Genomic DNA, 49,020 nt, shown 5'->3' on the forward strand with positions numbered 1-49,020 from the left:
ACCCATGTAGCTGCCGGTGATGTATCAGTACATTCAACCGATGCAATTAACGGAGGTCAGTTCTTTGCTCTGTCCAGCTCAGCATCAACCGGTCTGAACAGTTTATCAACCAGCATGAGCAACATGGCAGACATTCAGCAGGGTAGCATATCCACAATCATTGCTGATAACCTGAAAGATGTAAATCAAAACGTATCCAGCCTATCAACTGGTCTGAACACAGCTAATAGCGATATAACCAGCCTGTCAAGCGGATATGTTAATATCAATAAACAGGTATCTTCATTAAATCAGGATGCCCTGCAATGGAATGGCGGTATTAGTGCATATGATGCCAGCCATGGAAGCGGAAGTGCACAAAGAATTACCCATGTAGCTGCCGGTGATGTATCAGCACATTCAACTGATGCAATTAACGGAGATCAGTTCTTTAGTCTCTCCAGTTACATCTCTGTTTCAACCAGTCTGAGCAGTCTGTCAACAACTATTTCATCGGCTGTTACTAGTCAAATCAATTCTATAGGCAGTTCTCTGTTCAGTAATTATGAAAGTCTGTCAAGCACAGTAAGCAGTGTGTCAACTGCTTCCGAAAGTATGAAGACAGTTATGTCTTATCTCGAAAAGCATGCGATCCAATGGAATGAGGAACAAGGCGGATTTGATGCAGGCCAAATCAACGGTATGACTCGTGATGCTACTCCTGTTTATCGCAAAATTGTGAATCTGGCAGATGGTGATGTAAGTGAAAATTCGCATGATGCGGTAAATGGCAGCCAGTTATACAGAGTAAACTCTGAGCTGACTGCCGGTCTGAATTCTTTGTCAACATCCACTTCAACAGCGATATCAGATTTATTGATTGGCACAGCCCCAGGTAGTATGAGCACCAGTATCGCTAATCTGAATGCGAATGCGTTACAGTGGAATGGTACGGTTTATGATGCTGCCCGCGGAGGTATTGCACAGACAATTACCGGTGTTAAAGGCGGTAATATAGTAGCCGGCTCTCTTGATGCAGTGAATGCTGGTCAGTTGTGGGATGTAAAACAAAGTATCAGTGCCCTGTCATCAAGCGTGTCAACTGGTTTGTCAAGCGTGTCAACAGTAGTAAGTGGTCTGCCTGCAGGCGCTATTTCTGATGATGCACTGTCGAGTCTGTCAACTGCAATCAGTAAAAACATAGACAGTCAGATTTCCTCTGTAGCATCTTATCTAGGTACTGCCTCCCAACCGGACACAAACAGTATTAAGCCGCCTAAATATGATATTACTACGCCGTCGGGCAGTGTGGTGTCAGCTAATAATGTAAAAGATGCACTGGAAAATCTGGAAAATTACGGTACAAAATATGCAAAGAGTAACTCAGCAAAAGCAGCCTCAGTTGCACAGGGAATTGATTCAGTTGCAATAGGCGGTGCATCAATGGCCAGCGGCACCTCAGCAGTTGCCATAGGTGATTCTGCCAGCGCATCGTCAGCCAATGGTGTTGCTCTGGGCAGTCAGGCGAAAGTAACTCAGAGCGGAGGCGTAGCACTTGGATCCGGATCGGTGGCAAATACAGCAGCCGGTAAAGAGGGCTATATACCGGTAACGGCAACACAGCAGCAGGCAGAAGCAATCCGGGCAACGAAGAGTACAGAAGGAGCGGTATCTGTAGGAGATGCATCGAACGGTGTATACCGTCAGATAACCGGAGTTGCCGCGGGTACGGCTGATACTGATGCAGTCAATGTGGCTCAGCTTAAGGGTGTGAATAATCAGGTTAGCATGATAAATGAATATGTTAACCAGCTGAATGACAATATTCATCATGTTGAGCGTCGTGCCTATTCCGGTACGGCACTGGCCATGGCTCTGTCCGGTGCTTATCTGCCCTCCCTGAATGGTGGTGAACAGACCGTTGGTGTTGGTGTCGGTGCATATCGTGGCTATGGTGCTGTCGGCCTTAACTATAAGGCAGCAAGTAAAAACGGCAAAGTGACATGGGGTGCAGGTGTTTCTACTACGGGCAAAGAGACAGCTGTTAATTCAGTACTTGGCTTTAAATGGTAAGAAAACCTGATTAAAAACAGACTTCCGGGTTTTTCCTGTGAAGTCTGTAAATCTTATTTATTGATCACTAATTGTATTTTTACTAAGAATACGGATTAACATGCGTATCGGTATTTCTGTTATTACTCATGCCAATCAGAATATCTGGGAAAATGGCATGAGTCAGAATATTATATTTTTGGTTCAGAGCCTGAAGGCTATTCCGTTTGTTAAAGCAGTTGATCTGATTAATGTGGGCGGGCAGCCGGGAATGGCAGAGCAAATTGATTTAAGTCTGTTTGATTTGCATCTGATGTCGGAACAGGAAGCCACAGATGCTTTTGATGTCATTATTGAACTGGCCGGCGCATTAAGTCCGCACTGGCTGGCATTGCAGCGGGCCCGCGGAAAAAAAGTGGTATTTTATTGTGTTGGTCAGCCTTATGTCGGTCTGGCAGAATACAATGTCTTTGAAAAACCGACCAGTTTTCCGCCGGTAGACCGTTCTGATGAAGTATGGGTTTTGCCTAAAGATAAGGGCTATATTCCGATGCTGCGGACAATGTACCGTTGTCCGGTACATGTTACGCCCTATTTGTGGGATCCGTTGTTTGTATCCAGACGTAAGCAGGAAATTGCTGAGCATGGTTTCTATTTTGGCTGGCGCGATAATCTGCAGGATGATGTTAAAACACCGTTGAATGTGGCTATTTTCGAGCCCAATATTTCAGTGGTGAAGACTTCATCCATTCCGATGCTGGCCTGTGATGAAGCCTATCGGGCAGAGCCGCAGTCAATAGGTATGATGCATGTGCTCAATACGCTGCATATGAAAGATCATCTGACAATGCTGTATCTGGCCAATTCACTGAATCTGGTAAAAGATCATAAAGCTTGTTTTTACGGCCGCCATGATATTGCCGGTTTTATGGCACAGCATGCCAATGCGGTGGTTTCGCATCAATGGTGCAATGACCAGAATTATTTGTATCTGGATGCACTGTATGGTGATTATCCACTGATTCATAATTCACCTTGGTTAAAAGAGTTTGGTGCCGGCTATTATTATCCGGATTTTAATGCTGCAGAGGCAGGCAGACTGCTTATTCATGCCTGGCAGCATCATGAGGAAAATCTGGGCAGTCAGCGGCAGGCTTCTCAGGCTTTGTTTAAGGCTACTTCACCTCTGACAGAAGCTAATATCGCTGCTCATGCACAATTATTAACTAATCTGTGTGCTGATCGTCCGGAATTATTAAGGAATTAACTCATGTCGTCGGTGTCTTCACTTCGTATCGGTGTTTCAATTTATGTGCGTAAAGGAGCACAGTCGCTGTGGGAAAATGGTATTTTTCAGAATTGTCTGTTTCTGGCGATGCTGTTACAAAAATCACCGGTTGTCAGTAATACTGTGTTGGTTGCCGGTTCCGGTGACGGTGACATGCAGGACGCAATGAATTTTCTGAAGGATTCACCAGTACCAGTAATTGACATGGCCAGTGCTATGGATCAACTGGATGTCATGATTGAAATGAGTGCTCAGCTGTCCAAAGAGTGGATGATAAGTTTCAAGGCCCAGGGTGGTAAAGTAGTCAGTATGCGGGTAGGTAATGATTATGTGATTGATATTGAACGCATGCTGTTCAATAAACCTTCTGCATTACTGATTACAGGTGCACCATATGATGAGGTATGGACATTACCTGAGTACGAGAAAAGCTGTATGCCCTATTTTGCCAGTACTTTTCGTACTCCGGTCAGAATTATGCCGCATTTGTGGAGTCCGGTTATTCTGAATAAGGCTTGTGAAAGACTGCCGGAAAATGAGAAGTTCGGATATCAGCCTGGCCGCAGACGCTGGCGTATTGGTATGTTTGAGCCGAATATGTGTATGGTAAAAACCAGTTATATACCTATGCTGGTCTGTGAAAATGCGCATCGTCTGAATCCGGATTTTATTGAACATATCTATGTTTGTAATACTCTGAATCTGAAAGAGCAGAATGCTTTTAATCTATTTGCCCAGAGTCTAAATATTATTCGTCATGGTCTGGCATCGTTTGAAGGCCGTTATCCGATCTGGCAGGTTGTATCACGCTACTGTGAAGCTATTGTTTGTCATCAGTGGGAAAATGCGCAGAATTATCTTTATTATGAAGCTTTATATGGCGGTTATCCGCTGATTCATAATTCGCATCTGATTGGTGATTGCGGGTATCGCTACCATGATTTTGATTGCGAAGAAGGCGGGCAGGAACTGGCAGATGCGTATAAGATGCACGATGAAAATCTTGCCGGTTATCGCGAAAAAGCAGCAGCTTTTCTGGCAACTCTGGATCCGGAGGCAGAAAGTAATGTGCGCTGTTATACTGAAGCACTGAAATCTCTGTTTAAAGTATAGATTATTTTAAATTGATCGATATTTTAGTCTAATGTGTCCCTACATAAAAGCTGCTGCTGATAAAACACATAAAACCGGTTGGTAGTGAAATATTTCCATAAAAAAAAATATGAATTTATCTAATACATCAAATTTGAGTTCCGGCCATGTTCAGGATACCGGAGCCGCGCGCCTGCGTATAGGAATTACTATTGGTCTGAGTCACCCTGAAGAAACGCTGTGGAATAATGGTATTAAACAGAATGCTGTTTTTCTTGCTGAAGCATTAAAAAACTGTCCTAATGTAGATTCTGTGGTTCTGGCTAATACAACAGATGTGCCGGTTACTTCACGCTTACCATGGGATTTGGAGAGATGGCCGACCAAAAGTTTTATCGAAGTCAAGGATCAGATAGATGTATTGATTGAACTGGGCGGGCAGATTAGTGCTGAGCAAACAGCTTATATTAAAGACCGGGGTGTACACCTGATTTCTTACTGCTGCGGTTTTGAATATATCCATATGATGGAGTCGGTTTTGTTTGCCCGCAATATGGGCGGGGCCAACCTGTTTATTAATCAGCGTTATGATGATATCTGGATGATTCCGCAGGTAGCCAATTGCAGTCGGGCTTATTTTGAAATATTCCGCCGCCACGAAGCACGCGTCGTACCATTTGTGTGGAGTCCGGTCTTCCTGAATCAGAAAACCGCAGCTATGCCTTTTCAGGGTTTATGGCAGGTTCCGGTATCCAGTAAAGGCTGGCGTTTGTCGGTTATGGAACCGAATATCGATGTAGTTAAATTCTGTCTGTATCCGATTCTGATTGCTGAAATAGTCTATCGTGACAAACCGGAATCTATTGATATTCTGCAGGTTTGTAATGCTTTGCCGATGGCGCAGAAATCCATGGAATTCATTGCGCTGATGAATCAGTTGGATATTGTGAAAAAGCACAAATCAGTATTCCTGGGGCGTTATGATACACCGACATTTCTGGCAACCAATACAGATGCGGTAATATCGCATCAATGGGAAAATCCGCTAAATTATTTCTATCTGGAAGTGTGCTGGCAAGGATACCCTTTGATTCATAATGCTGAGCTGATTTCTGATCTTGGCTATTATTATCAGGGTAATGATGTGCAAGCGGGTGCTAAACAGTTGCTATCCGCGATGAATGAACATGCCGATAACTCAGCTCATTATATAGATGAGCAGCGGCGGCAGATTGCCCGCTTTCTGCCGGATAATACTGATTTAGTGGCCAGCTATTCTGCCTTGCTGACAGAACTGAAAGCCAGACCACTACGCTAATTGCTATTTATTTTCCTGCATAAAGGTATTGATATTATCCTCCAGCATGGTGCAGATACGCTGTATGGCTTCTTCGCTGCCCCATGCTATATGCGGGGTAATAATTAGGTTAGGCAGGTGAGCACGCAGTAACGGATTGCCATGTACCGGTGGTTCCTCGCTAAGTACATCTACGCCTGCTCCGCCTAACTGACCATATTTCAAAGCCGCAACCAGTGGCTGTTCTGCAACCAGACCGCCTCGTCCGACATTAATCAGTACGGCTTGTGGCTTCATCATTTTTAATTCCGCTTCATCAATCATATTGCGGGTTTGTTCATTCAGCGGGCAATGCAGGGAAACCACATCAGCTTGTTGTAATAGCTGGGTAAATGGGGTATAGCCATCCCGGCAACTGCTGGCGTTTTTGTGTTCTCCCCAGAGAACATGCATTCCGAATGCCTGCGCCCGTGCAGCTAAAGCCTGTCCGATACCACCTTTCCCGAAAATTCCCAGTGTTTTGCCGTTCAAATCATGTATAGGTGCACCGAAATGGCAGAAAAAAGGGCTGTTTTCCCATAAGCCGGCAGCGACATCGCGCTGATAAGCTGGTAACTGGCGCATCAGTGCCAGAATCAGCATCATGGCATGTTCAGCAACCGTATCGTTTCCATAACCGCGAACATTACGAATACCGACATTGTGTTGTTGTGCTGTCTGCCGGTCAATGTGATCCAGACCGGTAGCCGGAACCGCAATTAATTGTAATTGTGGACTATTGCGAATAGCTTCAGCATTAATTCGCACTTTATTGGATATAACAATATTTGCCTGAGCAATCCGGCCGGCTACTTCATCCGGGTTGGTATGGCTATAGCTGGTAATGTGATGAGGAAATTTGAAGTTAAACGGATATTCGGGCAGGGTTGCACGGTCCAGAAAAACGATTTCGCTGGTAGTCATATTATCTCCTGTTAATTGAAAAGCCTGCTATGGACAATAACATGCATGGGTTGAATGTCTGTGTTACAGTGTACGCTAATTTATTAATCAAGGATGAATGAATATGGATCTGGTGATTGAAGATTTGCAGCAGGGTACGGGTACGGAAGCTCAAAAGGGTAAGGAAATTACGGTACATTATACTGGTATGCTGGAAGACGGTACGGTGTTTGATTCCAGTGTTACCCGTCAGCAGCCGTTAACATTTACTCTGGGTGCGGGTATGGTTATTGCCGGCTGGGATGAAGGATTTAATGGTATGAAAGTAGGCGGTAAACGCAAGCTGACTATTCCGCCGCATATGGCTTATGGTAGCCGGGGTGCGGGTGGTGTGATTCCGCCTAATGCCACACTGATTTTTGATGTGGAATTGTTGCAGGTTGATGATTAAGCTGTTGCACGCTGATTTTGCTCAGGCAGCTGTTTCAGGCTGCCTGAACTGTTTTAATAAGCAGGGATTCTGATGATGGAAACTAATCCGACTATTGCTGCCATTGCGACTGCTCCGGGACGTGGTGGCGTAGGCGTAGTACGTTTATCCGGTAAAAATCTGTTGTCTCTGGCACAAAAATTAAGTGGTGGAAAAACACCGGTGCCGCGCAAAGTGATGTATACCGATTTTGTTGATGAGCAGGATGCGGTTATTGATAATGGTCTGTTGTTGTATTTTTCAGAGCCGGCCAGCTTTACTGGTGAAGATGTAATTGAGTTGCAGGGGCATGGCGGACCAGTGGTGTTGCAGATGCTATTGCAGCGCTGTTTGCAACTGGGTGCGCGGCTGGCAGAGCCGGGTGAATTTACTAAACGTGCCTTTTTAAATAATAAGCTAGATCTGGCACAGGCTGAAAGTGTGGCTGATCTGATTGATGCTTCCAGTCAGTCGGCCGCACGGATGGCGGTACGCAGTTTAAAGGGTGCTTTTTCTGAAGAAATTCACCGGCTGGTTGATGATCTGATTACTTTGCGTATGCTGGTGGAGGCAACTCTGGATTTTCCGGAGGAGGACATCGATTTTCTTCAGGCCGCAGATGCAAGTGGCAAGCTTAAGCAGTTACGTGACTGTCTGGACAAGGTATTACAGCATGCACAGCAAGGCGCACTACTGCGTGAAGGAATGAATGTGGTGCTGGTAGGCGCACCTAATGTGGGTAAATCAAGCCTGCTTAATGCACTGGCTGGCGACGATATAGCCATTGTTACTGATATCGCCGGTACAACCAGGGATACAGTAAGGGAACAGATTACTCTGGACGGGGTACCTGTCCATATTATTGATACAGCAGGTCTGCGTGAAACAGAAGATGTGGTTGAACGTATTGGTATTGAGCGCAGTCAGCAGGCTGTACAGCAGGCAGATGTAGCGTTGATATTGATTGACCAGCGTGAAGGACTCAATGCCACTACTGCGGCAATTCTGGCTCAGTTACCGGCCAGTTTGCACAAAATCGAAGTACACAACAAGATTGATTTAACAGGAGAAGCAGCCAGCTGTGTTTCACGTGAAACGGGAAAATTGCGGGCATTCACGGATGCCGGTCAGGTCATTGCTTTGTCGGCCAGAACAGGTGAAGGGCTGGACTTATTGCGTCAGGCTTTATTACAGCAGGTAGGCTGGCAGGGTGAAAGTGAAGGGCTTTTTCTGGCACGAACACGCCATATTCAGGCGCTTGAACAGGCCAAAGAGGAGCTGTTAAATGCCAGTATGTGTCAGGAAAATCAGATTGAATTGTTTGCAGAGCATTTGCGTCTGGCGCAGAATGCATTGAATGAGATTACTGGTGAATTCAGTGCCGATGATTTGCTGGGCGTTATATTCAGCCGTTTTTGTATCGGTAAATAAATTTTACACAGTTATTACTACTAAATGAAAGCACTAACTATCACTTTTAACGGATAGTTAGTGCTTTTTTGTTTTAGTGGTTAAAGAGGCTGTATTAAAGCAAATCTTGGCACTGGTTGTCCGTCAACGCTTATGGTTTCATTAAACATGCTTTTGGGACGCACCCAGGTTGAATAATCACCGTACAGGCACTGATAAATAACTAGTTCTTCTTCGGTTTCACTGTGGCGTGCTGTACCAGTAACCTGATAAAGCCTGCCTTTATAGTGCTGATAAATGCCTCGTTGCATAGATATTTCCTGCATAGTCAGATACAGCCGGAGGGCGTCGGCTGTCAGAGGTGTTATAACTAAAATCTCTTTAATTACAACTCGGTATTCTTTGGCTGAAAGCCGATTAATTATACAATGGTTTGAATGAATTATAACAAGATGCCATATTAAGGAATACTGTAAATGAATAATGACCCGCGAGCCAGAATGCCAGATGCACCATTGGCCGATAATGAACGGCTGAAAGGTGAAAGTAATTATTTATACGGGCAGATTGCTGCCGATTTACATGACGGGATTACCGGCGGGTTTAATGGTGATGATTTTCAGCTGATTCGTTTTCATGGTATGTATGAGCAGGATGACCGCGATGTCCGTGCCCAGCGACAGGCAGCCAGACTGGAACCGCTGAAAAATGTAATGATGCGCTGCCGTCTGCCCGGCGGAATTATTACCCCGAAACAATGGCTGGGAATCGATGAATTTGCTACTGCACATACACTTTATGGCAGTATTCGTCTGACTACACGCCAGACATTTCAGTTTCATGGCGTGCTGAAACCTGATATTAAACCGATGCATCAGTGGCTGCATCAGCTCGGTCTGGATTCAATCGCTACCGCCGGTGATATTAACCGTAATGTGCTGTGCACCAGTAACCCGATTGAAAGCAGTTTGCATCGTGAAGCCTATGAGTGGGCGTGTAAGATTTCTGAGCATTTATTGCCGCGAACACATGCTTATGCTGATATCTGGCTGGATGGTGAAAAGGTGCTTAGTTCAGAACCGGCTGCACCATTGTCAGATGGTGTGAGTAATGATGCGGTCGAACCGATCAATGGTAAGACTTATTTGCCACGTAAATTTAAAACTGCTCTGGTTATTCCCCCACTGAATGATGTGGATTTACATGCCAATGATTTGAATTTTGTCGCTATTGGTGAGGGCGGTCATCTTGTTGGTTTTAATGTACTGGTAGGCGGCGGGCTGTCTATTGATCATGGTAATCAGCGTACGTTCCCGAATACTGCTAAGGATTTTGGTTTTATTCCGGTGGAACAGGCAGTGCGGTGTGCTGAGGCTGTGGTTACTACCCAGCGCGACTGGGGTAATCGCAGTGATCGTAAAAATGCACGTACACGTTACACTTTGCAGCGTGTAGGCGCAGAAGTATTTAAAGAGGAGGTTGAGCGCCGGCAGGGTTTTAAATTTGCTGCCAGTCGCCCTTATGAACTCACTGAACGCGGTGATCGCATTGGTTGGGTACAAGGGGAAGACGAACGCTGGCATCTGACCTTATTTATTGAAAACGGCCGTTTACTTGACTATCCTGACCGGCCGCTGAAAACCGGTATGCGTGAATTAGCCAGAATTCATAAAGGTGATTTCCGCCTGACAGCCAATCAGAATGTGATTATTGCCGGTGTGCATGCTGAAGATAAGGATGAAATTGAACGGATTGCCCGTAAATATAAACTCATTGACGATGAAATCACGGAACAGCGTAAAAACAGTATGGCCTGTGTGGCTTTTCCAACCTGTCCGCTGGCGATGGCTGAATCTGAACGGTTTTTATCCGGTTTCATTGATCAGGTCGATGCGCTTATGGCGCAATATGGTTTGTCTAAGGAGCATATTATTCTGCGGGTAACCGGTTGTCCGAATAACTGCGGTCGTGCGTTACTGGCTGAAATCGGGCTGATAGGCAAAGCAGTCGGCCGTTATAATCTGTACGTTGGCGGTAACCGGGCTGGCACGCGTATTCCGCGTTTGTTCAGCGAGAATATTACAGTTGATGAAGTGCTGGCTATCTTGCAGGATTGGATTGCGCGCTGGGCACAGGAGCGTAATAATGCTGAGGATTTTGGTGATTTTGCTATTCGTACCGGTATTGTTAAACCGGTAGTAGATGCCGCAGTAGATTTCTGGGATGCAGATAAAGTTTCAGTGTAAATGATTAATTAGAAAAGAGAAATTTCTGTGATTTAATTAAATAGTCCGGATACCTGATAACAGGTTCGGACTATTTTGTATCTATGGTGTCAGATTACGGCTGCTGATTGGCATAAATCTGATCAAATATACCGCCATCGCTGAAAAAGCGTTGTTGAGCTTCTTTCCAGCCACCAAATTCTTTATCAATGGTCACCAGTTGCAGGCTGGGAAACTGGTGCCGGTATTCTGCCATGATTTTTGGATTCACCGGTCTGAAATAACTTTGTGCTATCAGACGCTGGGCACTGTCGCTATACAAATATTGCAGATAGGCAGTGGCCAGCCGGCGTTTATCCGGGGTAAGAACATTACTGTCAACAACGGCTACCGGCGGTTCACATAAAATTGAAAGTGACGGTGTGACGATTTCGAATTCGTCAGGAGACTGTTTAAGTGCCAATCTGGCCTCATTTTCCCATGCCAGTAATACATCGCCGAGCTGGCGGTGGGTAAAGGTGATGGTAGCGGCACGTGCTCCGGTATCCATCATGGGTACATGCCGGAGTAAAGCTTGCAGATATGCTTGAGCACTGGCATCACTACCGTTTGGCTGATGCTTCGCCCAAGCCCATGCAGCGAGAAAATTCCAGCGTGCACCACCGGATGTTTTAGGATTAGGTGTGATAATCTGAACATTGTTATGAATCAGATCTCCCCAGTCACGGATATGTTTGGGATTGCCCTTACGCACCAGAAAAACAATGGTAGAGGTATAAGGGGTGCTGTTATGGGGTAAACGCTGCTGCCAGTCCGGTTGCAGTAATGTTTTTTTGCCACGGTTCAGAGCATTGATGTCTCCGGCCAGTGCCAGTGTCACCACATCGGCTTTAAGACCATTCTGTACAGCAATAGCCTGTTTACCGGAACCTCCGTTGGACTGGCGGATATGCACTTTCTGACCGGTTTGCTGATACCAGTAGTTTTCAAAATCAGTATTGTAGTGCTGATACAATTCACGTGTAGCATCGTAGGAAGCATTCAGCAGAGTTGCTCTGCTGCCGGAGTTGTTATCGCAGGATGTCAGACCTGCAATTATTGCTGCCAGCAGACCGTAGCGCCAGAATATATTCATGCCGGAAAATAGGTTTTAGACGATGTTTTAATGTAGCAATGCTGGTGCGGGTACGGAAATACTGTTTTTTTGTTTCTTTATAACCAAAAGCAAGATAGCAGTCTGATAATCAGATGGAATGTAAGTAGTGAGAACTGTGAATTTGAAAAAGTTGGCTTAGGCTGTTATAAACCGCTTTTAATTTTTTATCTGTTTAATTGAGAAAGTTACATGAAGAGCCGGAATGCAGATGTTGCAGCTGAAAAAAAACTGTTAACACGGGAAGATGTGCGTACGCTGATGCTGTCATCCTTTGGCGGGGCACTGGAATTTTATGATTTTGTTATCTATGTTTTTTATGCCAAAGTGTTGTCTGAACTGTTTTTTCCGGCAGGTTTAAATCCATTCTGGGCGCTGCTGAATACTTACGGAATTTTTGCTGCCGGTTATCTGTTTCGTCCTCTGGGCGGTATTGTGATGGCGCATTTTGGTGATTTATTCGGGCGCAAACGTTTGTTTGCGTTGTCTATTATGATGATGGCTTTACCTACGTTGTGTCTGGGGCTTATGCCTACTTTTGCTAATATCGGCTATGCAGCCCCTATACTGCTATTAGTATTACGCATGATACAGGGTGTGGCTATTGGCGGAGAAATTCCGGCAGCCTGGACTTTTGTGTCTGAACATGTACCTGAAAAACGTATTGGTATGGCAAATGGTTTTCTCACAGGCGGGTTGTCGCTGGGAATATTACTGGGCTCTCTGATTGCGCTGGGTATGGCAAAACTTTTCAGTAGTGAAGCTATTCTGAACGGAGCATGGCGCATACCTTTTATTATTGGCGGGCTGTTTGGGCTGCTGACTCTGTATTTACGCAGCTATTTGCATGAAACGCCGGTTTTCAAAGCAATGCAGCAACGCAAGGAGCTGGCAACGGAAATGCCGGTTAAAGTTCTGGTTTCTAAACATAAAACTGCTGTATCTGTCGGCATGCTGCTTACCTGGTTTCTGACTGGCTGTATTGTGGTGATTTTGCTGGCTATGCCGCAGTTATTAACCGGCAGTTTCGGATTTTCCAGTACGCAGGCATTTGAAATGCAGAGTATGGCTATTGTGATGCAAATGCTTGGCTGTGTGATTTATGGTTTGCTGGCTGATCGGCTGGGTACCGGACGGGTACTAATAGGCGGAATTGTGTTTACAGGTGTAATGACAGCGTTATTTTATCCGGCATTGGGCAAATACAGTGATAGCCTGATTTTTGTTCTGTATTTATTGCTGGGGCTGGCGGCTGGTGTGGCCGGTATTGTTTCAGCAGCCATGATACGAATGTTTCCGCCGGCTATACGGTTTACAGGGATTTCTTTTTCCTACAATGTGGCTTACGCTATTGTCGGCGGTTTAACCTTACCTCTGGTGCAGTGGTTAAGTCGTTTTAGTCCGATTGGTGCAATGTATTATATTCTGCCTTTATGTGTAGTAGGTATACTGGCTGCCGGAGTATTTCAACACCGTTACCGGTAATGCTGTAGCTGCATAGTAACAGATATAAAAAAGCTGCTTTATCCGCAAGTATATATTGCATCCGGATAAAGCAGCTTTTTATCTATGATTCTATATCAGGCGTTGCCGGCGTTAGCCTGTTCAGCCTGATACATGGCTTCGAAATTGATCGGAGCCAGCATTACCGGCGGGAAGCCGGAACGTGTAATGGTATTAGATACTGTTTCGCGTGCATAAGGAAACAGAATATTCGGAGCAGCTACAGCCAGCAACAGTTCTACATCTTTTTCTGGAATGTTGGCAATGCGGAAGATACCGCTTTGTGCTACTTCATTCAGGAACAGTACACGTTCTTCAGTCATTTTTGCAGTAACGGTAACGGTTACTGTCACATTATAAAATTCATCTTCCAGTTTTTCAGAATTAGAAGTAACACGCAATTCAATTTGTGGCTCTCCGCTTTCCAGAAATATCTGTGGTGCATGCGGTACTTCCAGTGACAAATCTTTCAGATAAATTTTTTCAATGCTGAATACCGGTTCTTGCGAAGTTTGTTCTGATGCTTTTTCATTTTTGTTCATGTTGTTCTTTCAACGAAGGAATATAATTAATATTGCAGATTTCATCTGGTTGTACCGGATGAAAAGTGAAAAAAGATAGTACGTGCTTAACCTGCGAGCAGAGCGTCTAGTTTACCTGCTTGATTCAAAGCATTCAAATCATCAAAGCCGCCGACATGTACCTCTCCGATATAAATCTGCGGAACAGTCCTGCGACCGGTACGCTGCATCATCTGCTCTCGGATTTGCGCATCGGTATCAACGCGGATTTCATTGATATCGGTTACACCTTTTTGTTTGAGTAATGCTTTGGCCATCTGGCAATAAGGGCATACCCCAGTGGTATACATGGTAATCGGTTGCATTGCAGTTTCCTTATTTACGGACAGGTATAAGCATACCGCGAACTTGCGATACTGGATAGGTGCAGGCTTTCTTTGAGCGTATGCTGCGGTATAATCGAACAATACTTATATAACAAACGGACATATAAAGATGATTCGTTTTGAACAGGTTTCGAAAACGTATCCGGGTGGTTTTACTGCGCTGAAAAACTTAAGTTTTTCTATCAACAAAGGTGAAATGATTTTTATTGCAGGCCATTCCGGTGCAGGTAAGTCAACAATTCTTAAACTGATAAGCGGTATTGTTAAACCTACTAAGGGCAAGGTCTGGCTGAATAATCAGGATTTGGGGCGGCTAAATGATAACCAGCTCGGTTATTTGCGTCAGCATATCGGTATCGTTTTTCAGGATCATAAATTATTATTTGACCGCAATGTGTTGCAAAATGTGATGTTACCTCTGCGTATCACCGGTTATGAACGTAAACAGGCTGAACGGAGGGCGCGGATAGCGATTGAAAAAGTTGGTCTGAGCGGGCGCGAACTGGCCGATCCGATTACTTTGTCCGGTGGTGAGCAGCAGCGGTTGTGTATTGCGCGGGCTGTGGTACATCAGCCGGGACTGCTGATTGCAGATGAACCGTCTGCCAATCTGGACAGAGCCTATGCACTTGATATTATGGAGCTGTTTAAAACATTTCATGAGGCCGGTACGACAGTTATGGTGGCAGCACATGATGAAACATTAATGGCAGACTACGGACACCGTATTATCCGCTTACAGGAAGGCAGGTTATACGCATGATCCAGTTTATTTCTCTGCACAAAGAAGCGGCATGCAAGGCCTTACGCCAGCTATTGCGTCAGCCGGTGGCTACCCTGCTGATTTTATGCATGCTGGCCATTGCCATGACTTTACCGCTGGCTCTGTATCTGGGTGTACAGAGCGGTCAGCAGGTACTGGGACAGATGAATGAAGTGCCTACCATGACACTTTATATGCAGATTAATGCCACTGCCAGTGATAATCACACCGTTGAAGAAGCCTTAAAGGCCAATAAACAACTTCAAAAAGTAGTATTTGTGAGTAAACAGCAAGGCTTGGAAGAGTTGCAGCGCAGCATGGGTAATCAGGATTTGGTTTCAATGCTTGACAGTAACCCTCTGCCGGATGTATTTACGGTTACGCCACAGGCAGATTCGCCGGACGAGCTGGCTGCATTACAGACTCAGTTTGAACAATTACCCATGGTTGAAAGCGTGAAAATGGACGCTGAGTGGATGCAGACGCTGTATCAGATTAATCAGTTTGTCCATAAATTGTTGTGGTTTCTGGCTATTACACTGGGGCTGGCTTTCGCCCTGGTTGCTTACAATACTATCCGGTTACAGATTCTCAGCCATCGGGAAGAAATCGAAATTACCAAACTGCTGGGCGCTCCGGCATCATTTATCCGCCGACCGTTCCTGTATCTGGCTATCTGGCAGAGTCTGCTGGCTGCGGCAATCAGCATTGGTTTGTGTTATTGGCTTAACTATCAGACTCAGCCTTTACTCAGTGCGATTTTACAGCCATATGGTGTGCATGTTGTCTGGCGTTTTTTCAACCTATTGGAAGTGCTGGCTATTTTGCTAATGGTCTGCGGATTGGGTATGCTGGGCGCATGGCTGGCTACACGTCAGCATTTACTTAGCTTTAAATCAGTACGGTAAAAATTATCCCCGCAAATAGCGGGGATAATTTTAAGGTATCATATATTAGTGTCGATACTGTTTACTTTTGCTGACGTGCCTGTGCAGCCTGTGCCAGTAAGGCAAGCATAGTTTCTGTTTCTTCCCAGCCAATACAGGCATCGGTAATACTCTGACCGTAATTTTCTGGGTTATCCTGTCGCCCGGCCATCAGATTACTTTCTACCATTACGCCCATAATGTGCTGTTCACCTGCCTGAATCTGTGCGGCAATATCCTGTGCTACTTCCATTTGCCGGCGGTAATCCTTGCGGCTGTTGGCATGGCTGCAATCGATCATCAGATTAGGAGTAACCTGATTTTTGTTCAGTTCATTTACCGCTGCCTGTACATATTCATGGCTGTAATTAGGTTCTTTACCACCACGCAGAATGATGTGGCAGTCAGGATTACCGCTGGTGCGTACAATGGCCGAATGGCCAGCCTTGGTTACTGAAAGAAAATGATGCGGATGGCTGGAAGCACCAATGGCATCAATAGCAATTTTCAGATTGCCGTCAGTACCATTTTTGAAACCTACCGGACAGCTTAAACCTGAGGCCAGCTCGCGGTGTACCTGACTTTCGGTTGTACGGGCACCGATTGCTCCCCATGAAATTAGGTCGGCAAAATACTGCGGAGTAATCATGTCCAGAAATTCGGTGGCTGCCGGCATCCCCATATTGTTTAATTCCAGCAGCAGTTTACGTGCCAGACGCAAACCATAGTTAATATCATAGGAACCATCAATATGCGGATCGTTAATAAATCCTTTCCAGCCTACCGTAGTACGCGGTTTTTCAAAGTAAACCCGCATAACAATCAATAATTCTTGTGCATATTTTTCACGTAATACATTCAGACGCTTAGCGTATTCAATAGCAGCTGCCGGATCATGGATAGAACACGGACCGATAATCACCAGTAGACGTTTATCCTTGCCATGTACCAGATCCGCAATAGCATGGCGTGTATTGTGTACTACCTCAGAGGCCTGCTCTGTAATGGGCAATTCGTATAAATGAGCAATGGGTGGCAACAGTTCCTTAATTTCTTTAATTCTGACATCATCAATTGGGCGGGATGCTACCTGATTCATAGTAATTCCTGTCTGACTCTATTATTTTAAATTTTTCGTGATTTATCCATCAGGCTATAATGAATATGCTTAAAAAGCAAGGACAAAACTTTGGCAAAGATATATTCTTGCTTAAATTCGGATTTAAATAACATTTAATTATTTTTTATGATGATTTTTTATAAATTCTCGGAATAATATACTAATAATAACCATTATATTGTCTTTACGGAATAGAGCGGATTTTACTGATATAGTTTTGATTTCAGACAAATTTCAGGTACAATCGCCCACCCTGTGGTTCGTAAACCTCCCACATAAAAAAACTAGGAAATCAAATATATGCGTGCGCAAAATAATCTGGGCACGGTGAGCCTGCTGGGTAATCAGCATACGGAATACCGTAGTGATTATGCCCCGGAGCTGCTGGAAGCCTTCGACAATCAACACCCTGATAACGATTATTTCGTTAAATTTATCTGTCCTGAATTCACCAGTCTGTGCCCGAAAACCGGCCAGCCGGACTTTGCTACCATTTATATCAATTATTTACCGCGTTTGCGTATGGTAGAAAGCAAATCATTAAAACTGTATCTGTTCAGTTTCCGCAATCATGGTGATTTTCATGAAGATTGTGTCAATATCATCATGAAAGATCTGATTGCCTTGATGCAGCCTAAATACATTGAGGTATATGGTGAATTTACTCCGCGTGGCGGTATCGCCATCCATCCATATGCCAATTATGGTGAGCCTGATACACGCTATAGCGATATGGCTGCACAGCGCTTACTTCAGTTTCAGGTGAAATAAGTCTTCTTAAAATGACACAAGTATCTCAGACTGCCGGTTTACATCATGCGGGCAGTTTTACTGCCTGGCGCAGTTACCGATACGACTGATAGGAATAAATATGTATGAATTTTCTGATGCGCAACGCTATAAGGCTTTGCGCTGGCTGACGTTTTGGCACATGCTGGTAATCGTAGCCAGTAATTATCTGGTACAGTTCCCTTTTACTTTATTTGGATTACACAATACCTGGGGTGCTTTTACCTTTCCGTTTATTTTTCTTACCACTGATTTAACTGTACGAATTTTTGGTTCAGGTCTGGCGCGCCGAATCATTTTCTGGGTAATGCTGCCATCATTACTGTTTTCTTATGCCATTTCTGTCCTGTTTCAGGACGGGCACTGGATGGGCTGGACGGCATTAAGCCATTTTGATTTATTTGTTGCCCGCATTGCCCTGGCCAGTTTTACAGCCTATGTGGTCGGTCAACTGATGGATATTCTGGTATTTAACCGGCTGCGGCAGTGCCGGCGCTGGTGGCCTGCTCCCAGTGCTTCTGCTGTTTTAGGCAGTGCTGTAGATACATTGCTGTTTTTTGCTGTTGCGTTTTACCATTCGCCGGATGCATTTATGGCCGAGAACTGGTTACAGATTTCCCTGACCGATTATGCGTTCAAAATCAGCGTTGCCGCTCTGTTTTTCCTGCCTACTTATGGCATCGTACTGCGCTATTTATTATACAAACTAACTGCTTTGGCACCACGTACCGTAAACGGGTAAAAAGAATTATCAATCAACATCTGATTACAATTTATTCTTTATCATCAGGCCGCTTAAAAGCGGCCTGATTGACACACCGGCTTCTGTTATAATACGCGCCTATTTTCAAATACATGGCTAAGAGAACATCATGGAAGCGGAGCAGATTAATCAATTAAATAATATTCTGGATGATATGGCATCCCGTAGTCACGATTTACGGAGGTATCTTTGACTACGCTGGCAAAAAAGACCGCCTCGAAGAAGTAATTGGTCTGTCAGAAGATCCTGAGTTGTGGAACGATCCGAAAAAAGCTCAGGAAGTCGGTAAAGAACGCAAAGTGCTGGAGGGCATCGTACTCACACTGGATCATCTGCACAGCGGTATCGAAGATAACCGGATGCTGCTGCAGATGGCTGTGGAGGAAAATGATACAGACGGTTTTGAAGCCGTTCAGGCAGATATTACCGCTTTACAGGATGAACTGGCACAGCTTGAATTCAAACGTATGTTTAATCAGCCTGCCGATGTCAATAACTGCTTCATAGATATTGTTGCCGGTGCCGGCGGTACAGAGGCGGAAGACTGGGCTGGGATGCTGTTGCGCATGTACGTGCGTTATGGTGAACGCAAAGGCTTCAAAGTAGAAATACTTGAAGAAGATGAAGGCGAAATTGCCGGTGTGAATCGTGCTACCATTAAACTAGACGGAGAGTACGCCTACGGATTGCTGCGTACTGAAACTGGTATTCACCGTCTGGTACGGTATTCACCTTTTGATTCAAATAACAAACGGCATACTTCATTTGCATCGGTATTTGTCTATCCTGAAGTCGATGACAGCTTTGAAATTGAAATCAATCCGGCTGATTTGCGTATTGATACCTATCGTGCTTCTGGAGCAGGTGGTCAGCACATTAATAAAACTGACTCAGCTGTACGTATTACCCATGAACCGACCGGTATTGTGGTGCAGTGCCAGAATGACCGTTCTCAGCACCGTAACCGCGAAGAAGCAATGAATATGCTTAAGGCAAAATTGTTTGAGCTGGAAATGCGCCGGCGTAATGAAGAAAAGCAGAATCTGGAAGCCAGTAAAGATGATGTGGGCTGGGGGCATCAGATACGCTCTTATGTATTCGATTCATCGCGCATTAAAGATTTGCGTACCGGCTATGAAGTCGGCAATATCAAGGCAGTTATGGATGGCGACCTTGATGGTTTTATTGAAGCCAGTCTGAAACAGGGTGTTTAAGTAAAAGTCACGCGGCTGTCTGATGCATTCAGACAGCCTTGGTTTTTTAAGGTGTGTAGCAGCATGAATTGTATTGATGTCATTATTCCCTGCTACAACGCAGAAAATACACTGGGACGGGCTGTAGAAAGTGTGCTGGTGCAGCCGGAGCTCGGTTGTCTGTGGCTGGTTGATGACGCTTCCACCGATAATACCGCCACCCTGATCCAACAGTGGCAACAGCATTATCCGCAAAAAATTCGTGCAGAATATCTAGCTTCTAACCGCGGACCTGCGCTAGCGCGTAACTGGGGGGGCATTACTGTCTGTCAGCAGTCACATTGCTTTTCTGGATGCCGATGATGCCTATCAGCCTTATGCCTTACAGGCAGCATGTGCTGTATTTCACTTTCTCCCGAACAGTGGTTTATTGCGCCTGCCGGTAACCGGATACAATATTCCGGAAAAATACTGTAAGCATGAACAGTTTAATCTGGCCTGGCGCACATTTGAAATGATTACCGCTACCAATACTGTTTTTAACCGTGCCTATTTTCTTGCCTGTGGTGGTTTTCCGGCTGACTCGTTGTTTCGGCAGCTGGGCGGGGAAGATGGTGCACTTGGTCTGGCGACAATAGAAAGCTGCATGGTCGCTACCCTTTTTGATAAAGCCGGCATGATCGACATCGGTGTCAATTTTTATGGTCATGACAGTATGTATGTAAACTGCTGGATTCGATGCTGTTCGGACAGATACATTCTGATTGTGATGAGTCTGCGTTGCAGCAAGCCAATGCTGTTACTCAGACTATTGTGCACCGTTTGCATGATTTGCGTCAGATACTGAATTATCCGAAACCGGGAAAGCAGGCACTACAGTTTTTTACTGATGAACCGGTTAATACTGAAACTTTGGATTAACTGAAAATTGTCTTTTGATAACTCTGGAAGTAGAAGAAACATGATAAATCCGTTATATGCCCTGTCTCCGTTGGATGGGCGCTATGCATCGTCTGTGGCTGATTTGCGCCCGATTTTTTCTGAATATGGTCTGATGCATGCTCGTGTACAGGTTGAGCTTGGCTGGCTGAAAGCACTGGCAGCCGAAGCTGGAATTAGTGAAGTTCCGCCATTCAGTCCGGCCACCATTGCAGAAATTGATCGTGTTATTGCTGAATTTTCAATAGCAGATGCGGAAGCAGTTAAAGCCATAGAAGCCACAACTAATCATGATGTGAAAGCTATTGAATACTGGCTGAAACAGCGTTTTGCCAATGTGCCTGAAGTTATGGCAGTCAGTGAATTCATTCATTTTTCCTGTACCAGTGAGGATATCAATAATCTTTCACATGCTCTGATGCTGAAACAGGCACGTGATGAAGTACTGCTGCCTAAGCTTACTGAGCTGATAACCGTATTGCGCAATCTGGCGCATACTCATGCCGCATTGCCTATGATGTGCCGCACCCATGGACAGCCTGCGACTCCCAGTACATTGGGTAAAGAAATCGCCAATGTCGTGGCTCGTCTGCAAAGACAAATGGAATCAGTCCGGCAACAGCAGTTTCTGGGCAAAATCAATGGAGCTGTGGGTAATTACAACGCGCATCTGGTTGCCTATCCCGATATAGACTGGGAAGGACATTGCCGTCGTTTTGTCGAATATAATCTGGGGCTGACCTTTAACCCCTATACTATTCAGATTGAACCACATGATTATATGGCGGAATTTTTCCAGACGATTAGTCGTATAAACACCATTCTGATTGACTTTAACCGTGATATCTGGGGTTATATTTCTATTGGTTATTTCCGGCAGAAAGTTAAAGCCGGAGAAGTTGGTTCTTCTACTATGCCACACAAAGTCAATCCGATTGATTTTGAAAATTCAGAAGGTAATCTGGGTATGGCCAATGCTGTGCTGGTTTTCCTTGCTGAAAAACTGCCAGTATCCCGCTGGCAGCGCGATTTAACTGATAGTACTGTATTGCGTAATATGGGGACAGGCTTCGGTTACACTATATTGGGACTGACAGCGCATTTGCGTGGTCTGAATAAACTGGAAATCAATTCTGCTGCATTTGCCGCAGATCTGGATGCAACATGGGAGCTGCTGGCTGAGCCGATTCAGACAGTAATGCGCCGCTATGGAGTTGCTAATCCGTATGAACAGCTTAAAGAACTTACCCGTGGTAAGCATGGCATTACCCCAGAAAGTCTGCAAGCATTTATTAATCAGCTGGCTATTCCTGACACAGCAAAAGCACAGTTACTGGCGCTTACTCCTGCATTATATGTAGGCAAGGCTCAGGAGCTTGCAGAACGAATCTGAATACAATTATCAACAAAGAGAAAATAGCTATTTTCTTTCTCTTTGTTTGAACATAATTAAATATCAGGTTATATTCGTAATTAATTGATTAGATGAATTCAAAAATTATATGCAAAATAACTAATGTAGCCAGCAGATATTTTAGATAGTGCTGTTCATGTGCAGATAGACTATGGATAGATCAAAAAAAGTAATTTTGTATATTTTTGATAAAATATATAAAATAATATAAATAAAATTTAATCAGTTGAATTATAATTGGCTTGCGTGGCAATTAATTAAATAAAAAGATATATTTTATAAAAGGAAACATCATGAAAAAATTATTAACAGTAACATTTTTATTCAGCACGTTTGCTTTAACCGGTTGTCTGTTTGATGATCACGATCATTATAATGAGACAGTTAGGTATCGTGTAAAATGTACAGACGGGTCTTATCCTGATAGCTCTGGTCGTTGCTCAAATGATTCAGCGGGTAATATCTCTCTTGATATTCAGACAAATTAAGCCTGCTTTATCAAATTAATCAGGTTGTTTATTTTATAACAACCTGATTAATTGTTGGCTTTTTCATTTATCTATGTAAATGGTTAGTTACTGACTAAATTAAACTGTATAACTACCAGTAATAGATTAACATAACAAAAATGACTTATTTTTTATTCAGATTGAAAATTTATTTTATTTTGACAAATAATCAATATTACTAAGCAGTTTATAAAATTTGGTTTTATATGATTGATTATATTAAATAATAATAATATAAAAATATTAATGATATATAGCTGCCAGAAATCTGTTTAAAGCTTTTTGTTATTTTCGGCAGATTTATTTTAACTGTAATAAAATAAATCCATCATTTAACTGATATATTATTTTTAATCTGTCTCAGATTATCAGAATAGGATTATTGATTTGGATAATTTGATAACTCAATCAAGTTATTATCCGGATCACGAATATAAATCGAAGTAATTTTTCCACAAGCTCCGGTACGGGAAGTTGGTTCTAGTTCTAATGGAATATTATGCTGATGTAAAATAGCCATTACTTCATCCAGTGTCTGTTCTACAATAAAGCACAAGTCGGCTGAACCGGGAGTAGGGTGTTGTGCTTTAGGTTCAAATTCATGACCTTGCTGATGTAAATTAATCTTCATCTGACCAAAATGTAAAGCAGTACGATTATCTGCAAATGTGCTCACCTGCATACCAAGTACATCAGCATAAAAGGCACAGGAGGCTTGAATATCTTTAACAGTTAATACCAGATGATCCAGTCTTTTAATCTGCATTATTAACTCCTTACTATCAAATAAAACTGGAATAGCAGTGAATTGATAATTCAGTATAAACCCAGTTCACCTGAGTGTGTCAATAGAGAAAAAATAACACTTACAAAGAATTGTTTAAACATTTAGCATGTAAAAATACAAAATATGCTGATGTTTTTATTAGAAGATTGTTTACTGTTGTAATGGTTGATAGAAATTATTATTCTATTATTAATAAAGTTTGTATTTTCATTTCGCCTGTGTTCGATTAAATACAGATTCCAGAAATAAATTAAAATTGCATGAAATATTTAGTCACACAACATAAATAAAAATGCCAATGCTATTGATACATTGGCACCTGTGAATAAAATCTTTATTCCATACGTAGTTCAGCAGACCTTGCGTGTGCAGTCAGGCCTTCACCATGCGCCAGAATACTGGCAATTTGCCCTAACTGTCGGGCACCCTCAGCAGAAACCTGAATTAGACTACTGCGTTTTTGAAAATCGTATACACCCAGCGGGGAAGCAAAGCGTGCAGTACGGCTGGTAGGTAATACATGATTGGGACCGGCACAATAATCTCCCAGACTTTCACTTGTATATTGCCCCATAAAAATAGCACCGGCATGCCGGATTTTTGGTGCCCATTTTTGCGGATCTGCTACCGAAAGCTCCAGATGCTCAGGTGCCAGATAATTTGCAATATCACAGGCCTCATCCAGATTCTGTGTCTGAATAATAGCTCCGCGATTAGTCAGAGAAGCTCCAATGATATCTTTACGCGGCATCTGTACCAGTAACTCCTCCATCCGGGCTTCCACTTCATGAGCATAGTCTGAATTGGTTGTGATCAGTATAGCCTGTGCAATTTCATCATGCTCAGCCTGACTGAATAAATCCATAGCAACCCATTTGGCCGGAGTAGTGCCGTCTGCAATCACCAGAATTTCACTGGGACCGGCAACCATATCAATACCGACTACACCAAATACCCGCCTTTTGGCTGCTGCAACATAAGCATTGCCGGGCCCGGTAATTTTATCAACCTGAGCAATACTTTGTGTTCCATAAGCTAAAGCTGCTATAGCCTGTGCACCACCAATAGTAAAGACTTGAGTTACTCCGGCTACATAAGCTGCTGCCAGAACAATATCATTTCTCTCTCCGTAAGGCATTGGTACAACCATGACAATTTCAGCGACACCGGCTACATGAGCCGGTATAGCATTCATCATCACTGAGCTTGGATAAGCAGCTTTACCACCGGGTACATAAATACCAACTCGATCCAGAGCGGTGATTTGTTGTCCTAGTAAGGTGCCATTTTCATCTTCATATTGCCATGACTGTTGCTTTTGATGCTGATGATAACTTTCAATCCGTTTGGCAGCTGTTTGTAAAGCTTTTTGCACATCTGCCGGCAGACGGGCAAATGCTGCGGCCAGATCTGTCTGATTTAATGTCAGATCAGCCATAGACTGAGCCTGTGTGTGATCAAAACGATTGGTATATTCGATTACGGCTGCATCACCCCGTTGCTGTACATCAGCACAGATAGCAGCTACTGCAGCATCCACTTGCGGATCCTGCGCAGTTTCAAATGCCTGTAGAGCAGTTAGCCTGGCTTTAAAGTCAGCATCCTGGGTAGAAATATATTTCATGCCTATGTATTACAGGCAGCCTGAGCTGCCTGATCCTGATATGATTAATTAAAAGTTATTGCCGAAATTATCGTCATCCTCATCGATAACCGGTGTTTTTGATTTTGCTGCCAGTTCATGAGCCGGAATGGTATTGCCATCCACTTCAACATCATAAGGTTTTACTACCCGCACCCGTAAGCCACGTCCGGCTTTGCGGCTGTCAACCCATTCACTGCTGATCGCTGAAATAGCATTATTGGCATTATCAAAGCCATAGTCCTTGGCATTAAAGCCACCATCACTGGTTACCAGTTCGCGGGCAACTGAGCTGACAGTAGCCCAACCTTCAATATCACAGGTTCTTTCAATGGCCTTCTGTACCATCGGTACTAGACGGTTCCAATGGTGCTGGCTGGATATTTCATTGGAAGAACGACCAGATTTGGCCGAGCGGTTATTAAATCCGGATTTGGCTGGGCGACCACGGCCACGGTTATTTTCAGCAGGAGTTACTGCGGCTTCAAATACTGCTTTACGCGGACGACCACGACCACGCTTAGTCTGATTTTCCCGGTTTTTATCATAACTGGTGAATTCCGGAACCTGTGTTTCAATTTGTACCAGTACTGGTTCTGCCTGTTTTTCTTCCGGTTCAATGGTTACACTTACCTTTTCTGCCGGCATAGCTGTGCCGGCGGCGGGAATGGTAATAACCAGTGGCGCATCATTATTCTGCTGGAAAGCTGTCTGCTCATTATTTGATATATAAGGCTTGCTTTCTGTTTTGGGCGTAAGATTATTATTGCGTTTTTTCAGACGCAGCCATAAATGATTACCATGCATCTGAGTTTCAAAAATATCAATAGCACTAATCAAATAAGAAAGCTTAGTGTAGCCGTAATTACGTGCATCAAAATCAGAATTAACTTTATTGATATACTGACCGACAACACCTAATGATGTCCAGCCATCATCATCTGCATGCTCTTTCACAGCATTGCGGAACAGATTTATTAATGCTGTATCCTGTTTTAGTTCTGCCGGTGTTTTGCGTTTATTGCGGAAAATCGGTGTCTGGGTTTTATCTTCTCCGATTTCTACAGTGGTATGACTAAGTAAATTTTCAGTATAAATAAATTTGTCACATGCTTTACGGAAAGATTCAGGCGTTTTTTTCTGTCCGAAACCATAAACAGTTAGACCATTCTCACGGATACGCGAAGCCAGACGGGTAAAATCGCTATCACTGGATACAATACAGAAGCCGTCAAAAGTATTGCTGTATAATAAGTCCATGGCATCAATTACCATGGCCATATCAGTAGCATTTTTTCCTTTGGTATAGGCAAATTGCTGTACGGGAGTAATTGCATGCGGTAGTAGTGCATCTTTCCATTTCGATAGACCGCTGCTCCAGTCGCCGTAAATGCGTTTAACACTGGCAATACCGTATTTGGCAATTTCCTCCAGTAAGGATTCAACAATACTGGCCGAAGCGTTATCAGCATCAATAAGTACTGCCAGTTTGGCCGAATTTTCCGTAGTCATTTATAGAATTCCTGTTAATTGAAAAAAAATTTAAATTTCATGATTTTTAGCATTAGTAAAAACATCAATAATTGGTTGTATTGCAGCATATTTCAGCTTTAAGGCCGCCTTATTTACGACCAGCCGGCTGGAAATATCCACAACATGTTCTACTGCCTGCAGGTTGTTTGCCTTTAATGTATTTCCGGTTGAAACCAGATCAACGATCGCATCGGCCAGACCTACCAATGGTGCCAGTTCCATTGAACCGTACAATTTAATTAAATCAATGTGTACTCCCTTACCGGCAAAGTGCTCAGCAGCAATATTAGGATATTTACTGGCTACACGTAAGCGGCAGCCGGGCTGCGAAGCTGCTGCATAATCAAACCCGTTGCGCACGGCTACCATCATTTTGCATCGTGCAATATTCAAGTCCAGTGGCTGATATAACCCATCGCCATCATGTTCAATTAAAACATCTTTTCCAGCAATTCCAAAATCAGCAGCTCCGTATTGCACATATGTGGGTACATCTGTTGCGCGAACAATGATCAATCGGATATTGTCGTGATTAGTATTAATAATCAGTTTGCGTGACTGTTCCGGATCTTCGATAGCATTAATTCCTGCTGCTGCAAGTAAAGGCAGTGTTTCTTCATAAATACGACCTTTGGATAACGCTATAGTTAATTGTGAAGTCATTTTTGTCAGTATAGTATACATAAAAGCAAACTTATTAAGCTATAAATTATTTTTGCAGAAAAATAAGTTTGCAGAAATTATAAAAATAATAATTAAATAATTTTAATCCAGTAATTGTTTTATGTCATGAGCCAATTGTGTCGCTGTCTGGCTATGTGGCTCGTAAACCACAGTAAATCCCTGTTTGTCAATTAAATATGTACCTGTACTATGATCCAGTAAATATTCATCAGGATTATTACCTGCTACTTTATGTACAGCAATTTTATACTGATTGAGAACGTCATTAAGCTCTTTTTGGTGCTGGTTGTCTGCAGTCAGACCAATGAAATCAGGGTTAAATGCTGGTGCATAAGTCTCCATAACCTGTGGTGTATCCCGTTGAGGATCAACTGTAATGAATAATATCTGTACTTGCTTTCCCTGCTGACCCAGCTGATTTATTGCATCCGCATAAGCAAGCAGATTGGTTGGACAAACATCAGGGCAATGAGTATAACCGAATACCAGTGCAACTACCTTGCCCTGATAATCACGCAAATGTACGGTTTTACCATTTGCACTGAGTAAAGAAAAATCTTTGCCGCCGAGACCGGCATCGCGGACATCGCTACCCTCGAAATTGTATTGGCGCTGCGACCGGACTGAATCAGCATTTGCAGGCTGCGTACTGGTTGGAGCTGACTGAGGCTGGCAAGCGCCTAATACGGTCGCATATGTTGTTACAGCTAAAAGTATTTGTATTTTACGCATAGACTTAATAATAATACAAAATCGGACTTTAGATAAATATTTATAAATCTGAATTTTTTTAGATTTAAATGAATAGGCAATATATATAAAATCCAAAATTACAATCAATATTCTAATTCAAAAAATAAAAAATATTTTTACCATAAAAAAATTCTTTACAGCCATGGAAAATCCGTTATAATGCGTCTTCTTCGCTAGCCCAGGTGGCGAAATTGGTAGACGCAGGGGACTCAAAATCCCCCGCCGCAAGGTGTGACGGTTCGAGTCCGTCCCTGGGCACCAGATTTTGAAAACCGCTGATAACAGCGGTTTTTTTTATTCTGTTTATGCCAACTCCTTAAACATTTCCCAGTACATATATTGTATAGAGGCATAGGCAAAAATTTGCGAAAATTTAATAACTTATCCGGCATTGTTTAACATATACCCCCCCCCCTTTGTTTTAGTTGGTATTTATCTTTTACCGGTAGTTGTATGACACTCTGTATAAGATCCGGATCAATATCCGGTACTAATTATTGAAATTGATTTCTAAAATGATTATTAAGCAGGCTGACAGTAAAGTAAAAGATTTAGAAATACTATGCCGGCTATTACAATGGCCTGATTTATTACCGCAGAAGCGACAAAATATTGAACAGCATCTTCGGTCAATCCGTTCGGGTATTAAAGGTGAGGCTGAGTCTGCATATCAGCTACAGTTTCATTTTGGAAATCATCCTGATTGGGTAATTATTCATGATTTTAGATTAAAATATCAGGGAAAAGTAGCACAAATCGACCATTTACTGATTAACCGCTATTTGCAAATATTTGTATGTGAAAGTAAAAGAGTAACTGGTGGTCTGATTATCAATGAGCAGGGTGAATTTTCACGCAGGTATGAAGGCAATGAGCAGGGAATGCCATCTCCAGTAGAACAAAACCGTCGTCATATCAGTTTGTTGAATAGTTTGTTGCATTCAGAGCTGATTCAGTTACCAGCCCGTTTTGGTTGGAAACTACGGCCGTCTCTATACAGCCTGATACTGATTTCTAATGATACTTATATCAGGCGACCAAAAAATTCTGTTTCTGGTTTAAGCAGCGTGATAAAAAATGAGCAACTGCAAACAAAAGTTCAGCAGTTAAGCAAACATTCACGCATATTCGGCATTATCCGCAAGGTATCAAGTATCAGCATACAAACATTTGCACGGCAGCTGGTGCAGTTGCACCGGCCTGCACGATATGATTGGCCTAGTTATTTTGGTTTGAATAAACCAGTCAGTCAACTAACTGATTCTGTTATTGTCACGCAGACACAAGTGCAAACTGAAAATCTAAGTACAAAAACTCATTACTTTTGTTCAGGCTGTCATAAAAGTATTACTGGTAGTGTAGTTTATTATTGTCATAATCATAAAAATATATTCGGAGGTAAAACATATTGCTATCAATGTCAGCAAAAATTTAACAACAATAACTAGTTATGATTTTGATATTTTCATTCTGAGTTTTGTAAATCATCGGATATTGCTTCAAATATATTATAAGAAATTAATATTCTGGTTTAACAAAACATTATTTTACTCAGAATACTACTAGAAAAATTTTTTATAACCACTATATTATAAATATACATTTTAGTAAGTTAATTAATTTTTAAATAATATGTAAAAGTACTATTCCATAAGTATTTATTCATGGATTATGCAATTATCGTATTATCGCCAAATAAACTTTGCTAATTGAATTATTAAAAAATCATTGAAAATAAATAGGAATCCACACATGAATATTACTGACATTTCCAGACAGCGCTATACCACTAAACATTACGATAAAACTAAAAAAATTCCGGCAGAGCAGTTAGCGCAACTGTTTGAAGTTATCAGAAACAGCCCTTCATCAGTAAATTCACAGCCATGGCATTTTTTTGTAGTGGATAATGATGAGGCTCGTGCAAGAATAATGCCGGCAATTGTAGAAATGAATCATCCGCGGGTAGCTGACTCATCACATACCTTAATATTCTGTGTTAAAACCCCCTTAGATGAGCAGCATTTACAAAATGTACTGGCTCAGGAGGAAAAGGATGGCCGTTTCGAAGAGAATGAATTTAAGGAAATGACGGATAAAGGCCGCCGTTTTTTTGTTAATAAAAATAGTGTAACACCTCATAGTCAGCTTGAGTGGGAATGCAGACAATTATATATTGTACTGGGGCAGTTATTATTTGCCGCCGCTACTATTGGTATCGATTCAACAGCAATTGAAGGCTTTGATGATCAGAAAATGGATGAAATTCTTGGTCTGCAACAAGAGGGACTGAAGAGTGTACTGGTAGTCAGTCTTGGCTATCGTGCCGCTAATGACAGTAATGCCACCCGGCCAAAATCACGTTTACCTGAAGAGCAGATATTTACCCGTTTGTAATCATTTTTACTGGTTTATTATTCTTGTATGGCAAAACATTAAATATAATTGCAATTTGTATTTATTGTTTTGTCTTATGACTAACTATGCTTATGTATTTAAATAAGTATCTGTCTGCTTATTATAAAGGTTGCATGGAAGTTGATTATTTAACCTTATAATTAAATTGCATTTACTCAATGAAAGCCAGCCTTGTCAATGTTGGCGATAATGAAGTGCAAAGTCTTGTTGGAGCAAATCATAATGATAGTAGGAAACACGTTGGATAATGTTGCATCTAAAATCGAAGTAAAACCATACTCTCCACTCCATGCCAATGAAATATGCGATTTGTTTCATTCGACTATTCATGCTATTGATACCGATATTTATAGCAAAGCAAAGCAGAGCAAGAAGCATGGTGCCCAACACCACCAGATTATCAGATGTGGTTAAAACGTTTAGATAACACTCAGCCTTGGATGGCTATCTTTGGCTCACGCCTTGCGGGGTTTATTGAACTTAAAGATGATGGTTACATAGACTGTTTTTACGTGCATCCTGACTTTCAAAAACGTGGCGTAGCTAGAAAACTCTATGACCATGTGTTTGACTTAGCCCACCAGAAAAATTTTTCACAATTAAGTGTAGATGCTTCAAAAGTGGCCATGCCAATTTTCCAAAAATGGGGTTTTATAATAAAGCGGGCTAACAAAATATACAGAAAAAATCAGGTACTGATAAATTACCATATGTATAAAACACTTTGATTTTTATTGCGGCCTTTGTACGGTAAAGCTTCATTCAAACTAAATTCCTAACCACACTTTTTTGAGGCATTTGGGCTTATATTCAGACCTAATAAGTGACTATTTATCGCCATTTCCCTGTTTTAAACGCAACTTTCCTGCTGTACAGATAACCCTCGTTTGATATCAAAGTTCAATAAGCTGCCTGAAAGATGAGCTTAAATTAATTCAGTCAATGGAGTTTCAAATTAAACCGTATTTATGAAACCAAAGAATAAGTAGAAAACTTTATGAAGATAGCAGAATAGGAATAAATAGATCTGTAAAGTTGCCGAGGGCTAAATGAATAAGGATACAGCAATCCTTATTCTGGCTGTTACTGTATTCGGATAAAATATTTTTGTGTTTATCTTCTTAAAAAATAAATAAAAATAAATTTTTTAACAAAGTTTAGAATATTTTCTTTCTTAATGTATTTTATACAATAGTTAGTTACAACTTTTTCATTACATCTGATAAATTTTTTACCCATAAAAGTATAGATTCATAAATTTTGAAATTATTCCATTATCTTCTAATTCCGGAAAATTGACTGCTTTGTTATTTTAGTACCGTTTATGTAATATTTTCTCTTCATTTTAAATATCAGTATAAGGAATAGCTGAATATAATTATTCAATGCATTGGCACAGCCGATGCTGGCAGATGGCTATGCATCATTTTTTATTAATGTAGTTTTGAAAGGTTTACTGCACTTAATATTTATCTTCTTTGAATTGTGATAATACTGCTAATACTTAAATACAGTTAGCATATACGGCTGCTTAAGGATAAAAATTACCATTAAAATAAGCAAAATTACTTATCTTGAAAAATTAAATCTGACCAATATCATGAATCCTTAAAATTAACTTTTTTTCAAAAATTTTTATTGAGGTATAACAATTGTGTATCAAATTGGCTGTACTACAATCTGAACTTAAGGTTTTTGTATTTAAATTTATTATTTTATTCATACCGGTACTTTTGAATGCTAAATCAATTTCAATTAAATACTAATGCAAATAAATTATTTATTAAACATTTTATTTAAAATGTTTAATACCTTGTTCACAGACAAAAGAGGATATGCTTATATCATGTTTTTCGGTTTGAATTTCATCTAGCTGCTGACAGGCAAAGCCAACTCCTATTAATTTTGGCTGCCAGTGATGTAAAGCCGAAAGCGTTGCATCATAATAACCCCCGCCCTGTCCCAGACGATTACCCCTTTGATCAATTCCCAGCAACGGTACAATCAGAGTATGTAAATACCGTGCCCGAATGCGCTGACCGGTAAATTGGGGAATTAAACCACGTTTATACTTCAATCCGTACTGAGTCAGATAGCGGGTTGTGGTTTGTTTCCGGGGCAGGTGCGGACAGGGGGTGAACCATAATTCTCGTTGTCTGGCTGCAATATAAGGCAAATAAACCGTAGCCCCGCGTTTTTGAGCAGTAGTAATCAACGACCACAGTGATAATTCACTGCCTACTGCCCAGTATACGGCAATCCGTTTTTGACGCCGGATCAGCGGATAGAGCAGGCGGTTAATCCGATTAGTGGCCGGCTGACGCTGTTCAGGCTTTAACTGCTTACGCTGGTTGCGCAAATAACCACGCAGTTGTCTTTTATCTGTATGTATCTGCATAGTTTAGCTTACTGCTATCCGGTCAGAATATTGCAACGGCGCATACTTGCCGTAACTGCTTTTTTTCTGTATCATCTGAATGTTTTACCTCGGTAAAAATCACTAACGCTCGCACTGTACGCGAAAGGGTGCTCTGTTACAGAGTTCTATGCGTGGCAGTGTCAGGCTTTAACCCTTTTAAGGATAGGTATTATGTCACAAATTACTATGCGCCAGATGCTGGAAGCAGGCGTACACTTTGGTCATCAAACACGTTACTGGAACCCGAAAATGGCTGAGTACATTTTTGGTGCACGTAACAAAATTCATATCATCAATCTGGAAAAAACCCTGCCGTTGTTTGTAGAAGCGCAGGATGTAGTACGCCGTCTGGCTGCCAATAAAGGAACTGTACTGTTCGTAGGTACTAAACGGCAGGCACGTGATATCGTTAAGGAAGAAGCTACCCGCGCCGGTGCTCCTTACGTTGATCATCGCTGGCTGGGCGGTATGCTGACCAATTACAAAACTGTAAAACAGTCTATTAAACGTCTGGAAGAAAAAACTGCTGCTTTGGAAAATGCTACTGAAGCCGGTTACAGTAAAAAAGAAGTGCTGGAAATGCAGCGCGAAGTCGCTAAGCTGGAACGTTCTCTGGGTGGTATCAAAGATATGAAAGGCTTGCCGGATGCAATTTTCGTTATCGATACCGGCTATCAGAAAGGTACTCTGGTAGAAGCTGCTAAACTGGGTATTCCGGTTATTGCTGTGGTTGATACCAATAACAGCCCTGATGATGTTAAATATGTGATTCCGGGTAATGATGACTCAGCTAAGGCAATTCGTCTGTATTGCCGTGGTATTGCTGATGCTATTCTGGAAGGTAAAGCTCAGTCTTTACAGGAAGTAGTTCAGGCTGCTCAGGCTGCCGAAGAGAAACAGGCTGCAGCTGCTGCTGAATAATCAGTTATCTCACATCTTTGCAAAAGAAGGGGACATTAGTGCCCCTTTTTTTAAAATAATTTTTCAGCCTGATATTCGCCAGGTTGAGCATAATCAAGTTTAAGGAGTAAAACATGGCTGCAATTACTGCAAAAATGGTAGGTGATTTGCGTGCTGCTACCGGTTTGGGCATGATGGAATGCAAAAAAGCTTTGGTAGAAGCCGAAGGTAATATGGAAAAAGCCGAAGAAATTTTGCGCATTAAATCCGGAGCTAAAGCAGGTAAGCTGGCCGGCCGTACTGCCGCAGAAGGTGTGGTTGCTGAATATGTGGATGGTAAAATAGGTGCCGTTGCCGAAATTAACTGTGAAACAGACTTCGTAGCCAAAGATGCCAGCTTTATGGCATTTGCTCAGGCAGTGGCTAAAGCAGTTGCCGTACATAATCCGGCTAGTCTTGAAGCCCTGGCAGAAGCCAAAACCGATGATGGCGTAACTATTGAAGAAGCTCGTAAAGCTGTTATTGCTAAATTAGGTGAAAACATCACTGTTCGGCGGTTTGAACGGATTGAAACTGATAATAGTCTGGTAACCTATATGCACGGTACCAAAATCGGGGTACTGGTTGAGCACAAAGGTGGCGATACACAGGCTATCCGTCAGGTAGCCATGCATATTGCTGCATCCAGACCTCAATGCGTTTCAGCTGCTGAAGTGAATCCGGAAATTGTGGCAAAAGAACGCCACATTTATGAAGAGCAGGCTGCAGCTTCCGGTAAACCGGCAAATATCGTTGAAAAAATGGTTGAAGGCCGGATACAGAAATTCCTGGCTGAAGTAACTCTGCTGGGTCAGCAGTTTGTTATTAATCCTGACCAGACCGTGGAAAAATTCCTGAAAGAACAAAATGCTGAAGTAAACCGTTTTGTTGCTTTCCATGTTGGTGAAGGTATTGAGAAAAAAGAAGTGGATTATGCGGCTGAAGTAGCTGCTGCTTCTAAAGTATAAGGCTGTTTATGCCACGGGCACTCTGGATTCAGGCTCCTGAATCAGGGTGCTTTTTTTTGAGTTATCTGTTTAATTAGGTTGAGATAGCTGAAATAAAAGTTCCCTTTTTTTATTTTGAAAAATTTATTGATCGCTGTTAAACATCTAATGGCAAACTGATAGAAAGAATGATCATGACTAAACCAGCAAAATACAAACGTGTATTATTAAAATTATCCGGTGAGTCCTTAATGGGGCCAGATGCTTTTGGTATCAACCGCGATACCATTATGCAAATTACTGCGCAGGTTAAAGAAGTGGTCGATATGGGTGTAGAGGTGGCTATTGTCATTGGAGGCGGTAACATCTTTCGCGGAATGGCTCAATCAGCTAAAGGTATGGAGCGTGCTACTGCTGATTATATGGGCATGATGGCTACAGTGATGAATGCACTGGCTTTGAAAGAAGCATTTGAAAGTCAGCAGGTTAAAGCCAGGGTTCAGTCAGCACTGAGTATGCAGCAGGTAGCAGAAACTTATGCCCGCCCAAAAGCCATTCAGTATCTGGAAGAAGGAAAAGTGGTGATTTTTGCAGCAGGAACCGGCAACCCATTTTTTACTACAGACACAGCAGCAAGTCTGCGTGGTGTAGAAATGAATTGTGATATTATGTTAAAAGCAACCAATGTGGACGGAGTTTATACTGCAGATCCTAAAACCAACCCTGAAGCTAAACGCTATCAGCAAATTACATTTGACAATGCGATTAGTCAGAACCTGAAAGTGATGGATGCTACAGCATTTGCTTTATGTCGTGAACAGAAACTGAATATTGTAGTATTCGGTATCTTCAAACAGGGAGCACTAAAACGGGTTATCTGTGGTGAGGACGAAGGTACATTAGTCCATGTATAACATTAGACTGCTTAACTAAACTTGTGGTGACGCGTATAACTGCGTTAGTATGCGCGTTTGCCATTTTCTGACAGCAAAAATTTGAGAAAATTGAAATAAATGCTGTCAGGTCAGACAGGAATATTCATGATTAACGAAATTCAACGTACTGCTGAAACCAAAATGCAGAAATCACTGGATGTATTGCGCGATAATCTGTCTAAAGTTCGTACAGGACGCGCTCATACCGGTTTACTTGATCAGGTTGAGGTGGAATATTACGGAAGCATGGTATCTGTTAGTCAGGTTGCCAGTGTAACCTTGCTGGATGCACGTACTATCGGGGTAAAGCCCTATGAAAGTAAAATGGCTGCCGTTATTGAAAAGGCTATTCGTAACTCAAATCTTGGCCTGAATCCGGCTGCAATGGGCGATCTGATTCGGGTACCCATGCCAATGCTTACCGAAGAGCGGCGCAAAGATCTAATTAAAGTAGTCCGCGGCGAAGCAGAAGATGGTCGGGTAGTCGTGCGTAATATACGTCGTGATGCCAATAATGACCTCAAACGTCTACATAAAGACAAAGAAATCAGTGAAGACGAAGTACGTCGTGGTGAAGAAGGTGTTCAGAAGCTTACTGATAAATACATTGCTGAAATTGATAAGATGCTGGCAACCAAAGAAGCCGATCTAATGGCAATCTGAACTATATAATTGCAGTAAAGGATGTATTTTGACTACCAGTAGTACTCAGAGTGTACCTGAACATACCGAAATTCCCCGGCATATTGCCGTCATTATGGACGGTAATGGACGCTGGGCTAAAAAACGCCTGATGCCTCGTATTATGGGGCATAAAAAAGGGCTGGAAATGCTGGAAGAAATGACAGCAAATTGCGCACGTATGGGCGTAGAATATCTGACAGTCTTCGCTTTTTCTACAGAAAACTGGCGCCGTCCGATGGACGAGGTTAATTTTCTGATGGGGCTGTTTTTGCAGTCATTGCAAAAACGGGTACAAAAATTGCACAAAAATAATCTGCGTCTGCGTGTCATTGGTGATCGCAGCCGTTTTGCGGCAGAAATAGTACGCGGGATTGAAGAAGCGGAAGCATTAACAGCGGAAAATACAGGGCTGACCCTGACTATAGCTGCTGATTATGGTGGTCGCTGGGATATTTTGCAGGCGGTTAATCAGGCTATTCAGGCTGGAGCCACTAAGCTGACTGAAACCAGCATTCTGCCATATCTGTCACTTGGTTATGCTCCTGAACCGGATTTATTTATCCGTACAGGCGGCGAAACCCGTATCAGTAATTTTCTTTTATGGCAACTGGCTTATACCGAGCTCTATTTTACACCGGTTCTATGGCCGGATTTTGATGAATCTCAGCTGGCTAATGCTGTACGTTCCTATCAGGAGCGGGAGAGACGGTTTGGCAGAACCTCAGAGCAGTTGCCACTTACCCAACAGCGACCCTGATTTCATTTATGCTCAAACAACGTATTCTTACAGCTCTGGTTTTACTGCCCCTAATGATAGGTATGTTGTTTGGGGCTGGCAACAATTTATGGGCTGCATTTAGCGGTCTGATTTCCTTACTGGCTTTATGGGAATATGCCCGTATTGCTCATTTCACTACCATACAGAATGCACTCTATCTGCTAGTCAGTGCGGCAGGCGGAGGGTGGTTTTATTTTTATAATCAGCAAACAGCATTACCACTTTGGGCACAGATAATAATTTTGCTGTTCTGGCTGATTATCGTACCAGTCTGGTTAAAATTTAAATGGAAAATCAAGGCTAATCTGCTTGGTGTCATGATTGGCTGGTTATTAATGGTGCCTTTCTGGCAGGCATTAATTTACCTGCGTCCGGATTCTCAGGCAGCCGATACCCTGTTATCTATTATGGTATTAGTGTGGATTGCCGATATTGCTGCCTATTTTGTCGGAAGAGCTGTGGGTAAACACAAACTGGCTCCGATCATCAGTCCTAATAAAAGCTGGGAAGGAGCTATTGGTGCGGTTATTTGTGTTGCTATCTATACAACAGTTCTGCAACAACAAGGCTGGTTACCGGTTATTCTGCCTCGGTGGCAAACCCTTTGTCTGGCTTTTATTCTGACTGCAGTGAGTATCTGTGGTGATTTGCTGGAGAGCTGGTTAAAGCGTGCCGGTGGTGTCAAAGACAGTAGTCAGCTTTTACCCGGTCATGGCGGGGTATTCGATCGGGTAGATTCCTTAATTGCAGTACTGAGTGTTTATGCCGCCTTAATGGCGTGTTTTGGTGTAAAGTGATTTTGTGATGAGTGGTTATAATCCTGTATCTGTAACTATTCTGGGAGCAACTGGCAGTATTGGTCAGAGTACTCTGGATGTTATTGGCCGCCATCCTGAACGGTTTTCTGTTTTTGCGTTAACTGCCCACCAGAAAATTGATCGTCTGGCAGAGCTGTGTATCCGTTTTCGTCCAGTTTACGCTGTGGTTGCTACCGCTACGCAGGCGGATGTTCTGCGAGCACAATTACAGACTGCTGCTGTTACTACAGAAGTTTTATTTGGAGAGCAGGCTCTGTGCGATGTTGCGCGGGATAGTGGAACTGATGCTGTCATGGCTGCTATTGTCGGTGCCGCCGGTTTAAGACCGACGTTAGCAGCAGCGAAAGCTGGTAAGACTATTTATCTGGCAAATAAAGAAACGCTGGTAGTCGCCGGTGCACTATTTATGCAGACTGTCCGGCAGTACGGTGCACGGCTGTTACCTGTAGATAGTGAGCATAATGCCATTTTTCAGGCATTACCTGATGATTATCAGGGAGATTTGGAACATGCTGGCGTAGCTTCGCTGGTTTTAACTGCATCAGGCGGCCCTTTTCTGCATACCGCACTGGCAGATTTTGCTGCTATTACTCCGGAGGCCGCAATACGTCATCCAAACTGGCATATGGGCCGCAAAATTTCGGTTGATTCAGCCAGTATGATGAATAAAGGGCTGGAGTTAATTGAGGCGCACTGGTTATTTAATGCTGCTGCTGAACAGCTGGAAGTGATTATTCATCCGCAAAGCGTAATACACAGCATGGTTCGTTACCGGGATGGTTCTGTACTGGCTCAAATGGGTAAACCGGATATGCGTATTCCGATTGCACATTGTCTGGGATTACCTGACAGAATTGACTCAGGGGTTGAACAGCTGGATTTTACTGCTTTAAGCGGTTTGCACTTTTTAGCACCGGATTTTGTACGTTTTCCATGCCTGAAACTGGCTTATGATGTATTACACAGCAATCATCCCGCCAGTTCATGTGTGCTGAATGCAGCCAATGAAGTTGCTGTAGCTGCTTTTCTGGACAAACGTATTCGCTTTATTGATCTGGCTGCAGTAGTAGATAGCTGTCTGCAATATTTTAGCGGACAATCAGCCTCTTCTATAGAAGAACTGTTGCAGATGGATATGCAGGTGCGTAGTGTTGCAAATTCATGGATAGCTGACCGCGCTGCCGGTTGAGAACAGGATAGACCATGTTATTAACCATATTTGCTTTTATTGTAGCCATTTTACTGCTGGTAAGTTTGCATGAATTAGGCCATCTGATTGTGGCCCGCTGGTGCGGGGTTAAAGTACTGCGTTTTAGTATTGGTTTTGGTAAACCATTTTTTTGCGTGAAACGCGGCAATATTGAATGGTGTCTGGCACCCATTCCTCTCGGTGGTTATGTCAAAATGGTAGATACCCGTGAGGGTGATGTCAGTGAAGCTGATTTACCTTATGCATTTGATCAGCAGCATCCTCTTAAGCGTATTGCAATCGTTGTTGCCGGTCCGCTGACCAATCTGATATTAGCTGTACTGCTGTATGCAGCAAGCTTCAGTCTGGGTGGAATTACTCAAATTCGTCCCTGGGTAGGTATGGTTGAGCCTGCCACCGTCGCAGCTGATGCTGGTTTTCAGCCCGGAGACCGTATCGTTAGTGTTAACGGACAGGCTGTTACTGACTGGACAGATGCCCAGGCTAAAATCATGCTTAATCTGGATGGCGGCAAAGTACAGGTTGATGTTATCAATTCAGCCGGACAACCGCAGCAGCGGCAACTGAATGTTGCCGGTACTGATGCCGCTGCTAACGTTGCCAAAACCGGTTATCTGGGTATTGCACCTTTCAAAGTTGTTAATCAGATAGGTATGGTTATACCGGATAGTGTCGCAGCTAAAGCCGGTCTGCATACCGGGGATATCTTATTAGCTATTAACGGACGCAAACTTACTGGCTGGCAGGACTGGGTAGACAGTATCCGGGCCAGTGCCGGTGCAAAACTTGACATTAGTTATCAGCGAAACGGACAGATTCAGCAAACCAGTCTGCGACCGGATTCAGTACTCGAAAACGGGACAATAATTGGTCAGGTTGGAGTAGGTGCCATGCGTGATCAAACATGGGATGCCCGGATTCGTCAGCATTATCAGCCCGGTTTTTTTGAATCTGTACGACTGGCTATGCAACGTACGTGGGATTACATTACACTTACACTTTCTATGTTTGCAAAATTACTCACTGGTCAGGCATCTTTGCATTATCTTTCCGGTCCGCTGACTATTGCTGATGTGGCTGGCAAAACTGCCGCTATGGGCTGGCAAAGTTACACAGAATTTCTGGCACTGGTCAGCGTTAGTCTTGGCGTACTCAATTTATTACCTGTTCCCGTGCTAGACGGTGGGCATTTACTGTATTATGCCATTGAATGGATTCGTGGCAGACCCCTAAGTTTACGTATACAGGAAATGGGGTTACGTTTTGGTATTGCTGCCATGTTAATGTTAATGCTGGTGGCTTTCTTCAATGATATTACCCGCTTGTTTGGATGAATGATGAAATTAAAGCAGATTACTGTCAGTTTAATGGCTCTGGGCTTATCTTCACTGGTTTTTGCTGTCGAACCGTTTACCATAAAAGACATTCGGGTAGAGGGTTTACAGCGTACAGCCCCCACCACGGTTTTTAGTTATATTCCGGTGAAAATTGGTGATATTTTTACGGATGCGGAGGGTGAAGAGATTATCAAAAAACTGTATGCAACGGGTTTTTTTGATGATATTCGGGTTGAAACCATGGGTAACCAGGTATTGTTAACTGTAGTTGAACGGCCAATTATCAGTAGTTTTGATGTTACCGGTGGTAAATCAATTAATAATAATGACATTAAGAAAAACCTGAGTGGTTTTGGTTTAGGGCAGTCACGTGTATTTAATCCCGCTACATTAGAGCAGGCAATACAAGGCTTGCAGGATGCTTATCGTCAGCGTGGTAAAAATGCGGTAAAAATCACACCCAAAGTTACCCGGTTAGAACGTAACCGTGTTGCAGTTGAACTGAAAATAGATGAAGGTCCGACTACAACCATCAAATCAATTGATTTCAGTGGTAATAAACAGTTTTCAACACGTACTCTGCGTAATCAGATGGCATTAAGCCAGAAGAACTGGAAAAGCTGGTTAACCAGAGATGATCGGTATTCAGATACTCAGTTACAACAGGATCTGGATAAAATCAACAATTTTTATCAGGATCACGGATATCTGAATTTTCGCATTTCCGGTGTTAAAGTAGATAGCAATGAAGCTAAAACTGCCCAGATGATTAATATCACGGTAGACGAAGGCGCACGCTATCGCTGGGGTAAAGTAACTGTTGGCGGTGATACCCGGGAGATACCTGTAGAAGAGTTGCAGCAACTGGTTAAAATCAAACAGGGAAGATGGTATAACCGCTCGCAGATAATTAATATTATTAGAGCAATACAGGACAAAATGGGTAGCTCTGGTTATGCTTTCTGTCAGGTGGATGTCCGCCCCGTACCTGATGAAAATACTCATGTTGTCGATTTTGTATTGAATGTTGTTCCGGATCGTAAAGTTTATGTTAACCAGATTAATATTACAGGTAACAATAAAACCCGTGATGAAGTATTGCGGCGTGAGTTACGGCAAATGGAGCGCGCACCGTATGATGTATCGAAAATTAATCGTTCTAAAGAACGCATTCAGCAGTTAGGCTATTTCGATAATGCTCAGGTAGATGTGAAACCGGTAGCAGGTACACCCGATCAGGTCGATCTGGATATGAGTGTCAGAGAGCGATCAACCGGTTCTATAAATGTTGGTGCCGGCTGGGCACAGGATGATGGTTTGCTACTGTCTGCAGGCATTGCTCAGGATAATTTGTTTGGTACCGGTAAATCAGCCAGTCTGCAATTATCCCGCTCAAAAGTTAATCAGGTTGCTGCTCTTTCCTTTACTGATCCGTATTTTACTCCTGATGGTATCAGTCTGGGCTATAACATGTATTATCGTGGTTACAATCCCAGTAAATCTGACAGTAATGCAATGGATTATAAAACCACGACCATCGGTGCAGCCATGACCATGGGTGTACCCATTACTGAATATGACCGGGTTAATTTCAGCCTGGGTGCGGAACATCTGGCTGTCAATCTGTATGGTGACTATGCGCCACGGCGTTATGTCGAATTCGTCGATAAATATGGTAAAAATAATTGGATATTGAAAGGTACCGTGGGCTGGGGACGTAACACCACAGACAGTTCATTATGGCCTACTCGCGGTTACGTAATGAATGCTAATATTGACAGTGGTTTACCTGGCGGAGATTTACAATATTACAGTTTAAGTCATGATCAGCGCTGGTATTTTCCATTAAGTAAAAATATTACTTTAATGCTGTACGGCCAGCTCGGTTATGCAGATGGTTATGGTAAAACCAAAGATCTGCCATTTATGTATGCTTTTAATGGCGGTGGTTTGGGATCAGTACGTGGTTATGAGTCCGGCACATTAGGTCCGAAATACTTTAACCAGTATAGTGGCGGTGACTACAGCAGTGATGCCAGTAGTTACGGCGGTAATTATATTGCTACCGCCACCGCAGAGCTGTTGTTTCCGTTTCCGGGTGTTAAAGATCAGCATACTGTTCGCCTTAGCATGTTTGCAGATGCCGGTAGTGTATGGGATAACAAAACCTATGATTATACTAATGAAAAAAACCCTTATGGAGACACCAAAAAACATAAATCAAGTATTGGTAATGAAGCACGTTACTCCGTAGGTTTAGCCGTTACCTGGTTATCGCCCATGGGGCCACTGAAATTCAGTTATGCTTATCCGATTCATAAAAAACCGGAAGATCAGTTACAACGCTTCCAGTTCCAGTTAGGTACTACGTTCTAATCTCTATCAGATAAGGACAAATTATGCTTAAAAAAATTGTTTTAACATTTGCAGCTACTTTGCTTGCCTGTTCTGTTTCCTGGGCTGAAAGCATACAAAAACTTGGCTTTATTGATACTGGCCGGGTCTATCAGCAATCAGTTCAGGCTCAGTCTATTCAGAAAGATCTTGATAAAGAATTTGCGCCCATGCAGAGAAAGCTGCAAGCCATGCAGGCAGAAGGTCTGAAATTAAAAGAAGCAATTGAGTCAGGAAAAGTGCCGGCAGCAGAACGTGAAGCAAAAGTAAAACAAATGTTGCAAATGGATGAGCAATATAAAGAAGCTGCTGTAAAACTGGCTGAAGATTACAATCTGCGTCGTAATGAAGAATTTGCCTCACTCCAACAAAATGCGAATAAAGTCATCATTGAAATGGCACGAAAAGAGGGTTATGACCTTATCATTCAGGATGCCATATTTGTCAACAGTAAATTTGACATTACTGATGCCGTTATCAAAGCATTAAACGCACAAAAACAGTAGGCAGAATTATATGGCTGTAAACCCAATAACCGCAGCCGCTCTAGTTGAACAACTGGGCGGACAATTGCGTGGCAGTGATGTCATTGTTACCAGAATCACTTCATTACAACAGGCACAGGCAAACGATATCAGCTTTCTCAGTAATCCCCGCTTGCGTGCAGAGGCATTGGCCAGCAAGGCTGGAGTACTGATAGTTACCGAAAAATCTGCTGAAGTTTTAACAGATCGTACACTGATAATTACTGATGATCCTTATCTTTACTTTGCCCGTGTTGCCCGTTTATTTCATCCTCGTATTCAGGCCAAAGCAGCTATTCATCCCACTGCAGTAATTGCGTCGTCCGCACAAATTGCGGCCAGTTGTGAAATTGGCGCTCATGTAGTTATTGGTGAACGCTGCATCATTAATGAAAATACACGTATTCTCGCTGGTGCTGTTATAGAAGATGACTGCACAGTGGGTAGTGATTGCATTATTCATGCTAATGTAACTATTTATTCTGGTTGTAAACTGGGTAACCGGGTAGAACTGCATTCCGGCTGCGTGATTGGTGCTGATGGGTTTGGTTTTGCATGGGATAAACAAAAAAATGAATGGTTTAAAATTGTTCAGACCGGCTGTGTGATTCTTGGCGATGATGTTGAAATCGGCGCCAATACTACAATCGATCGTGGAGCTATTGAAAATACCATTATAGAAAATGATGCCAAAATTGATAATCAGGTGATGATTGGTCATAACGGCAAAATTGGTGCTCATGTTGCTATTGTAGCCTGTACCGGCATTGCCGGTAGTACAGAAGTTGGTGCTTATTCCGTTATCGGCGGTGCAGCAATGATTGGCGGTCATTTAAACATTCCGCCGAAAACAACGATTGGTGCCGCTACAGCTGTCAGCCACAGCATTAAGGAAAGCGGATACTATGCTTCTATCTTTCCATTACAAAAACATAGTGACTGGGTAAAAAATGCCGCCCATATCCGTCATTTACATGAAATGAATCAAAAAATAAAAGCTTTGGAACATCAATTAGCCGAGTTGAACGGCAATTCATCAAACCAACAGGATTAAAGCAATGGATTGGTCTTTACCTTTAGATATTCGTACCCTGCAGAAATTATTACCTCATCGTTATCCGTTTTTATTGATTGATCGCGTTATCGCTTATGACAGTGAAGCCATGACCCTGAGTGCAATCAAAAATGTTACCGCTAATGAACCTTTCTTTCTGGGGCATTTCCCGGATTTTCCGGTTATGCCTGGTGTGCTGATTATTGAAGCTATGGCACAGGCATGCGGGACATTATCCATTTTAAGTCATGGTGGTCGTGATAATGATGAGATTTATTTTTTTGTTGGCATTGATAATGCCCGTTTCAAGCGTCAGGTTGTTCCCGGCGATCAGTTGAAATTCGAAGTTGAATTATTGGCAAACAAACGTGATATCGGTAAATTTAAGGCCGTCGCATTGGTTGACAATCAGATTGCCGCTGAGGCCGAAATCATGTGTGCCAAACGTAAGGTAGAAAAATAAAGAAATTCACAGAACTGAAACAGTAATCAAAAATGATTAAACTAGTCGCTAACCACGACAGCAGGAAATATACATGACGCAGATTCATCCCACAGCCATTATTGATCCCAAAGCCGAACTCGATAGTAGCGTATCTGTGGGTGCCTATAGCATTATTGGCGCAAATGTGCAGATTGGAGCCAATACCGATATCGGACCGCATGTTGTTATTGACGGGCATACTACTATTGGTGAAAGTAATCGGATTTTTCAGTTTGCTTCATTAGGGGCAATTCCGCAGGATAAAAAATATCGTGGCGAACCTACCAGACTGATTATTGGTAATCATAATACTATCCGCGAATTCACCACTTTCAATACAGGCACTGTTACCGGTATTGGTGAAACTCGTATAGGTGATGATAACTGGATAATGGCTTATGTTCATCTGGCTCATGACTGTGTTGTTGGTAATCACACTGTTTTTGCTAACAATGCTTCGCTTGCCGGACATGTAGTTATTGGAGACTATGTGATACTGGGTGGTTTCTCTCTTGTGCATCAATTTTGTCAAATTGGCGATTATGCCATGACAGCTTTTGCCGCTGGTGTGCATAAAGATGTACCGCCGTATGTTATGGCTGCCGGTTATCGTGCTGAGCCAGCCGGGCTTAACACAGAAGGTTTGCGCCGTCACCAATTTACATCAGAACAAATTGCCAACATCAAACGTCTGTATAAAATTCTTTATCGTCAGGGATTGGGATATGCTGATGCCAGAGCCAGAATTATTGCCGAAGCAGATTCCGCACCTGAGTTACAGGTGTTCAAAGAATTTTTTGCACAATCAACACGTGGTATTATTCGGTAAATCAGGCAAAATACAACAGGTAGATAATCAACAATTAATCTACCTGTTTTACTTTGCAAGGTAGAAATCCGCATACAGATATTTAAGAGATTGATTATTTAATATTATAGAAAATTTTTACATACAATTTAAAACATAATACTATCTGAATTTTACTGGTTATTTTTAATAAGTTCCTGAGAAAAATCTGCTGAATTTGTTTTAATTAATAATATTAAAATAACAATAACCGATTAAAAAAGGACTTTCCTTGATAGAAAGCCCATTTAATAAAGTTATATTGTGATATTAATTCACGATTTATCTTCTGTAACAAAGCCAACTTTTACCAGACCTGCATCTCGCGCGGCAGCCAGTGCCTGGGCAACATGATCATAAGCGACATGTTTATCAGCGGCTATAGCCAACACCAGATCTGGATCTGCCTGAGCCTTCAGATGTAAATCATTTTGCAATTGAGTTAGCGAAAGTGTTTGTTCGCCTAATTTATACTGTCCGTCAGCACCTATTGATAAACGTAACGGAGATTTTGGTTCAGTCTGCTCTGCAGGATTAGCAGTAGTAGGTAAAGTTAATGGAATAGAATGAGTTAATACCGGCATCGTAATCATAAATACAATCAAGAGCACCAACATTACATCAACCAGCGGCGTTACATTGATATCGGCTGATTCATGTACCTCATCATCACTGAAATGACCGAATGCCATTACTTAATCCCCATTATTTAATAATTGTGCATGTAAATCATGAGCAAAGCCATCAAGATCACGACCTAAATTTTTCTTGCTACGTACCAGACCGTTGTAAAACAATAAAGCCGGAATAGCTGCAAATAAACCAATGGCAGTAGAAATCAGGGCCTCACCAATGGGGCCTGCTACAGCAGCAATACTCATTTGTCCGCTATGTCCAATATTAATCAAAGCATGATAAATACCCCATACAGTACCAAATAATCCGATAAATGGAGCGCTTGAACTGATTGAAGCCAATACAGTCAGTCCACTCTCATAATGGCGCATAATCTGCTCCATACTATTACGGATCTGACTGGTAAGATAGCGATTAAAAGGCATGGCTGCCGCCAAAGAATGATTGGCTTTATCATGATAAAGTTTACTTGCGTGCAATGCATCACGCGTCAGTAAAGCTACCGGCGATTGATTGTCAGCCAGCTCATGTTGCAACTGAGCCAGATTCTCTGCTGTCGCAAAGCAGTTTAAAGCTGTGCGATTGTCCCGCCTGGCACACCATAAGCTCCAGCAACGAACTAAAGCAATAATCCAGGTTACAATGCTCATCAAAACAAGAATAGCCAGAACAGTTAGCAAAATCCAGCCGCTTTGAGCATAAATTGAAGCAATATTACCATCCATAAGAATAATTACCTTCAAAGTTAATAATGATTTAACCAAATCATTTAAAATACAAAAATTACATTACTTATCGTTATTTTTTATCAATTTGGCAGTTTGAAGCTTATAGTAAAATGATATTTATAAGGAATTGGAATACCACCGCGCGTAGCTGGTTTAAAACGATATCTTAGTATTGCTTGCTTAGCAGCCCTGTCAAGACGGCTATGGCCACTACTTTCACTTATAGTGACATCAAGTGGTTTTCCGTCTGCACCTACTGAGACCTTTATACCCACCACACCTTCTTCCCCATTACTCTCAGAGTCAGGCGGATAAGTCGGTTTTAATGCAGCCAGATAACCTCCTTGATATTCTTTTGGTACAACTAAGCTACCACCAGACTGATCACTGTTGTTTTTACCATTTGCAGATTTGGAATCTGATTTTCCGCCAGTATTTGCAGAAATAGCATCTGCAACATTGTTGCTAGGTGCAGGCGCTATTGGCGATGATTTTGCTACTGCAGGTATAAGCTTTGGCTCATCCTCTTTGGGTGGAGCAACTTTAAATTTACTTTGTATTTTGTTGGTTGCTACAGGTTTTATTTGTACTTTTTCTGGTTGCACTTTTTTAACCGGCGGTTTTACCGTCTGTTTATGTACAACAGGTTGTTGAGATTCAGGTTGTTGAGAAGCATTATCAGCAATCGGACCGGCCTGATCTGAGCTCATACCTAAATCAACAAATTTAAGTGATTGTATATTATTATCAATTTCAACTTGCTGCGCATGAAGTGCTATTGCCCCGAATAGAGCAGCATGCATACCGAGCACGAGAATAACAATAAAAAAATTGACTTTACGTTGGTTTTCCATATCATTGCATGATAATAGAAACCATTATTATTTGCAATATAACTTAACACTAAAACATAAGACTGCGTTAATCAGTCAGATTGAGCAATTTATAAGCTCGGTAAAGCGTAAACAGATCGAATTTAAAGCTTAATATACGTATATACAACCATCAAAATAATATGATTATGACTTTGTTCCATACTTCATATTTAGAACAAAATATAAGATTAATTAAGGCTGAAAGTTATCTGATTATCGGAATTAATCAGAATTATAATTATTAGTTAAAGGTAATAGAAAAATTGCTTTAACTTCTATAGATATATCTGTATCTCTAGTTTGGTTAATACTATCCTGACAAAATCACAACATAAAAATTAGCGGCAGACTAAAGCTGGAAAAATAAATATAGAAGAACGCATCTATATAATATAGAGATCATGGAGTACAAGATAAAAGTTAAATTAATTATTTGATGGATATATTCTAACAACAAAAAAGCTTACTGGAGTTTTATATAGAAACGATAGCCTTAAATATATCTAAATTAGATTTGGTTTAATCAATAAAACCAGAGTCGAAGTAGTCCACAATAGTTTGAAGTGAGTATATGAAGAAACTAAATACAAATACAAGGTAGTCGTCTAGTCACAAGTAGAAGGAAATAGAGGCTATAAACAAGTCAATATCCCTATAGGCAGATAGTGGAGTCAAATAAAACCGCAAAGACTGAGTCAAAGGCACCAAAAATAAACTTAGTAAAAACAGTTGAATGAGGAGGAAGTCAAAAATAAATGCAGGCAGGAGTTGACAGGGGCTTTGTGGAGGCGTATAGTTCGCCTTCTTCGCTGATGACGCGACACGAAACAAACGCACAGTTTAAAGTAGAACGCAGTCGAA

General features: G+C 42.3%; 48 protein-coding genes, 1 tRNA gene, 1 pseudogene and 1 riboswitch. Of the genes and pseudogenes, 34 read left to right on the forward strand and 16 right to left on the reverse strand.

The annotated features are described in order from the left end of the window. The 4 genes from GY065_RS00050 to GY065_RS00065 all read left to right on the forward strand — a co-directional run. Positions 1-2,052 (forward strand): hypothetical protein (locus GY065_RS00050; RefSeq protein ID WP_174832527.1); only part of this gene is annotated, 2,052 nt, incomplete at its 5' end. 100 nt (positions 2,053-2,152) lie between these two features. Continuing rightward, complete coding sequence (locus tag GY065_RS00055; RefSeq protein WP_174832528.1) at positions 2,153-3,298, forward strand: DUF2827 domain-containing protein; 1,146 nt, start codon at positions 2,153-2,155, stop codon at positions 3,296-3,298. Positions 3,299-3,301: 3 nt separating this feature from the next. Then, the gene (locus tag GY065_RS00060; protein WP_174832529.1) at positions 3,302-4,432 is read left to right on the forward strand and encodes a DUF2827 domain-containing protein; all 1,131 of its coding nucleotides are present in this window, start codon (positions 3,302-3,304) and stop codon (positions 4,430-4,432) included. Between the two features lie 109 nt (positions 4,433-4,541). After that, positions 4,542-5,729, forward strand: coding sequence for a DUF2827 domain-containing protein (locus tag GY065_RS00065; RefSeq protein ID WP_174832530.1), 1,188 nt, complete (start codon positions 4,542-4,544; stop codon positions 5,727-5,729). Between the two features lie 3 nt (positions 5,730-5,732). Here the strand turns inward: GY065_RS00065 and GY065_RS00070 are convergent, their stop codons facing one another. Then, complete coding sequence (locus GY065_RS00070; protein ID WP_174832531.1) at positions 5,733-6,671, reverse strand: D-2-hydroxyacid dehydrogenase; 939 nt, start codon at positions 6,669-6,671, stop codon at positions 5,733-5,735. 103 nt (positions 6,672-6,774) lie between these two features. Between GY065_RS00070 and GY065_RS00075 the strand changes: the two genes are divergently transcribed. Next, positions 6,775-7,101: an FKBP-type peptidyl-prolyl cis-trans isomerase gene (locus GY065_RS00075; RefSeq protein ID WP_025329671.1), complete on the forward strand. Its 327-nt coding sequence runs from the start codon at positions 6,775-6,777 to the stop codon at positions 7,099-7,101. 72 nt (positions 7,102-7,173) lie between these two features. After that, positions 7,174-8,550, forward strand: a complete 1,377-nt coding sequence (gene mnmE / locus GY065_RS00080) for a tRNA uridine-5-carboxymethylaminomethyl(34) synthesis GTPase MnmE (protein ID WP_174832532.1) — start codon at positions 7,174-7,176, stop codon at positions 8,548-8,550. An 80-nt stretch (positions 8,551-8,630) separates the two neighbouring features. Here the strand turns inward: mnmE and GY065_RS00085 are convergent, their stop codons facing one another. Further along, positions 8,631-8,840 (reverse strand): DUF1653 domain-containing protein, encoded by a 210-nt coding sequence (locus GY065_RS00085; protein ID WP_232346154.1) that lies wholly within the window; start codon positions 8,838-8,840, stop codon positions 8,631-8,633. Positions 8,841-9,005: 165 nt separating this feature from the next. Here GY065_RS00085 and cysI point away from each other — a divergent pair, with 165 nt between their 5' ends. Next, positions 9,006-10,775, forward strand: a complete 1,770-nt coding sequence (gene cysI, locus GY065_RS00090; protein ID WP_174832533.1) for an assimilatory sulfite reductase (NADPH) hemoprotein subunit — start codon at positions 9,006-9,008, stop codon at positions 10,773-10,775. 94 nt (positions 10,776-10,869) lie between these two features. Here the strand turns inward: cysI and GY065_RS00095 are convergent, their stop codons facing one another. After that, on the reverse strand, positions 10,870-11,889 hold the full coding sequence (locus tag GY065_RS00095) for a sulfate ABC transporter substrate-binding protein (RefSeq protein WP_037392416.1): 1,020 nt from the start codon (positions 11,887-11,889) through the stop codon (positions 10,870-10,872). A 210-nt stretch (positions 11,890-12,099) separates the two neighbouring features. Here GY065_RS00095 and GY065_RS00100 point away from each other — a divergent pair, with 210 nt between their 5' ends. Beyond that, complete coding sequence (locus tag GY065_RS00100) at positions 12,100-13,392, forward strand: MFS transporter (protein ID WP_174832534.1); 1,293 nt, start codon at positions 12,100-12,102, stop codon at positions 13,390-13,392. Positions 13,393-13,487: 95 nt separating this feature from the next. Here GY065_RS00100 and secB read toward each other — a convergent pair whose 3' ends face one another. Together secB and grxC are read right to left on the reverse strand one after the other, a co-directional pair. After that, entirely contained in the window at positions 13,488-13,952 is a 465-nt protein-coding gene (gene secB, locus GY065_RS00105) for a protein-export chaperone SecB (protein WP_174832535.1), read from the reverse strand. Between the two features lie 86 nt (positions 13,953-14,038). Next, positions 14,039-14,296, reverse strand: coding sequence for a glutaredoxin 3 (gene grxC / locus GY065_RS00110; protein WP_174832536.1), 258 nt, complete (start codon positions 14,294-14,296; stop codon positions 14,039-14,041). A 130-nt stretch (positions 14,297-14,426) separates the two neighbouring features. On the opposite strand from grxC, the gene ftsE reads away from it, so the two are divergent. Together ftsE and ftsX are read left to right on the forward strand one after the other, a co-directional pair. Further along, a complete protein-coding gene (gene ftsE / locus GY065_RS00115; RefSeq protein ID WP_084585172.1) occupies positions 14,427-15,080 on the forward strand; it encodes a cell division ATP-binding protein FtsE in 654 nt (217 codons plus the stop codon). Beyond that, entirely contained in the window at positions 15,071-15,988 is a 918-nt protein-coding gene (ftsX, locus tag GY065_RS00120) for a permease-like cell division protein FtsX (RefSeq protein WP_174832559.1), read from the forward strand. The genes ftsE and ftsX overlap by 10 nt, the downstream gene beginning before the upstream one ends. A 61-nt stretch (positions 15,989-16,049) precedes the next feature. Here the strand turns inward: ftsX and aroG are convergent, their stop codons facing one another. Then, positions 16,050-17,105 (reverse strand): 3-deoxy-7-phosphoheptulonate synthase AroG, encoded by a 1,056-nt coding sequence (aroG, locus tag GY065_RS00125; protein ID WP_174829654.1) that lies wholly within the window; start codon positions 17,103-17,105, stop codon positions 16,050-16,052. Positions 17,106-17,375: 270 nt separating this feature from the next. After that, positions 17,376-17,420: riboswitch (PreQ1 riboswitch) on the forward strand. Positions 17,421-17,426: 6 nt separating this feature from the next. On the opposite strand from aroG, the gene queF reads away from it, so the two are divergent. From queF to GY065_RS13140, 4 genes are all read left to right on the forward strand, one after another. Further along, on the forward strand, positions 17,427-17,897 hold the full coding sequence (gene queF / locus GY065_RS00130; protein WP_025329682.1) for a preQ(1) synthase: 471 nt from the start codon (positions 17,427-17,429) through the stop codon (positions 17,895-17,897). 100 nt (positions 17,898-17,997) lie between these two features. Next, the gene (locus GY065_RS00135; RefSeq protein ID WP_174832537.1) at positions 17,998-18,657 is read left to right on the forward strand and encodes a 7-cyano-7-deazaguanine/7-aminomethyl-7-deazaguanine transporter; all 660 of its coding nucleotides are present in this window, start codon (positions 17,998-18,000) and stop codon (positions 18,655-18,657) included. A 130-nt stretch (positions 18,658-18,787) separates the two neighbouring features. After that, a protein-coding gene (prfB, locus tag GY065_RS00140) for a peptide chain release factor 2 (RefSeq protein ID WP_096766013.1) occupies positions 18,788-19,892 on the forward strand; the annotation gives its coding sequence in 2 pieces (ribosomal slippage) (positions 18,788-18,868 and positions 18,870-19,892; 1,104 coding nt in all). Between the two features lie 63 nt (positions 19,893-19,955). Further along, a complete protein-coding gene (locus GY065_RS13140; RefSeq protein WP_244621450.1) occupies positions 19,956-20,234 on the forward strand; it encodes a glycosyltransferase family 2 protein in 279 nt (92 codons plus the stop codon). A 64-nt stretch (positions 20,235-20,298) separates the two neighbouring features. Here GY065_RS13140 and GY065_RS13145 read toward each other — a convergent pair whose 3' ends face one another. Next, positions 20,299-20,580 carry a hypothetical protein gene (locus GY065_RS13145; RefSeq protein ID WP_244621451.1) on the reverse strand — a complete coding sequence of 94 codons (282 nt, stop codon included), beginning with the start codon at positions 20,578-20,580 and terminating at the stop codon, positions 20,299-20,301. A gap of 29 nt (positions 20,581-20,609) precedes the next feature. Between GY065_RS13145 and GY065_RS13150 the strand changes: the two genes are divergently transcribed. From GY065_RS13150 to GY065_RS00155, 3 genes are all read left to right on the forward strand, one after another. Beyond that, positions 20,610-20,792, forward strand: coding sequence for a hypothetical protein (locus GY065_RS13150; RefSeq protein ID WP_244621452.1), 183 nt, complete (start codon positions 20,610-20,612; stop codon positions 20,790-20,792). 40 nt (positions 20,793-20,832) lie between these two features. Next, positions 20,833-22,203: an adenylosuccinate lyase gene (purB, locus tag GY065_RS00150; protein ID WP_174832538.1), complete on the forward strand. Its 1,371-nt coding sequence runs from the start codon at positions 20,833-20,835 to the stop codon at positions 22,201-22,203. A gap of 314 nt (positions 22,204-22,517) precedes the next feature. Beyond that, positions 22,518-22,712, forward strand: a complete 195-nt coding sequence (locus GY065_RS00155; protein WP_174832539.1) for a hypothetical protein — start codon at positions 22,518-22,520, stop codon at positions 22,710-22,712. A gap of 400 nt (positions 22,713-23,112) precedes the next feature. On the opposite strand, the gene GY065_RS00160 is transcribed toward GY065_RS00155, so the two are convergent. The 5 genes from GY065_RS00160 to GY065_RS00180 all read right to left on the reverse strand — a co-directional run bounded on the left by GY065_RS00160 (position 23,113) and on the right by GY065_RS00180 (position 28,111). Then, positions 23,113-23,499 carry a VOC family protein gene (locus tag GY065_RS00160; RefSeq protein WP_100117257.1) on the reverse strand — a complete coding sequence of 129 codons (387 nt, stop codon included), beginning with the start codon at positions 23,497-23,499 and terminating at the stop codon, positions 23,113-23,115. A gap of 355 nt (positions 23,500-23,854) precedes the next feature. Then, complete coding sequence (hisD, locus tag GY065_RS00165) at positions 23,855-25,144, reverse strand: histidinol dehydrogenase (protein ID WP_100117258.1); 1,290 nt, start codon at positions 25,142-25,144, stop codon at positions 23,855-23,857. A 48-nt stretch (positions 25,145-25,192) separates the two neighbouring features. Beyond that, a complete protein-coding gene (locus GY065_RS00170; protein WP_174832540.1) occupies positions 25,193-26,674 on the reverse strand; it encodes an NYN domain-containing protein in 1,482 nt (493 codons plus the stop codon). A gap of 30 nt (positions 26,675-26,704) precedes the next feature. Continuing rightward, complete coding sequence (hisG, locus tag GY065_RS00175; RefSeq protein WP_174832541.1) at positions 26,705-27,358, reverse strand: ATP phosphoribosyltransferase; 654 nt, start codon at positions 27,356-27,358, stop codon at positions 26,705-26,707. Positions 27,359-27,460: 102 nt separating this feature from the next. Beyond that, positions 27,461-28,111 (reverse strand): SCO family protein, encoded by a 651-nt coding sequence (locus GY065_RS00180; protein ID WP_174832542.1) that lies wholly within the window; start codon positions 28,109-28,111, stop codon positions 27,461-27,463. Positions 28,112-28,308: 197 nt separating this feature from the next. Between GY065_RS00180 and GY065_RS00185 the strand changes: the two genes are divergently transcribed. The 4 genes and pseudogenes from GY065_RS00185 to GY065_RS12875 form a co-directional block, all read left to right on the forward strand. After that, positions 28,309-28,393, forward strand: a tRNA-Leu gene (locus GY065_RS00185). 236 nt (positions 28,394-28,629) lie between these two features. Further along, a complete protein-coding gene (locus GY065_RS00190; RefSeq protein ID WP_174832543.1) occupies positions 28,630-29,580 on the forward strand; it encodes a nuclease-related domain-containing protein in 951 nt (316 codons plus the stop codon). Between the two features lie 304 nt (positions 29,581-29,884). Continuing rightward, entirely contained in the window at positions 29,885-30,529 is a 645-nt protein-coding gene (gene nfsB / locus GY065_RS00195) for an oxygen-insensitive NAD(P)H nitroreductase (protein WP_174832544.1), read from the forward strand. Positions 30,530-30,930: 401 nt separating this feature from the next. After that, positions 30,931-31,278: pseudogene (locus tag GY065_RS12875) on the forward strand (GNAT family N-acetyltransferase); the annotation flags it as partial. Positions 31,279-32,342: 1,064 nt separating this feature from the next. Here GY065_RS12875 and GY065_RS00205 read toward each other — a convergent pair. Continuing rightward, positions 32,343-32,948, reverse strand: a complete 606-nt coding sequence (locus GY065_RS00205; RefSeq protein ID WP_174832545.1) for a 5-formyltetrahydrofolate cyclo-ligase — start codon at positions 32,946-32,948, stop codon at positions 32,343-32,345. Positions 32,949-33,140: 192 nt separating this feature from the next. On the opposite strand from GY065_RS00205, the gene rpsB reads away from it, so the two are divergent. The 13 genes from rpsB to lpxA all read left to right on the forward strand — a co-directional run bounded on the left by rpsB (position 33,141) and on the right by lpxA (position 45,902). After that, the gene (gene rpsB, locus GY065_RS00210) at positions 33,141-33,890 is read left to right on the forward strand and encodes a 30S ribosomal protein S2 (RefSeq protein ID WP_100117264.1); all 750 of its coding nucleotides are present in this window, start codon (positions 33,141-33,143) and stop codon (positions 33,888-33,890) included. Positions 33,891-34,003: 113 nt separating this feature from the next. Beyond that, positions 34,004-34,876, forward strand: a complete 873-nt coding sequence (tsf, locus tag GY065_RS00215; protein ID WP_174832546.1) for a translation elongation factor Ts — start codon at positions 34,004-34,006, stop codon at positions 34,874-34,876. Positions 34,877-35,049: 173 nt separating this feature from the next. Then, positions 35,050-35,769 carry a UMP kinase gene (pyrH, locus tag GY065_RS00220; RefSeq protein ID WP_174832547.1) on the forward strand — a complete coding sequence of 240 codons (720 nt, stop codon included), beginning with the start codon at positions 35,050-35,052 and terminating at the stop codon, positions 35,767-35,769. A 126-nt stretch (positions 35,770-35,895) separates the two neighbouring features. After that, the gene (gene frr, locus GY065_RS00225; protein ID WP_100117267.1) at positions 35,896-36,453 is read left to right on the forward strand and encodes a ribosome recycling factor; all 558 of its coding nucleotides are present in this window, start codon (positions 35,896-35,898) and stop codon (positions 36,451-36,453) included. Between the two features lie 28 nt (positions 36,454-36,481). Beyond that, on the forward strand, positions 36,482-37,231 hold the full coding sequence (locus GY065_RS00230) for an isoprenyl transferase (protein ID WP_174832548.1): 750 nt from the start codon (positions 36,482-36,484) through the stop codon (positions 37,229-37,231). Between the two features lie 8 nt (positions 37,232-37,239). After that, positions 37,240-38,049, forward strand: coding sequence for a phosphatidate cytidylyltransferase (locus GY065_RS00235; protein WP_174832549.1), 810 nt, complete (start codon positions 37,240-37,242; stop codon positions 38,047-38,049). A 7-nt stretch (positions 38,050-38,056) separates the two neighbouring features. After that, positions 38,057-39,259 (forward strand): 1-deoxy-D-xylulose-5-phosphate reductoisomerase, encoded by a 1,203-nt coding sequence (gene ispC / locus GY065_RS00240; protein ID WP_174832550.1) that lies wholly within the window; start codon positions 38,057-38,059, stop codon positions 39,257-39,259. Positions 39,260-39,273: 14 nt separating this feature from the next. Beyond that, positions 39,274-40,614, forward strand: coding sequence for an RIP metalloprotease RseP (gene rseP, locus GY065_RS00245; RefSeq protein WP_174832551.1), 1,341 nt, complete (start codon positions 39,274-39,276; stop codon positions 40,612-40,614). 3 nt (positions 40,615-40,617) lie between these two features. Next, the gene (gene bamA, locus GY065_RS00250; RefSeq protein ID WP_174832560.1) at positions 40,618-42,993 is read left to right on the forward strand and encodes an outer membrane protein assembly factor BamA; all 2,376 of its coding nucleotides are present in this window, start codon (positions 40,618-40,620) and stop codon (positions 42,991-42,993) included. A gap of 23 nt (positions 42,994-43,016) precedes the next feature. Beyond that, entirely contained in the window at positions 43,017-43,517 is a 501-nt protein-coding gene (locus GY065_RS00255) for an OmpH family outer membrane protein (RefSeq protein WP_174832552.1), read from the forward strand. A 10-nt stretch (positions 43,518-43,527) separates the two neighbouring features. Beyond that, positions 43,528-44,589, forward strand: coding sequence for a UDP-3-O-(3-hydroxymyristoyl)glucosamine N-acyltransferase (gene lpxD, locus GY065_RS00260; protein WP_174832553.1), 1,062 nt, complete (start codon positions 43,528-43,530; stop codon positions 44,587-44,589). Between the two features lie 4 nt (positions 44,590-44,593). Next, positions 44,594-45,052 carry a 3-hydroxyacyl-ACP dehydratase FabZ gene (gene fabZ, locus GY065_RS00265; protein WP_174832554.1) on the forward strand — a complete coding sequence of 153 codons (459 nt, stop codon included), beginning with the start codon at positions 44,594-44,596 and terminating at the stop codon, positions 45,050-45,052. Between the two features lie 73 nt (positions 45,053-45,125). After that, positions 45,126-45,902, forward strand: a complete 777-nt coding sequence (gene lpxA, locus GY065_RS00270; RefSeq protein WP_174832555.1) for an acyl-ACP--UDP-N-acetylglucosamine O-acyltransferase — start codon at positions 45,126-45,128, stop codon at positions 45,900-45,902. A 293-nt stretch (positions 45,903-46,195) separates the two neighbouring features. On the opposite strand, the gene GY065_RS00275 is transcribed toward lpxA, so the two are convergent. The 3 genes from GY065_RS00275 to GY065_RS00285 form a co-directional block, all read right to left on the reverse strand. Further along, entirely contained in the window at positions 46,196-46,612 is a 417-nt protein-coding gene (locus GY065_RS00275; protein ID WP_174832556.1) for a biopolymer transporter ExbD, read from the reverse strand. Positions 46,613-46,615: 3 nt separating this feature from the next. Continuing rightward, on the reverse strand, positions 46,616-47,281 hold the full coding sequence (locus GY065_RS00280; RefSeq protein WP_100117278.1) for a MotA/TolQ/ExbB proton channel family protein: 666 nt from the start codon (positions 47,279-47,281) through the stop codon (positions 46,616-46,618). Between the two features lie 83 nt (positions 47,282-47,364). After that, the gene (locus GY065_RS00285; protein WP_174832557.1) at positions 47,365-48,138 is read right to left on the reverse strand and encodes an energy transducer TonB; all 774 of its coding nucleotides are present in this window, start codon (positions 48,136-48,138) and stop codon (positions 47,365-47,367) included. Positions 48,139-49,020 lie beyond the last annotated feature (882 nt).

Origin of the sequence: Snodgrassella sp. ESL0323 (assembly GCF_013346865.1) — a bacterium.
Classification (GTDB): Bacteria; Pseudomonadota; Gammaproteobacteria; order Burkholderiales; family Neisseriaceae; genus Snodgrassella; species Snodgrassella alvi.

Coding starts and splice junctions, on each gene's coding strand:
- GY065_RS00055 (WP_174832528.1), top strand. CDS start 2,153: ATGCGTATCGGTATTTCTGTTATTACTCATGCCAATCAGAATATCTGG.
- GY065_RS00060 (WP_174832529.1), top strand. CDS start 3,302: ATGTCGTCGGTGTCTTCACTTCGTATCGGTGTTTCAATTTATGTGCGT.
- GY065_RS00065 (WP_174832530.1), top strand. CDS start 4,542: ATGAATTTATCTAATACATCAAATTTGAGTTCCGGCCATGTTCAGGAT.
- GY065_RS00070 (WP_174832531.1), bottom strand. CDS start 6,671: ATGACTACCAGCGAAATCGTTTTTCTGGACCGTGCAACCCTGCCCGAA.
- GY065_RS00075 (WP_025329671.1), top strand. CDS start 6,775: ATGGATCTGGTGATTGAAGATTTGCAGCAGGGTACGGGTACGGAAGCT.
- mnmE (WP_174832532.1), top strand. CDS start 7,174: ATGATGGAAACTAATCCGACTATTGCTGCCATTGCGACTGCTCCGGGA.
- GY065_RS00085 (WP_232346154.1), bottom strand. CDS start 8,840: ATGCAACGAGGCATTTATCAGCACTATAAAGGCAGGCTTTATCAGGTT.
- cysI (WP_174832533.1), top strand. CDS start 9,006: ATGAATAATGACCCGCGAGCCAGAATGCCAGATGCACCATTGGCCGAT.
- GY065_RS00095 (WP_037392416.1), bottom strand. CDS start 11,889: ATGAATATATTCTGGCGCTACGGTCTGCTGGCAGCAATAATTGCAGGT.
- GY065_RS00100 (WP_174832534.1), top strand. CDS start 12,100: ATGAAGAGCCGGAATGCAGATGTTGCAGCTGAAAAAAAACTGTTAACA.
- secB (WP_174832535.1), bottom strand. CDS start 13,952: ATGAACAAAAATGAAAAAGCATCAGAACAAACTTCGCAAGAACCGGTA.
- grxC (WP_174832536.1), bottom strand. CDS start 14,296: ATGCAACCGATTACCATGTATACCACTGGGGTATGCCCTTATTGCCAG.
- ftsE (WP_084585172.1), top strand. CDS start 14,427: ATGATTCGTTTTGAACAGGTTTCGAAAACGTATCCGGGTGGTTTTACT.
- aroG (WP_174829654.1), bottom strand. CDS start 17,105: ATGAATCAGGTAGCATCCCGCCCAATTGATGATGTCAGAATTAAAGAA.
- queF (WP_025329682.1), top strand. CDS start 17,427: ATGCGTGCGCAAAATAATCTGGGCACGGTGAGCCTGCTGGGTAATCAG.
- GY065_RS00135 (WP_174832537.1), top strand. CDS start 17,998: ATGTATGAATTTTCTGATGCGCAACGCTATAAGGCTTTGCGCTGGCTG.
- GY065_RS13140 (WP_244621450.1), top strand. CDS start 19,956: ATGAATTGTATTGATGTCATTATTCCCTGCTACAACGCAGAAAATACA.
- GY065_RS13145 (WP_244621451.1), bottom strand. CDS start 20,580: ATGACCATAAAAATTGACACCGATGTCGATCATGCCGGCTTTATCAAA.
- GY065_RS13150 (WP_244621452.1), top strand. CDS start 20,610: ATGCTGTTCGGACAGATACATTCTGATTGTGATGAGTCTGCGTTGCAG.
- purB (WP_174832538.1), top strand. CDS start 20,833: ATGATAAATCCGTTATATGCCCTGTCTCCGTTGGATGGGCGCTATGCA.
- GY065_RS00155 (WP_174832539.1), top strand. CDS start 22,518: ATGAAAAAATTATTAACAGTAACATTTTTATTCAGCACGTTTGCTTTA.
- GY065_RS00160 (WP_100117257.1), bottom strand. CDS start 23,499: ATGCAGATTAAAAGACTGGATCATCTGGTATTAACTGTTAAAGATATT.
- hisD (WP_100117258.1), bottom strand. CDS start 25,144: ATGAAATATATTTCTACCCAGGATGCTGACTTTAAAGCCAGGCTAACT.
- GY065_RS00170 (WP_174832540.1), bottom strand. CDS start 26,674: ATGACTACGGAAAATTCGGCCAAACTGGCAGTACTTATTGATGCTGAT.
- hisG (WP_174832541.1), bottom strand. CDS start 27,358: ATGACTTCACAATTAACTATAGCGTTATCCAAAGGTCGTATTTATGAA.
- GY065_RS00180 (WP_174832542.1), bottom strand. CDS start 28,111: ATGCGTAAAATACAAATACTTTTAGCTGTAACAACATATGCGACCGTA.
- nfsB (WP_174832544.1), top strand. CDS start 29,885: ATGAATATTACTGACATTTCCAGACAGCGCTATACCACTAAACATTAC.
- GY065_RS00205 (WP_174832545.1), bottom strand. CDS start 32,948: ATGCAGATACATACAGATAAAAGACAACTGCGTGGTTATTTGCGCAAC.
- rpsB (WP_100117264.1), top strand. CDS start 33,141: ATGTCACAAATTACTATGCGCCAGATGCTGGAAGCAGGCGTACACTTT.
- tsf (WP_174832546.1), top strand. CDS start 34,004: ATGGCTGCAATTACTGCAAAAATGGTAGGTGATTTGCGTGCTGCTACC.
- pyrH (WP_174832547.1), top strand. CDS start 35,050: ATGACTAAACCAGCAAAATACAAACGTGTATTATTAAAATTATCCGGT.
- frr (WP_100117267.1), top strand. CDS start 35,896: ATGATTAACGAAATTCAACGTACTGCTGAAACCAAAATGCAGAAATCA.
- GY065_RS00235 (WP_174832549.1), top strand. CDS start 37,240: ATGCTCAAACAACGTATTCTTACAGCTCTGGTTTTACTGCCCCTAATG.
- ispC (WP_174832550.1), top strand. CDS start 38,057: ATGAGTGGTTATAATCCTGTATCTGTAACTATTCTGGGAGCAACTGGC.
- rseP (WP_174832551.1), top strand. CDS start 39,274: ATGTTATTAACCATATTTGCTTTTATTGTAGCCATTTTACTGCTGGTA.
- bamA (WP_174832560.1), top strand. CDS start 40,618: ATGAAATTAAAGCAGATTACTGTCAGTTTAATGGCTCTGGGCTTATCT.
- GY065_RS00255 (WP_174832552.1), top strand. CDS start 43,017: ATGCTTAAAAAAATTGTTTTAACATTTGCAGCTACTTTGCTTGCCTGT.
- lpxD (WP_174832553.1), top strand. CDS start 43,528: ATGGCTGTAAACCCAATAACCGCAGCCGCTCTAGTTGAACAACTGGGC.
- fabZ (WP_174832554.1), top strand. CDS start 44,594: ATGGATTGGTCTTTACCTTTAGATATTCGTACCCTGCAGAAATTATTA.
- lpxA (WP_174832555.1), top strand. CDS start 45,126: ATGACGCAGATTCATCCCACAGCCATTATTGATCCCAAAGCCGAACTC.
- GY065_RS00275 (WP_174832556.1), bottom strand. CDS start 46,612: ATGGCATTCGGTCATTTCAGTGATGATGAGGTACATGAATCAGCCGAT.
- GY065_RS00280 (WP_100117278.1), bottom strand. CDS start 47,281: ATGGATGGTAATATTGCTTCAATTTATGCTCAAAGCGGCTGGATTTTG.
- GY065_RS00285 (WP_174832557.1), bottom strand. CDS start 48,138: ATGGAAAACCAACGTAAAGTCAATTTTTTTATTGTTATTCTCGTGCTC.